This window comes from Arthrobacter sp. 05T410, from assembly GCF_056396505.1.
In genome coordinates this window covers 57,672-101,786 of sequence record NZ_JBFTLP010000013.1, presented here as the reverse complement: position 1 = coordinate 101,786, position 44,115 = coordinate 57,672, and the positions used below count along the sequence as shown (strand labels likewise).

Genomic DNA, 44,115 nt, shown 5'->3' with positions numbered 1-44,115 from the left:
CAGGCCGGGTCGGCCTGAACTTCAAGTTCCCCGCCGGGCTCGGAACCGGACCCACCTACACCGTCAGCATTTACAACGCCAACGGCACCAACCTCTACAACTTCGACCTCGACGGCTCCGCCGCTGACGGTACCTGGCTCGCCAGCCAACAAATCAGCCTCTCTGCTGGCCGCGCCTACATCAAGATCTATGGCTACAGCGGCGGCTGGGCAAGCTGGGGCAAGACCTACACCCTCAACATGGGCTGGATTTGGTCCTCAACTCCTGTACCAGGCATCTCCGGGACTCCCCAGGTGGGCCGGACCCTGACAGCGGTGACTGGGACCTGGTCACCGACGCCGGACGTACTGGGCTTCCAGTGGTTCCGCTCCGGAACCGCCATCACCGGTGCCACGAAGAACACCTACACGCTGCTTGCCGCCGACTACCGCAAGACCATCACCCTGAAGGTAACCGGAGGCAAGGCCGGGTACCCCAGCACTGCCAAGGTCTCCAAGGCAACTGCCGCCGTCGCCGCAGGCTCCCTGACAGCGCCGGTACCGACCATCACGGGCACGGCTAAGGTCGGCTCGACCCTGACCGCGACGCCGGGGACTTGGGGACCGTCACCGGTGACCCTGACGTATCAGTGGAAAGCCAACGGGGTCGCCATCGTCGGCGCGACCGCCACAACATACAAGCCAATTGCAGCCGACGCCGGCAAAACCCTCACCGTCACCGTCACCGGAACCAAGACCGGCTATACCACCGCCGCGAAGACCTCCACCGCCACGGCAGTGGTCGCGAAAGGCTCCCTCGTAGCGCCTGTACCGACCATCACGGGCACGGCTAAGGTCGGCTCGACCCTTACCGCGACGCCGGGAACCTGGGGACCATCACCGGTGACCCTGACGTATCAGTGGAAAGCCAACGGCGTCGCCATCACCGGCGCGACCGCCACAACATACAAACCCGCCGCAGCCCAAGCGGGCAAGACCCTCACCGTCACCGTCACCGGAACCAAGACCGGCTACACCACCACCGCGAAGACCTCCACCGCCACGGCCGCGGTCGTTTGACGGCGGTAGACGGATCCGGCCGCCTAAATTGACGGTCAGCCCCACTGATACCTGCGGGTCCAGATCAAGGCGTAGGAGCCAGCCCGATTTGCAGCTCGTAAGCCTTCCCTCGGAATGGAAATCTGTGGTGCAGCGTTTGCGCCGCCTGGGCGGCTGGCCCCACGTGCATGCCCTGCCTTGGCCGCCCAGATCCAATCCCACCGTCTGGGCGGGGCCTGCCTCATCGCTGCGCTACCCCGGCACTTGTCGGGAATGGCGGGCAGTTGGGGGTCCACCCTTTTCCGGGCGAGGGAGGGTAGCGTTCCATTATGAGTGCGCAGCAGCCTGACGATGTGTACACGCACGGCCACCACGAGTCGGTGGTCCGTGCCCATGCCTCCCGCACGGCGGAAAACTCGGCAGCGTTCGTGCTCCCGCATCTGATGCCCGGGACCTCCGTCCTCGACGTCGGCTGTGGGCCTGGCAGCATCACCTGCGACTTCGCGGAGCTGGTGGCGCCGGGCAGGGTCACAGGCTTGGACCGCTCCCCCGACATCATCGCCCAGGCCGCGGCCCTCGCCGTCGAGCGCGGCGTGGACAATGTCGGCTTTGCCGCCGGCAACATCTACGACCTCGATTTCCCGGACGAATCCTTCGACGTCGTCCACGCCCATCAGGTCCTCCAGCACCTCACGGACCCCGTCGCGGCGCTGCGGGAGATGCGGCGGGCGGCCAAGGCAGGCGGGATAGTGGCGGTGCGCGACGCCGACTTCCACGGCATGAGCTGGTACCCGGCCATCCCCGAACTCGACGACTGGATGGAGCTCTACCAGCGGATCGCCCGCCGCAATGGCGCCGAGCCCGACGCCGGCCGCCGGCTCGTGTCCTGGGCGCAGGCCGCCGGCTTCACGGATGTGGCGCCGTCCAGCAGCAACTGGCTCTACGCCACTGGGCATGAGCGGCGCTGGCAGGCCCGGGTGTGGGGCGAGCGGGTGCTGCATTCGTCCTTTGCCGACCAAGCGCTCGAGTACGGCCTGGCCAGCGAGGCGGACCTGGCCCGGATTTCCGCGGGCTGGCACCGGTGGGGCTCCACCGATGACGGCTGGTTCCTGATTCCCAACGGCGAGGTCATCGCCCGGGCGTGAGCGGCGGCCGTGGTCACAGCACCGGCACAGGCCGCCGAAAGTGCAGCCATAACTCCGCGCCTGAGGCTGGGTACAGGCCGAATCCTCGGCCGGCCCGGAAGCCCGGGCCCCAGCAAAGGAGTTTCAGCATGGCAAAGATCAATAAGACCACCGCGGGCATTATGCTCGCTGCGGTGATCGGCGGCGGCGCCATCGGCGCATCGGCCATCCCCGCGATGGCTGCCGATTCCACCGGCAGCTCGTCCTCGACCCAAGCCACCGACGGCTATGGCACCGGGGGCCAGCGCGGCCCGCACCAGGCCAACGGAAAGACGGAGGAGGTTCTCACCGGCGACACCGCCACGAAGGTCGAGGCGGCGGTAAAGGCCGCCCAGCCGGATGCGGCGATCGAGCGGATGGAGACCGACGCCGACGGCGCCACCTACGAAGCCCACATCACGAAGGCGGACGGCACGCGCGCCACCGTCCTGCTGGATGCGAACTTCACGGTGACCGCAACCCAGGAAGGCCAGGGCGGCCCCGGCGGCGGCCATGGCGGCCCCGGGGACACCGCCACGGATGGCTACACGTCCAACGGCTAACCCTTAGCGGGTCTTGGGCGCGCTCCTTGCACGCCCAAGGCCCGCGATGCTGGCGGCACGGCCGGCCTCCGGGGCGTTCGCCGTCGAGTTGTCTGCAGCCATTCCCTGCTTCCGGGTCTGCGGATAGGGTGCATTAGATATCTGCACTGGAGACCCACGGCAAGGAGAAACCCATGCGCAAATTGACGGCCGGCCTTTTCTGCTCTGTGGACGGCGTGGTTGAAGACCCGTTCAAGTGGCAATTCGACAGCTTCGACGAAGAGCTCGGCGCCGGGATGGCCGAGATGATGGGCCGGATCGACACCGCGCTCCTCGGCCGCGTGGGCTACCAGCAATGGGCAGAATACTGGCCCAACGCCGAAAGCGACGCGGACTTTGCCGGATTCATCAATCCGCTGCCGAAATTTGTCGCGTCCCGCACCCTGACCGGCGAGCTGGAATGGCAAAATTCACGCCTGGTCGAGGGCCCGCTGGAAGACTTCGTCGCGGCTCTGAAGAACAGTGACGGCGGCGAAATCGGGATCTTCAGCAGCATTTCGCTGGTCCACCAGTTGCTGTTCGCCGGGCTGCTCGACACCTTGATGCTGATCGTCCATCCGGTGATCGCGGGCAGCGGGCGGCGGCTGTTCAACGACGGCGATGCCCTCACCCGGCTGGAGCTGCAGTCGTCCCAGCAGACCAGCAAAGGCAACATGATTCTCAGCTACGGCCTCCGCCGCGACTGACTCCCGTCATCAATCGGACCCGCCACGGCCGGGACCGTAAACTTACCTGGTGCAACCCTCCCTTTGGCTGGCCCTGGCCGGCGCCGGCGTCCTGATCAGCTTCACTCCCGGCGCGGGCGCCATCAACACCATGAGCAACTCCCTGAACTCGGGATTCCGCCGGTCCCTTTGGGGCATCCTGGGCCAGCAGGCCGCCCTCGTTGTGCACATCCTGATCGTGGCCCTCGGCGTCGGGGTGCTCGTGGCGAGCTCACCGGTTGCCTTCAACGTGATCCGCTACGCCGGCGCCGCCTACCTGGTCTACCTGGGCATCCGGCAGTTCCTGCACAAGCCGGACCTGGACCAGGAGAAGGCCGCGGCCCTGCGCAACGAGCCGGGCCTGTCCATGTTCCGCCGTGGCCTCTGGGTCAATCTGCTCAACCCCAAAGCCGTGGTCTTCTTCCTGGCCTTCATGCCGCAGTTCATCCGGCCGGAGCAGCCGCTGCTGCCGCAGTACTTGGTCCTGGCCGCTACCGTGATCGTGATCGACGTGGCGGTCATGTGGTTCTTCTTCGCGGCTGCGGCCCGGTCCTTTCAGCGCTTCACCCGCGACGCCCGCGGACAAAAGGTCCTGAACCGGACGTTCGGCGGGCTCTTCGTCGGCGTCGGCGTCCTGCTGGCCGCAATCCACTAGGCACCGCGGCCGCCGGCGTCCCGGCACCGGCGGCCGGCTCACCGTCCGGGACCGCTCCCCTGTCAGACGTGGCCGGGCGCCAGCTTCCGGAGGTCCGCTTTCCGGATCTTGCCGCTCGCTGTCCGGGGCATCTCGTCCACGAAGACGACTGATTTGGGGATCTTGTACCTCGCCAGCCGGCCCTCCAGGTGGGAGCGCAGCTGTTCTTCCGTGAGCCGGGCGCCCTCCCGCAACAGCACCACGGCCCGCGGCACCTCGCCCCATTTCTCGTCCGGCACCCCGATCACCGCGACGCTTCCGACGGCGTCGAGCTCGGCGATCGCCTGCTCCACCTCGGCGGGATAGATGTTCTCCCCGCCGGAGATGATCATGTCCTTGAGCCGGTCGGAGATGAACACGAAACCGTCCGGGTCCTTGTAGCCCATGTCGCCGGACTTGAACCAGCCGTCCCCTGTGTAGGAGTCCGACGAGGCCTCGGGCCGGTTCCAGTACTGGTGGATGACGTTGGGACCCTTGATCTGGATCTCCCCCACCATTCCGGGCGCAGCGGGCCCGGACGCCGGGTCGAGGGGATCGGCCACCCGGACATCGGTGAAGAAATGCGGCAGTCCGGAGGACCCGGCCTTGTCCCGGGACCTCGCCGCCGGCAGCGTAGTGGCGCCCGGTGCCGTCTCGGTCATGCCGTAGCCGTTGGAGAAGCGCAGCCCCCTCCGCTCGTAGGCTTCCAGGACCCGCATCGGCACCGCGGATCCGCCGCAGGTCAGTTTGTTCAGCGAACTGAGGTCCGTGGCGTCCCAGTCCGGGTGCTCGCACAGCATCTGGTAGGTCGTGGGCACCCCGCTGATGGTCGTTGCGCGGTGCTGCTGGATCAGCTCGAGTGTCCGGCGGGGATCGAACTTGGCCTCCAATATCACGGTGCCGCCTTTGAGGAGCGTGGGCAGGACGCCCATGTCCAGGGAGGCGACGTGGAACATCGGGGAGATCATGAGAGCCACGTCGGTGGAGGCAAAGTCGAAATCGACCAGCACGTTGACGCAGTTCCACGTGATGTTGCCGTGGGTCAGGAGCGCGCCTTTGGGGTTTCCGGTGGTTCCGGAGGTGTAGAGGATCATGGCGGCGTCGTCCAGGCCCACGGGCTCGTCCGGCGCCAGCGCCGCACCGGACGCAATGACGGCCTCATACGCCTCCACGGCGGTTCCCCGGCCAGCGCCGCCGTCGGCCCCGCCGTCGGACAGCGTTGGATCGGGCAGCGTTGAATCGGGCAGCGTTGAATCGGGCACCGTTTCGGCTGGCGCTGTCGACTCGTCGACGACGATCCGCGAACCCACGGCCGTCTCCGCCGAGCCGCGTTCCGCGAGCACCGCGAGCGCCTCCGAGTGGACCAGCACGACAGCGCCGCTGTCCCGGAGCTGGAACTGGATCTCGGGCGGCGCGAGCCGGGTGTTCAGCGGGACGAAGACGGCACCTGCCAGGCCGGCGGCGAAGAGGGTCTCCAGGAAGGAGGGATCGTTTTCGCCCAGGTAGGCCACTCTGTCGCCTTTGATTACGCCGCGGTCCCGGAGGGCGTTGGCGAGCCGGGTGGAGCGTCCCGCGAGCTCGCTGTAGCTGAGACTGCGTTCCCCGGCGATGATTGCGGTCTTGGTGCCCGACTTCGGGCGGCGCCGTTGCAGCCACGAGCCGATGCCAAAATTCTCCACGGAAAATCCTTTCTAGTTAGACGGTAGCGCCAGCGGGCCTGGTTAGGACCGGACAGTCTGCAGATCGTTGTTCTTGGGCTCTCGCGTCAGCAGGATGAAGACGATCGACACGACGGACATGATGGCCAGGTACCAGACCACGGCGGCGGTGTCCTGTCCGGAATCCTTGAAGATCTGCGCCACGATGCCCGGCGTGAATCCCGCGCCGAGGAGCGTGGCGAGCTGGTAGCCCAGCGAGGCGCCGGTGTAGCGCGATGTGGTTCCGAACTGCTCGGACACGAACGCCGCGAGCGGGCCGAACAGGGTGGAATGGATCATGAGGCCCACGGCGAAGGCCACGAAGATCAGCCCGATGTTGTTGGAGGACAGGAGCTGGAACATCGGCGTGAGGTACAGGATGAAGAGCACCAGGCCGCCGATCATGACGGGCCGCCGTCCCAGCTTGTCGGAGAGCCGGCCGCCCATGATCACGAAGGCGATGGACACGAAGGAGGCGGCCGCGAAGGCGTAGAGAATGCCCTGCCGGTCCGCACCCTTGGACACGGCGTAGGTCACGGAGAACGTGGCCAGCACCACCTGGAGCGCAAACCCGGCCGCGCCGGCCAGCATGGTGAAGATCAGGGTCTTGGGCCGGCGCAGGACCTGCAGGAGGGGAATCTCGCGGCGCACCGGCGCGCTGCCCGGCACCGTCCGCTGGGTGTTGTCCCGTTCGGCCTGTTCCCGCTCGGCTTTCTCTTGTTCCAGTGCCGCCTTGAAGATGGGGCTTTCGGAGACCTTGAGCCGGACGAACATGCCGATGCCCAGCAGGACGAAGGACAGCAGGAACGGCACGCGCCAGCCCCAGGCCAGGAACTGCTCGTTGGGCAGGGCCGCGAACGCGCCCATCACCAGGGTGCCCAGCACCGCGCCGGTGGGGGCGCCGGCGTTGACGAACGAAGCCGCGAAGCCGCGCTTGCCCGATTCCGAATGCTCCAGCGCCATGAGGGCGGCGCCGCCCCACTCCCCTCCGACGGCAATGCCCTGGCAGACCCGGAGGATCACGAGCATCACGGCACCCCAGGCTCCGGCCACCGCGGCGCCGGGCACCAGTCCGATCAGGGTGGAGGCGATGCCCATGACCAGCATCGAGACAATCAGCATGTTCTTGCGTCCCAGCCGGTCGCCGAAGTGGCCGAAGATGATGCCGCCGAGGGGCCGTGCCACGTAGCCGGCGGCGAACGTCCCGTACGCGGCCACCACCCCCACCCATTCGTCCGCGCCGGAGAAGAACACCTTGGGAAAGACCACCGCGGCGGCCGTGGCATAGAGCAGGAAGTCGTAGTACTCGATGGTGCTGCCGAGATAGCTGGACGCAATGACGGTCCGTGCTTCACGGCGACGCGTACCCGCGTCCATGGCCTGCAACTGCGAAATTTGGGACATCGTTGTTCCTTATGGCAGAGGGGGGATGGTGAAGGGGTGTGGCGGTTTACTTGTAGAAGCGGGCGAGGAACTCGGCCACGACGGCCGGGCGTTCCTGGCCTTCGATCTCGATCGTGTTGGCCACCTTGATCTGGGCGCCGCCCTTGACCTCGGTGACTTCCGCGATGGTGGCCCGCATGCGGATGCGCGAACCCACCTTGACGGGGGAGGTGAAGCGGACCTTATCGAGGCCGTAGTTGACCTTGGTGGTGACGCCGTCGACGTCGAACAGCTCGCCCCAGAACGGGATGATGAGCGAGAGGGTGAGGAAGCCGTGGGCGATCGGGGCGCCGAACGGGCCGTCCTTGGCGCGTTCCGGGTCCACGTGGATCCACTGGTCGTCGCCCGTGGCGTCGGCGAACTTGTTGATCTGTTCCTGGGTGATTTCGCGGTAGTCGGTGGCGCCGAGGTCGGTGCCGGCGAGGGTGAGGAGTTTGTCGAAGTCGACGACGAGGTTGGGCATCTTTGGCTCCTGGAGCGGTTGGGTTTGGTTGTACGACGACGGCGGAACGCCGTCAGCGGGTAAAGAGCGTCAGTGGGTGAAGGCGCTGTGGCCGGTGAGGGCCCGGCCGACGATCAGGGCATTGATCTCGTGGGTCCCCTCATAGGAGTAGACGGCCTCGGCATCGGCATGGAACCGTGCGACGTCGGCCGCGAGCGTGATGCCGTTGCCGCCCACCACTTCGCGGGCCAGCGCCACGGTCTCGCGCATCAGCAGAGAGGTCTGCATCTTGGCCAGGGCCGAGTCCTGGTCCCGGTAGATGCCCTTCTCCTGCTGTTCGGTCAGCCGGACCACCAGGGACAGCGCCGAGGTGACGTTGCCGAGCATCCGGGCGAGCTTTTCCTGGACGAGCTGGAAGGACGCGAGCGGGCGGCCGAACTGCCGGCGCCCGGAGACGTAGCGCAGCGCGGCTTCGAGAGCTCCTGCCGCGATGCCGGCGGCGATCCACGCGACGTCCGAGCGCATGGCCCGCAGCATCGCCGCCACGTCCCGGAACGAGTTCACGTTGTGGAGCCGCCTGGCCTCGGGGACGCGGACGCCGTTGAGGGTGATGTGGGCGTTCTGCATCATCCGCAGCGCGGTCTTGCCGTGGATCTTCTCCAGGGTCACGCCGGGCGCCTCGCGGTCCACGAGGAAAGCCTTGACCTGGCCGTCGGCGACGTCGCGGGCGAAGACGGCAAGGACGTCGGCCGTTGCCGCGCCGCCGATCCAGCGCTTGGCGCCGTCCAGGACCCAGGTGTCGCCGTCCGGGCCGGCCTCACGCCCCTTTTCCCTGCGGGCCGTCGTCGCGAGTCCGCCGGCGATGTCGGAGCCGGATTCCGGCTCGGTCAGCGAGAAGACGCCCTTGAGCGAGAAGTCGATGACCCTGGGCATCCATTCGGCCTGCTGTTCCGCGGAGGCCCCGACCCGGATGGCGGTCCGGAACAGCCCGGCCTGGGCCGTGTACCAGGTGGCCAGCGAGGCGTCCGTGCGGGCGAGTTCGAAGATCCGGAAGCCCTGGTAGATGCCCCGGGCCGGCGTCTGACCCGCACCCGGGGCGCCGGTCAGTTCCGCCGGTTCCATGAGGTCCAGATCGATCAGCGGCCGCACGAGCTGGTCCGGGAACTCGCCGCGCTCCCAGTAGTCGGCCAGGAGCGGCCGGGCCTGGGTGTCCAGGAACTCCCGCAGCCGCCCCAGCACTTTCCGCTCCGCGTCGGTGAGGAGGGATTCGGCGTCGTAGTAGTCGCAGACGCCGTAGAGGCGCTCCTGGGCTGTTGTCTGGGGCGCGGTTTCCACGGACACCTCAGCCACCGAGCCCGAGCAGGCGGACGGCGTTGTGCTTGAGGATCTTGGGCCGGACCTCGTCCTTCAGCGGCAGGTCCGCGAAGGCGCCCAGCCATTTCTGCGGGGTGATGAGCGGGAAGTCGGTGCCGAACAGGACCTTGTCCTGCAGGACCGAGTTGGCCATCCGGACCAGGGACTCCGGGAAGTACTTCGGGGACCAGCCGGAGAGGTCGATGAACACGTTGGCCTTGTGTGTGGCGATCGAGTTGGCCTCGTCCTGCCACGGCACCGAGGGGTGGGCCATGATGATTTGCAGGTCCGGGAAGTCCGCGGCCACGGCGTCGAGCAGGAGCGGGTTGGAGTAGGCCAGTTTGATGCCGTACCCGCCCGGGAGCCCGGCCCCCATGCCGTTCTGTCCCGTGTGGAAGATGGCCGGCAGGCGCAGTTCCTGCAGGGTTTCCCAGAGCGGGTAGAACTGCTCGTTGGAGGGGTCGAAACCCTGCAGGCTCGGGTGGAACTTGAACCCGCGCGCGCCGAGGTCGATTGCCTGGTGCTTGGCGCCCTGGATCGCCTCGGCGCCGGTGCGGGGGTCCACGCTCCCGAAGGGGATCAGGACGTCGTTGTTCCGCGCCGCCCCGGCAATGAGGTCCGGGATGCTGTTGGGCTCGTGCTTGAGCTGGGTCCGGGCGTCGACGGTGAATACGACGGCGGCCACGTTCAGTTCACGGTAGACCTCGGCGATCCGGTCCAGCGAAGGGCTGCGGTCCTCGGCCTTGAAGTACTTGGCGGAGGCCTCGGTCAGGGCCGCCGGAAGGGACTCGTGGCCGTGGCCGTCCACTTCGAGGTGGACGTGCATGTCGATCGCATCGAGTGAGGCGGCATCGATGCCGGGTTCGTAGCGCTGGGCAGCCATGTCAGCGGACCTCCGCCGGTTCGGGCTGCAGTTCCGCCGGCAGGGGCAGGAAGTCCTCGCCGACGCTTTGCAGCTTGTCCTCGAAGAGCGCGCCGAAGTTGTCCACGAGATCCTGGTAGCCCCAGCCGCCCTCGCGGTATTCGGTGGCGGCGGCGTCGGGGTGGGTCCAGAGTTGCAGCCGGTCACCGCCCGCTCCGATTGCCTGGCCGGTGACGCCGGCGGCAGCGTCGGAGGCCAGGAAGGCCACCAGCCCGGCGACGTCGCCGGCCGTGCCAAACCCGAGGTCGTGGCGGAAGAAGGCCGGCATCGCCTCGCCGCGCTCGTCGGCCTCGACGGCCTTCTGGAAGTACGGGACGGTCTTGGTCATGGCGGTGGCGGCCACGGGAATGACGGCGTTGGCGGTGACGCCGGCTTTCTTCATTTCCAGCGCCCAGGTGCGCACCATGCCCACGATTCCGGCCTTCGCGGCGGCGTAGTTGGTCTGGCCGAAGTTGCCGCGCTGGCCCGTCGGGGAGCCGATGGTGATGATGCGGCCGGGAATGCCGTGCTCCTTGAAGTAGCCGAAGGCCTCCCGGGCGCAGGTGAAGGTGCCGCGCAGGTGGACGTTGATCACGGCGTCGAAGTCCTCGTCCGTCATCTTCAGCAGGCTCTTGTCCCGCAGGATGCCGGCGTTGGTGACCAGGATGTCCAGCCGGCCGAACTCCGTGACGGCCGCCTGCACGAGCTTCTTGGCGACGTCGGAGCTGCCCACCGGGGCGACGACGGCGGCTGCGCGGCCGCCGTCGGACTGAATCGTCCGGACAGCGTCGGCGGCGACCTCGGCGTCCACATCGTTGACGACGACGGCGGCGCCCTGGCGGGCCAGTTCCCGGGCGTAGGCCAGGCCGAGGCCCCGTCCGCTTCCGGTGACGATTGCTACTTTTCCTGACAGGCTCATTGCCGCTCCTTTGCTAGCTGCCTTGTGCATCCGGCCCCGCGGCATGGGATGCTGTTCTGTATCCATGAAAATATGGATAGTTGAAAAAGTCAACGATTTATTTTTTGGACTATTGGAGTTGGGCATGGCGACCGAAGTTGACGACGAGCCGGGCACCGAGCCTGCGGAGAAGCTCACGGCGGCAACCATCAGCGTGGACGCGGGTTTCCTGCTGGCCAAGCTGCATGCCGGCGGGTCGGTCCTGAACAACCGCGCCCTGGCCGCGTTCGATCTCAAGGAGCGCTCCTATTCGGTGCTGGCCCTGGCCAACAGCGGGCTGGAACCAACCCAGCGGGAGATGGCCGAGTTCCTCAGCCTGGACCCGAGCCAGATTGTCGCCCTGATCGACGAGCTGGAGAAGCGCGGGCTGGTGATCCGGGCGCCCGGGAAGCTGGACCGGCGCGCCAAGATTGTTTCCTCGACCCCGGAGGGGGAAGCCCTCTTCCGGCGGGCCGAGGCCGCGGCGCGGGACGCGGAATCCGCCGCCCTGGCCGGCCTCAGCGCCCCGGAGATCGCAACCCTCAAGGGGTTGCTCCGCAAGGCGCTGTGGGGGCCGGCGGCCTGATCGCGGCCGCTCAAGCACTGGGGGAATACCCTTGGGGCAGGAGGGAGCCATGACCGTTCGCAGCGCCGGCCTTCTGCTGTACCGACTAAGGGGTGCATCCCCGCCCGGCGGGGCGCCGCCATCCGGCAGCACACCGCAGCTTGAGCTCTGGATAGCCCACATGGGCGGACCGTTCTGGGCCCGCAAGGACGCCCGCGGCTGGTCCATCCCCAAGGGGGAATACCTCGCCGACGAGGACCCCCTGGCGGCCGCGCACCGCGAGTTCGCGGAGGAAATCGGCACACCGGCACCCGCCGCCGACTACCACCGGCTCGGCGACTTCCGCCAGCCCTCCGGCAAGATCATCACGGTCTTCACGGCGGAAACGGACTTCCAGCCCGAACGCATCGTGAGCAACACCTTCGAGCTGGAGTGGCCGAGGGGATCCGGCACGATCGCCAGCTTCCCCGAGATCGACCGCGCGGAATGGACCACCGAGCCCGCAGCCCGGTCCAGGCTGGTCAAGGGCCAGCTGCCGGTCCTCGACGCGCTGGTCCGGCACCTTGGGCTGGGCCCGGCCGCACCCGGGCCCGGGCATGACAACAAGTAAAAGTCAGTTGACATCTTTTGTAATACTTCGCGGCGGCCAGCTAGCCAAGAGACCCGGGATCGTTCATGCTTAGCTATGACCTCAATGTCGAGCCAGTACCGGATCATCGCGGTCTGCACCGGAAACATCTGCCGGTCCCCGATGGCGGAACTTATGCTGGCGGAGGCATTCCGGGCCGGGCGCCTCACGGGGGCCGTGGTCGATTCCGCCGGCACCACCGCGTATGAGGCCGGCCGGCCCATCGATCCCCGGGCAGCGCGCAAACTCACGGCGCAGAACATCGCTTCGGACCGCCACGTGGCGCGCGAATGGCGGCCCGAATGGTTCGCGAGCCGGGATCTGATCCTGGCCCTCGACGTCGACCACTACGGCTGGCTCCGGCAGGCAGCACCGGACCGGGTCTCGCTGGCCAAGATCCGCATGCTCCGCAGCTTCGACCCCGCCGTGGCCGACGAGGACCCGCTGGAGCAGGGCATCGAGGACCCGTGGTACGGCGGCCACACCGACTTCGACACCACCTGGAACCTCATCCGGGCCTCCCTTCCGGGGATTGTGCAGCACGTACGCACCGAGCTTGAGCGGCAGGACGGGCAACATCACGGCAGTGATCAACCCAAGGCACAGCAGCCGGTACGCTCTATTTCATGAGCCCCGCACCCGTCATCATCGCAATCGACGGGCGCTCCGGCTCCGGCAAGACCACCCTGGCCATCGAACTGGCGGCGCGGTTGAGGGAGCACCACAAGGTCTCACTCTTTCACCTCGAGGACATCTATCCCGGCTGGAACGGGCTGGCGGCGGGGATCGAACGCTACGTCACCACCGTGCTTTCGCCCTTGCGGCGCGGGGAGAACGCGGAATGGGTCAGCTGGGACTGGGCACGGCACTACGACGGCGAGGCCCGCACCACACGCCCGGCCGAAATCGTCCTGGTGGAGGGCGTCGGTGCCGCCGCGGCGGCCGCAGTGCCCCTGCTGGACGCCGTGATCTGGGCGGACTCCTCCGACGCGGACCGCCGGGCCAGAGCCCTGGCCCGGGACGGCGAGACCTACGAGCCCTTCTGGGATCAATGGGCGGCCCAGGAAGCGGAGTGGCTGGCGGCCGATGACGTCCCGTCCCGCGCGGATCTGCACGTGCTCAACCTGGCGGACGGCACCGCCCCGGACGACGTCCTGCAAGCCCTTCAGTACCTTCCCGCCGTCGCCCCCGCCCTGCTGCCCGAACTCGCCGCCCGGCGCGGGCTGCAGTTGCTGGCAGAACGGATCGAGGCCCGGCCCGAGGCCGGGCAGCTGTTTGCGGCGCTCTTTGGCGGTTCACCCAACGCCGTGTGGCTCGACTCCTCCCTGGACCCGGCAGGGCTGGCCCCGGAGGCAGCGGAGCGGAGCCGCTTCAGCATTTTGGCCGACGACGGCGGCCGCTTCGGCCAGGCCGTCCGGCACAGTTCCGGACGGACCCGCGTCAGCACGGGCCAGGCCACCGTGACCACCGATGGCCCGTTCTTCCGCTGGCTCGACGGCGTGTGGGGCCGCCGCGCGCTCCGCGCACCCGAGGCCTACCCGTGCGAGTTCACCCTGGGCTGGCTCGGGTACCTCGGCTACGAGCTCAAGCGCGAAACCGGCGGGAACGACGTCACGGCCGCCACCCCGGACGCGTGCCTGATCTTCGCCGGCCGTGCCGTGGTCCTTGACCATGCCGAGGGCACTGCCTGGCTGCTGACCCTGGACGCACCCGACGCCGGGGACTGGCTTGAGACGGCACGCACGGCCGTCACCGCGGCCGCGTCGGCGCAAGCGGCCGCTCACGCCTCCCCGGCCCAGCCTGTCAACGCCCCGCAAACCACCGCCCCGCGCTTCGCCGCCCGGGACTCGGAAGCCGGCTACAAGGCGAAGGTCACCGAGGCCCAGCGTGAGATCGCGGAAGGAAACACCTACGAGGTCTGCCTGACCACGGTGCTCACGGCTGCCTCGCCCGCGGGGCCTCAGGGCTTGGATCCTTGGCCGGCCTACCTGGACCTGCGGCGCCGGAACCCGGCCCCGTTCGCCAGCTTCCTGCGGTTCGGCGGGCTCGCCGTGGCGAGCACGTCGCCGGAGCGGTTCCTGCAGATTGCCGCGGACGGCAGGATGCGGGCCGAGCCGATCAAGGGCACGCGCCGCCGGGACACAGATCCAGGCACGGATGCCGCCCTGCGCCAGGAGCTGGAGTTTTCGGCCAAGGACCGGGCGGAAAACATCATGATCGTGGACCTGTTGCGCAACGACTTGAGCCATTTCGCCGTCCCGGGTTCGGTGGCCGTCAGCCGGCTGTGCGCGATCGAGAGCTACGCCACCGTGCACCAGATGGTGAGCACCATCGATGCCCGGCTGCGGCCCGGGATGCCGCGGGCCGAGGCGGTTGCGGCCTGCTTCCCCGCGGGTTCGATGACCGGCGCGCCGAAGGTCAGCACCATGGCCATCCTGGACCGGCTGGAGGCCGCGCCGCGCGGCGTGTACTCCGGGGCGATCGGCTACTTCTCCCTGAACGGGGCCGCCGACCTCGCCGTGGCAATCCGGACCCTCGTGGTCAGCGCCCTCGGCGAGGGTGCCGCGGAACTGAGTCTCGGCGTCGGCGGCGCTGTCACCGCCGACTCGACCCCGCAGGAGGAGTACGACGAAATCCGGACCAAAGCGTTCGGCGTCCTCTCGACGCTCGGCGCCGGGTTTCCCACGGGCTGAGTCGGCTGTCCCGCCGGCCCCGGCTACTGCAGGGTGGCCGTCAGCCGCGCGACGTTGTCCACGTATTTGACGCCCATCGGACGTTTCATCCAGTCCTCGAGCGTAAGCTCGCGCGAAATGCCCCGGTAGGTGTCCTCCACGGCGCTGATCCGCCGCACGATGTCCTCCCCCAGGAGCATCACCGAGACCTCCAGGTTCAGCGAGAAGGAGCGCATGTCCATGTTGCTGGAACCCAGCACGGCAACGTCGTCGTCGATCGTGAAGTGCTTGGCGTGCAGCACGAAGGGGGCCTTGTAGAGGTAGATCCGCACCCCGGCTTCAAGCAGCGCCTCATAGTAGGACTGCTGGGCGTGGTGGACCAGGAACTGGTCGCCTTTTTCCGAGACGAAGAGTTCGACGTCGACGCCGCGCTGCGCCGCCGTCGTCACCGCATACAGCAGCGAGTCATCAGGGACGAAGTACGGGCTGCAGATCGAGATCTTGCGCTGAGCCGAGTAAATCAGCGTGTTGAAGAGCCGCAGATTGTTTTCGGTGATGAAGCCGGGGCCGCTGGGCACCACCTGGGCGGTGATGTTGCCGGCGTGCAGTTCGGGCCGGTGCGCGAGCTGTTCCTCAATGGATTCGTCGGTCTCGCTGAGCCAGTCCGTGGCGAAGACGACGTTGAGCGTGGTGACGATCGGTCCACGCAGGCAGGCCATCAGCTCGACCCATTCGCGGCCGATCTTGCGGTGCTTGGGGTTGTTGTAGGAGGGCTCGATCAGGTTCTGCGATCCGGTGAAGGCGATCTCGCCGTCGATCACCATGATCTTGCGGTGGTTGCGCAGGTCCGGTCGGCGCCACTGCCCCTGCAGCGGGTTGAGCGGCAGCATGGGCCGCCAGCGAATCTTGCTGGCCTTGAGCCGGGCGATCAGCTTGCTATAGCCCTTGATGCGAAGCGTGCCAAGGTGATCGAACAGGACACGGACCTCGACGCCGCGCTCGGCGGCCTCTTCCAGCGCAGTCAGCAGATCGTCCGTGACGTGGTCCGAGCTCATGATGTAGAACTCGGCGTTGACGAAGGACTTTGCGCCGCGGACCGCCTCGGCCATCGCCTTGATGGAGTCGGGGTAGCCGGGCAGCAGCTCCACTTGGTTGCCGTCCACCATCGGCAGCGAGCCCAGCGTCTTGTTCAGTTCCGCGGCGGAAGCCACCCATTCGGGTCCGGCGTAGCGGCTTTCCAGCATCGCCAGTTCCGAGGTCCCGGCGCGCACTCGGGTATTGACCGCGTCCTGCTGCGCGCGGCGCTTGCGGGAGAGCCGGAAGTTGCCGAACAGCAGGAACAGGAGCAGGCCGATGGTCGGCACGATGAAGATGCCCAGCAGCCAGGCCATCGCGGTGGTGGGCCGCCGGTTTCCGGGGATGATGCCCAGTGCCAGCACTCGGATGGCGAAGTCGATCACGGTCAAAATCAGAATCGCCCAGGACGGTAAAGTCTCCGCCAGCGGAAATGGCCAAAACACAGGCGAACCCCTCAACGTACAAGCCACGCGGAACAGTTCCGAACGGGCAGTGACCAAATCCTATCCCGGGACCACCGAGACTAAGCTTTAGCCATGACCACTCCTGCCCCTGTTCCCACGCCCGCGACCGTTCTGGTCTTCCTCGACCCGGCGTTCGACGGCGGCCGCGTTGCCGACGCGTCGCAGCCGCAGCTGATGGCCACGGACCTGGGCGCCACCCGCGGCGACGGTGTTTTCGAATCCCTCCTGGCCGTCGGCGGCCGGCCCCGCAAGATCCAGGCGCACCTGACCCGGCTGGCGGGCTCTGCCCGGCTTCTGGAGCTGGACATCCCCGCCGAGGATGCATGGCGGCGGGCGGTGGAAACCGCCATCCGCGAGTTCCGGGGGCAGGAACCCGCCGCGGCTGCAACGGTCGGCACGGAGCAGGACGAGGTGGTGGTGAAGCTGATTGTCACCCGCGGGCCGGAGGGCGCGGCTGCCCCCACGTGCTGGGTCCAGGCCTCCGCTCCGGCGGCCGCGGGACGGCGGCAGCGCGAGACCGGGATCGACGTCATCCTGCTCGACCGCGGCTACGACAGTGAAGTCGGCGAGCGCGCCCCGTGGCTGCTGCTCGGCGCCAAGACCCTTTCCTACGCCGTGAACATGGCGGCGCTGCGCTACGCCCACCGGCAGGGCGCCGACGACGTCATCTTCACGTCCGCGGATGGCCGGGTGCTGGAAGGTCCGACGTCGACCGTTCTGCTGGCCCACCTGGAAACCTCGGACGACGGCGCCGGCGGCGTCCGCACCATCCGGCGGCTCATCACGCCCCAGCTGGACAGCGGCATCCTGCCCGGCACGTCACAGGGCGCCCTGTTCACCGCCGCCAAGGCCGCCGGCTGGGAGCTGGGTTACGGCCCGCTGGAGCCGAAGGACCTGCTGGACGCCGACGCGGTCTGGCTGATCTCCAGCATCCGGCTCCTGGCCCCGGTGAACCACATCGACGGGCAGGAAATCGGCACCCCGGAACTGCGGCGCCAGCTCACGGCCGAACTCAACGCCCTCTTCGCGACCATCGAATAGCAACGCGGGGTCAGTTACGGCCCATCCCATGTCCCCGGATGGGCCGTGAGTGACCCCGCGCTGGTGTTGCGCTCACCCCAGGGCGTCCGCGGGCACTGCCGGGCACAGGCGGAACGAGGCAGGGTTGAACGCCGGGAGCATGAACGTTGCGAGCACGGCGTCGAGCATTTCCGGGGCCCAGGTGCTGTTCTCCCCCAGGGTCGCGCAGACACCCAGCACCACGGGCGTTCCGTCGGTGCGGCGGCGGATCTGGACCTGGACCGGCCCGGTCAGTCCGAGCGCGCGGACGGCGGCCAGGCCCAGCTTGCGCACATCCCCGGCCTGGTTCGCCGGCACCCTGCGGCTGACCTCGTCGCTGCCGGCGCGTCCATACGGAGTCCTGGTCTTCTCGAGGACCACCGCCACCGGCGCCATCGCGTTGCGTGCCGGGGTGCCGAACACCAGGCACACATAGTCGGCGCCCGGGATAAATTCCTGGACCAGTTGCCCCGCCGGCATGTTCTTCCAGCTAACGGAGTCGGTTCCGGCCAGCAGGTGGATACCATGGGAGCCTTTGAAGACCCGCGGCTTGACCACCACGGGGCCGCTGAGGCCGGCGAGGGAAGCCGGCGCGGCGGCGAGGTCGCCCGGAACCGCGAACCGGGGCACCGGGATGCCGGCCGCTTGCAGCGCCCAGGTGGCGAACAGGTGGTCGTTGGCGAGGGCCACCGCGGCGGGGTCGGCCACAATGATCCGCACGTCCTGGGCGAATCCGGCGCGGGCCGCGGCCAGGACCGGGAGTTCCACGGTGAGGGTCGGAATGATGACGTTGATGGCTTCGCGGTCCACCACCCGGCGCAGGTCCAGGACCATGTCCGGGTTCGTCGCCGGCAGGAGCCTGACCGCGGCGGCGGGAGCCTCCCCGGCCTGGCGGGTGTCGGCACGGGCGTCGGAGCCGAGGTACGGGAGGCCCCGGGCTTCGAGCTGGGCCGCGACGGCCCGTCCGGCGGCGCTTGTAATCCCGGTAACGAGTATGCGCGGGCCCACGATTGCTCCATTCCGCCGTCAGCGGCCGGACCGCGGCTGCGGCTCCGACCGTTCCAGCCACCGATTCCCAGACAGCCTGTTGATGGACAGACGGGTCGATTCCGGGACTGCTTGATTCACACATTGCTCGAATCACCTGCAGCTCCGGCCGACTCGTCGGGCCTAATCCCCCCAGTAAACGGCGAAACGTCCCGGCAGACACGAGTGGGCTGTACCCGAAACTGGAGCCCGCCACTACTCGCCCGGGCCGCGGTCCGGTTACGGAACATGACGACGGCGGCGGTGCGGGCCGGCGTCGCAGGTGTTACGTTTTTGGGGAGTAATGAGAACCGGTGCCAAGCCCTGACTGGCCGGTCGGCAACCCTCCCTTTCGCGGCGGGGTGCCTCAGGTGAATACTCGGCATTCGAGAATTCGAGCTGCAAGCGTGAAAGAGGAGATCCGTCGTGCCCGACACGTCAATACCCACAACAGCCGCACCCGGCACAGCACCCGGTTCAGCATCCGGGGGCGAGGAGAGGCTGGCCTACCGCCTGTTCACCGGGGCGGATGACCGCGCCTTTTGCGAGCGGGTGTCAGCCGCCCTGGCCGAGGGCTACGTGCTGCATGGAAGCCCCGCCGCCAGCTTCAACGGAAGCACCGTGATCGTGGCGCAGGCGCTGGTCCTGCCGGCCGCGATTGCCAGTGCGGACGCCGCCGTGGCCAATGCGGTTGATGAGCTCGACGCCGACGAATTTGGCGCCGACGGGGCCTTCGCGGGCCACGCATGAGCTACGCCGGAGACCTCAGCCCGCAGGAGGCGTGGGCCAAGCTGGAGGCCGGAGCCATCCTGGTGGATGTCCGGACCGAGGGCGAATGGGCCCACATCGGCATCCCGGACACCGCGGCCGCGGGCGAGAGCCGCAACGATCCGCTCTTCATCCAGTGGAACCTCGCCGGCGGCACGCCGAACCCGCACTTCGTGGAACAGCTAAGGCAGCAGGCGCCGGAGGACACCGCCGTCGAACTGGTGTTCCTTTGCCGTTCCGGTGCCCGGTCGATCGCGGCCGCGACTGCCGCGACGGCCGCCGGCTACATCTCGTACAACGTCCTTGAGGGCTTCGAAGGCGAGACCGACCGCTTTGGCGAACGCACCGTCAATGGCTGGAAGAACCGCGGCCTGCCCACCAACCTCGGAAAGATCTAAGTGACTTTCAATCCCGACGCCGCCGGCTGGGCGGCCGACACCCAGGCTGTCCGTGGCGGCCTTGACCGCACCGGCTTCCAGGAAACCACCGAGCCGATCTTCCTCAACTCAGGATTCGTCTACGAGTCCGCGGCCGCCGCCGAGCGCGCCTTCACCGGTGAGGACGAGCGCTTCGTCTACTCCCGCTACGGCAACCCCTCCGTCGCCACCTTCCAGGAGCGGCTCCGGCTGCTCGAGGGAACGGAGGCGTGTTTCGCGACGGCGTCCGGCATGTCCGCCGTCTTCACCGCCCTGGGCGCGCTGTTGGCGGCCGGCGACCGGGTGGTCGCGGCCCGCTCGCTGTTCGGCTCGTGCTTCGTGATCCTGAACGAAATCCTGCCGCGCTGGGGTGTCGAGACGGTCTTCGTGGACGGCCCGGACCTGGAGCAGTGGAAATCCGCGCTGTCCGAGCCGACCACGGCGGTGTTCTTCGAGTCGCCGTCGAACCCGATGCAGGAAATCGTGGACATCGCCGCCGTGAGCAAACTGGCGCACGCGGCCGGCGCCACGGTGGTGGTTGACAACGTCTTCGCCACCCCGCTGCTCCAGCGCTGCGGCGACCTCGGCGCGGACGTGGTGGTCTACTCCGGCACCAAGCACATCGACGGCCAGGGCCGCGTCCTGGGCGGGGCCATCCTGGGCACCAAGGAATTCATCGACGGGCCCGTCAAGCAGCTCATGCGGCACACCGGTCCGGCGCTTTCGGCGTTCAACGCCTGGGTGCTCACCAAGGGCCTGGAGACCATGGCCCTGCGCGTCAACCATTCCTCGGCCTCCGCGCTGCGGCTGGCCGAATGGCTCGAGGGACAGCCCGCGGTCGGCTGGGTAAAGTACCCGCTGCTGCCGTCCCACCCGCAGTACCCGCTCGCAGTGCAGCAGATGAAGGCCGGCGGGACCGTGCTCACCCTGGAACTGCAGCCCTCCCCCGGGCGCACGGCGAAGCAGGCCGCGTTCGCACTCCTGGACGCGCTGCGGATCATCGACATCTCCAACAACCTGGGGGATGCCAAGACGCTCATCACGCACCCGGCCACCACCACGCACCGTGCGATGGGCCCGGAAGGCCGCGCGGCGATCGGGCTCAGCGACGGCGTGGTCCGGCTCTCGGTGGGCCTGGAGGACGTCGAGGACCTGATCCGCGACCTCGGCCAGGCGCTCAAGCAGGTCTAGGGCATCCCGCACCCGCAAGTGTTGCGGGCTCCCGGTCAGGCCGGGCGCAACCGGCCCAGGGCCGAACGATTGTCTGCCGGCCCCTCGGCGACGGGCCCCTCGGTGGTCAGTTCGATGGCCCGCTCGACGACGGCGGGCAGGCCGCCGGCCCGGAACGGGCCGCGCTGCAGCTGCGAACCGGTGCCCTCTGCCAGAATCCGCTCGACGCCCTCGCGCGCCAGTTCCAGCTCGCCCTGTTCCTCAAGCACCGGGGCCACGAAGTCCACGAGCGCCCTGACCACGTCCGCGGCCGGGGCCGGGGTGAAGGTTCCGAAGTCCAGGAGCTCCCCGCGCAGTCCGCAATTGCTGGCCTGCCACGCGGCCATCCGCAGCAGCAGCGTAGGCACCGGGGCGGGATCGACGCCGTCGTCCCATTCCCGCGCGGCCGACTCCACGAGGGCGCGCACCAGTACGGCAATCAGGGCGGCATCCTCGGCCCGCAGGCAGACATCCGCGACCCGGATCTCCACGGTGGGATGCTGCCGGGCCAGCCGCGCGTCGAAATAGACCATCCCCTCATCCATCAGGACGCCGCTTTCGACCAGCCGGGTGACCACGCGGCGGTAGACGGGCAGGCTGCCGAAGATCATCGTGGGACCCGAGCCCGGCCAGCGGTTCCAGGCCTGGGTGCGGTAGCTTTCGAATCCGGTCTCGGCCCCGTTCCAGTAGGGGGAATTCGCGCTGAGTGCTATCAGCACGGCCAGCTTGTCGCGGATCCGGTCCATTACCGCCACGCCCTCCTCCGGAGACTCCACAAAGGTGTGGACGTGGAGGCCGCAGGTCAGCTGGTTCCGGACGGTGAGCCCGAAGCGCTGCTGCATGGTCATATAGCGCGGATTCGGCGTCAGGTGGGTGGCTGAGCCTTGGGGCGACGTGGCCAGGGCCGCGACCCGGCCGCCGTGCGCCCGGGCGGCCTGGTCCGCAAGGGACCGGCCACGCCTGAGCTGCCGGAGCAGTTCCGTGTATTCCAGGCACGGATGCGTCTGGGTCTCGATCTGTTCGAGCTTGAGCTCGTAGCTGAAGTCGGCGCCTTCGTGGACCGGTTTCTGTGCCGGGAGAACCCTGGCGGCTTCCTGTTGCGGCGGCACCAGACTCGGCAGCATGAGGTCAGCGAGGGCAAGCAGCATCCCCGATTCGGGGTCCACTATCAGCAGTTCTTCCTCCACGCCGAAGGTGCGCATGAATCTATTGTGCGTCAGGATCCGCCGAAACGCCCCACACCAACGCGGGGCTCAGTCCTGGAAATACTCGATCTTCGCCCCGATGGTGTTCAGCCGCTCAGCCAGGTCCTCATAGCCGCGTTCAATGACATAGATGTTCCGCAGCTCCGAGACGCCACGGGCCGCCAGCATGGCCAGCAGCAGGCAGGCGGCGGGGCGGAGGGCAGGCGGGCAGCCCACCTCGGCCGCTCGCCACTTGCTGGGCCCGTTGACGTAAATGCGGTGCGGATCGAGCAGCTGGACCTGGGCGCCGAGCTTGTTGAGCTCGGTCAGGTAGATGGCCCGGTTCTCGTAGACCCAGTCATGGATCATTGTCTGGCCGTGGGCGTTGGCGGCGATCACCGCGAAGAAGGGCAGGTTGTCGATGTTCAGCCCGGGGAAGGGCATGGGGTGGATCTTGTCCTCCGGCGCCCGCAGCTCCGAAGGCTTGGTGGTGACGTCCACCAGGCGGGTGCGGCCGTTGCGGGCAAAGTACTCCCCGGAAACCTCGAGCCGCTGGCCCATCTGCTCGAGCGTGGCGAGTTCGATTTCCATGAACTCGATCGGGACGCGGCGGATGGTGACTTCCGAGTTCGTCACGATGCCGGCGGTGATGAGGCTCATCGCCTCGATGGGGTCCTCGGACGGGAAGTATTCGATGTCGGCGTCGATCGACGGGCGGCCGGTGATCTTCAGCGTGGTGGTGCCAACCCCGGCGATGTCCACGCCGAGCATCTGCAGGTAGAAGCACAGGTCCTGCACCATGTAGTTCGGGCTGGCATTGCGGATGATGGTGGTGCCACGGCGGTGGGCTGCGGCCATGATGGCATTCTCGGTGACGGTGTCGCCGCGTTCGCTGAGCACGAAGGAGCGGTCGTGACCGTCCGACGGCGGCGCCTGCACCGCGTAGAACCCGGACTTCGCCTCCACGCTAAGGCCGAACTGGCGCAGTGCCTGCATATGCGGCTGCACGGTGCGGGTGCCGAGGTCGCAGCCGCCGGCGTAGGGCAGCCGGTAGGTGTCGGCCTCGTCCAGCAGCGGGCCCAGGAGCATGATGACGCTGCGGGTCCTTCGGGCCGCCTCCACATCCATGGAGGCCAGGTCCAGGACGGCGGGGCGGCGGATCTGGAGGTCGTTCGCGTTGAGCCAGGTGCACTCGACGCCGATGCTGGTCAGCACCTCCACGATCCGGTTGACTTCCTCGATCCGGGCAAGCCTGCGCAGCGTGGTGGTGCCGCGGTTGATGAGGCTGGCGCACAACAGCGCGACGCCGGCATTCTTGCTACTGTTGACGTCCACCGCGCCGGCGAGGGTGCGGCCGCCCTCGACGCGCAGGTGGGTCATCTGGGGCCGGCCCACCTTGACGATGCTGTGCCCGACGATCGCCTCCAGGCGCTGGATCATCTTCAGGCTCAGGTTCTGCTTGCCCTGTTCCATCCGGGCGATGGCGCTCTGGCTGGTGCCCAGCTCGGCGGCGAGTTGCCCCTGGGTCCAGCCCTTGGCGCCGCGCGCCTCGCGGAGCAGGATGCCTACGTGTTCAGCAGTCGGTTGAGTCATGCTCCCGAAAATATCACGCATGATTTATAAACCACGGCAATTCCGGCCGGAATGGCGCCAATCTCACACGGATACCCACGCCATGCGATAACCGGCAGGCCGCCGGAACTCCCGGGCCGCCCCGCCGGAACTCCCGGGCTGCCCGGCCGGCGGCGCCGGTCTACTGGCGGGTGAGGAAGACGAGGTTCCAGGTGCCCGCGCCGAGGGCCGCGGCGACGGCGGCGGCGGCGATGCCGAGCCCGCCCAGCAGCACCCAGGCATCGAGTCCGCTGAACGTGGAGGGCCGGGCCCAGGTCCGGGCGGCACCGCCGAACCCGCGGGCCTCCATGGTCACCGCGAGCCGCGAGGCGCTCCGGATCGCCTGCACCAGCAGGCCGAAACTCTGGCCCAGCGTGGCGCGGAACCGCTGATAGGGGTTGCCGCTCGAGCCCACGCCGCGGGCCCGCCGGGCCATGCCGATGGTCTGCCATTGCTCGGCCATGATTCCGACGAGCCGCATCGCGGCCAGGGTGCCCAGGACGAACCGGTGCGGCAGTTTCGCGTTCTGGGCCAGGGCGTCGGCCAGGTCCGTGGGGTCGGTACAGCTCATCAGCAGCACCGCGGGCAATGCGATCGCGAGCCCGCGGAGCATGAAGCCGATCCCCAGCTGCAGGGAACCGGCGCTGACGGACCAGATCCCCGCATCGAGCAGGACGGGTCCGGAATCGGCCGCCAGGATGGCCGTGCTCCAGCCGCCCAGCGCCGCGGCGAGGATCAGCGGCCAGCCGCGCTGCCACAGCAAGGCCACAGTCAGGCCCGCCAGCGGCAGGAGCAGCAGTTCGAACGCCAGCGCCACCGACGCCGACACCCAGTCAATGGAGAGCGCCAGGACCAGGGTGATCAGGGTGACCGCCGTGAACTTGGCGAGCGGGTTGGCTCGGGTCAGCAGCGCATGGTTGCCGAGCAGGCTCAGCGCGTCCCTCATGGCGAGGCCCCCTCCGGCAGCTCGAGATCCGGGCCGGGAGCGTCCGCGGCGGCGGTTTCCTGTGGCCGGAGGCGGAGTTCGGCGCCGCTCAGGACGGCGCTGAATTCGGCGTCATGCGTCACGGACACGACGGCGGTACCGGCGTCGAGGAGCTCGGAGAGGAACGAGGCGAGTTCGGCCCAGGTATTGGCATCCTGGCCGAAGGTGGGCTCGTCCAGGACCAGCACCTGGGGGTGCGCCGCCAGCACAGTGGCTACCGAAAGTCGCCGCTTCTCGCCGCCGGAGAGCGTGTAGGGGTTGGCGTCCACAAGCTCCGTCAGCCGCAGCCGCTCCAGCAGTTCGTCCACGCGGTCTTCGCCGTAGCCGAGGTGGCGCGGGCCGAACATGAGCTCGTCGAGGACCTTGCCGGTAACGAACTGGTGCTCGGGTTCCTGGAAGACGGTTCCGATCCTGGCGATCAGCTGCTGGGCCTTCCACCGGTAGGGATCGGGTCCGGCGCCGTCGCGTACGCGGCCACTGGAGCGACCACTGGAGTGACCGGTGGCGGGACTGCTCAGCTCCGCCGTGGCCGAGACTGTTCCCGCGACGGGCCGCAGGAGACCGGCCAGCGTCAGCGCCAGGGTGGACTTCCCTGTGCCGTTCTGTCCGGTGATGGTCAGCGCCTCGCCGGCGCGGACCCGGACCGAGACCCCGGACTGGACCGGACGCGGCGCGATGGTGCGGAAGCCGTCGCGCAGCCCGGCCCGCCGCGGCCGTTCGCGGGACACCGCGAGCGCGTCGGCCGCGAGCAGAATCTGTCCCGCGCCCCGCACCGGTGTCCGCATCCGCGTCGCCGGGACGTAGCCCGGCACCCAGACGCCCGCACCGATGAGCATGTCCCGCGCCTCGGCCAGGACCCGGTCCGGCGGTCCGTCAATCAAGACCGCGGAGTCCGTGGCGGACCCTGGCTGCAGCACCACGATCCTGTCCACCAGATCTTTCCAGACCCCCACCCGATGCTCCACGACCACCAGCGTGGCGCCTGTCTTGTCCAGGCAGCGGCCCACAGCGTCGCGGACCTCCAGGACGCCCGCGGGGTCGAGGTTGGCGGTCGGCTCGTCGAGCAGCAGCAGCCCTGGCCGCATCGCGAGGATCCCGGCGAGCGCGAGCCGTTGCTTTTGGCCGCCGGAGAGGGCCGCCGTCGGGTGGTCCAGCGGCAGCTGTCCCAGCCCGACGTCGTAGAGGGCCTCGTGCACCCGCGGCCAGATCTCCGCCGCCGGGACGGCGAGGTTCTCCGCTCCGAAGGCGACGTCGTCGCCGAGGCGGGAGAGCACCACCTGCGTTTCCGGGTCCTGCTGCACCAGCCCGGCGCGGCCGCGCTGCGCCCGTGGCGGGGCACCGTCGATCAGGAGGCTGCCGGTCTCGTCTGTGTTCTCGGCGTCGCCGGAGTCGCCGGGGTCCCCGGAGTCGCCGGCCGCGCCGTCGCCCAGCACGCCGGCCAGGGCGTGGAGCAGCGTCGACTTGCCGGCGCCGGAGGGCCCCAGCAGGAGCACGCGCTCCCCCGGCTGGATGTCCAGGTCAAGGCCGCTGACCGCGGGCCTGGTCCGTCCGGCATGCCGCCAGCCCCAGCCGCGGGCCGTGACGGCGGCCGGCCGGACGCCCGGTGAAGATCTCATGATTCTCTGCAGGATTCAGCGACGGGGCTCAGGAAAAGACGGGCTCCGTGGCGGCCTTGCGGGAGGCAAAGGAGCCCAGCACTCCGGTCTTCGCCAGGCCGCGGGTGGCGAGCCAGGCCAGTCCGCCGGCAATCACGGCGCCGGAGATCGTGGTGAAGGCGATGTAGGCGAGCTTGTCGCCGGCTTCGTAGGCGATGTTCCAGCCCCACGGCAGGAAGGAATCGTTCAGGCCGCAGAAGAGGCCCGCGCCGGCGCCGGCCAGCACGGAGACGGGCAGGTTGAACTTCTTGTAGAGGAAGGCCGCGAAGACCAGTTCGGCGCCGAGGCCCTGCAGGATGCCGGAGATCAGCACCGTGGTGCCGTACTGCGAACCCATGATGAGCTCGCCGGTGGCCGCGACGGTTTCGCAGAAGAGCGCGGCGCCCGGCTTGCGGATGATGAGCATGCCCAGCACCGCCGGGATCATCCAGCCGCCGGCGTAGAGTCCGCTCAACGGCGGGTAGACCGCGTTGACCGGAGTCGAGATCAGGTTCGCGCCCTGGGACCAGGCCCAGAAAATGACGCCGCCGGCAACGGCGATCAACGCGGCCACCACAATGTCCACCACGCGCCAGCTGTAGTTGCGCCGGGCGGATGAACGGCTGGCGGAACCATGCTGTGCTGAAATATCTGTCATGTCGTCCTCCTGAGGAACAGGAGGGGAGGGTGCGCCGGCCGGTCTCGGCTTCCGCCGCCCTCCGCGCACCCTGAGAACTCGACTCCCTTGCGCCGGTACTAACCGGATCAGGTTCGAGGGTCTGCGGCTGTCCGCACTCTCAGCGCCCACCAAAGGTTTCCCCGGATTGTTCCGGCGATGCCCGACGGCGGCGCTCCCCTGTCGTAATTATTTTCGCCCTTGTGGGCTGGCTCAGTTTACACCCGGACGGCCGGGTTTTCAGTGGTGTGCCGTCACAATCGTGGACCGGACGGCGGCAGTCCCGGCGGCCCGGAAATCCCTCTTGGTAGAGTCGTCGTGCCGGACCCCCGGACCCGCCAGCGGGCGGCCTCGTCACCCACCGGAAAGCTGGAATATTTTGTCGCACACACCGGTCACCCAAGATCCCTCCGGGGAATACGATCCCGACTCGAGTGAGCCGCAGCCGCGGGGTTCCCTGGCGGCGCTTATCGGCCGCGTGCTGGCCGAGATAGAGGCGCTCCAGTTCGCGTCGTTCAGCAAGGATGACGCCCTGGACCTCGGGCTCCTCCTTGTCGAGCTGGGCAGGCAACGCTCGCTGCCCATCGCCGTCGACATCACCAAAGGCGAGCAGGTGCTCTTCCACGCCGCGCTGGACGGCGCCACACCGGACAATGAGCGCTGGATCAACGCCAAAAAGCGCACCGCCATGCGGTACGAGGTCCCGTCCCTGCTGGTGGGCCTCCGGGCCCGCGCCGCCGGCGGAAGGATCGAGGACAACGCCTGGTGGGATCAGTCGGAGTTCGCCGCCCACGGCGGGGCGTTTCCCGTTTACGTGCGCGGCACGGGCGCCGTCGCCGTCGTCACCGTCTCCGGCCTGCCCCAGAAGGCGGATCACGAACTCGTGGTCGAGGCCCTGCGGATGGTCCTCACCCCGGAACGCTAGGCTAGGGGAAAACCGTTCCCGTCCCAAGGAGACCGAAGAATGAACATCCTCATCAAGCTGCTCGGCACCGGCGTCAGCCTCCTGGCCGGCTTTGCCGGCACCAAGCTGGTGGACACCATGTGGGAAAAGTCCACGGGCAACAAGCCGCCCAAGGGCCAGGAGGACGACGTTCCCACCACCCTGCGCTCGGCCCTGACGTTCGCCCTGATCTCCGCCTCGGTCAGCGCCATCATCCAGGTGCTCGCCAACCGCGGCACCCAGCGCGCGATCACCCGCTTCGCCAAGACCCAGGACGTCGTCTGACCTGACGCGACCAGCCGCGGCGCCCGCCGCGGCAGTCGAAGGCCCCGGCCGGGTCCGCCGGGCCGGACGGGGGCGACGTGCGGCCGGGTCCGCCGGGCCGGACGGGGCTCAGCGGTCGTCGTCGTCGTCCGCTCCGTGCGTGGCCGCCTGCTGGGCGGCCTTCTGGACTACCGCCTCGAGCTCGTCGGAGCTCAGCAGCTCCGGGTGCAGGTGCTTGGTCCGGTAGCCGGCCCGGCCCACCATGTGGGCGGACACGGGGACGGTGAGCAGCTGGAAGAGCCAGGCCACCAGCAGGACGGGCCACACCGACCAGGTGCGCATCTGCAGGCCAAGGGCCGCCAGCAGCAGGAACAGGCCGAGGACCTGCGGTTTGGTGGCCGCGTGCATCCTGCTCATGAGGTCCGGGAATCGCAGCAGCCCGATGGCGGCCGCGAGGGACATCAGGGCTCCGGTCACCATGAACACGGCGGAGACGGCGTCGATCACTGTGTCAGGATTCACGGACGCCCTCCCGCCTGTCGGCCACGAACCGGGCCACGGTGACCGAGCCGACGAATCCGATCAGGGAAATCGCAACGAGCAGCATCAGGTTGTTCAGGTGCCGGTTGGCGGCCATGTCGATGCACAGGGCCGCGCCGAAGATGGCCAGCAGCACGTCGGCGGCCAGAACCCGGTCCAGCAGCGAGGGCCCCCGCGCGATCCGGACGATCGCCCCCGCGGCGGCCAGGGACAGTACGACGGCGGTCACCGTCAGGACGGTCTGCATCATGCGGCGGTCTCCTGTGTCAGGGCGGAAAGTTCGGCTTTGGTCCCCATGATCCGGATCAGCCCGGCCTCGGTGTCCCGGACCTCTTTGCGCAGCTTGGCCGCGTCCTCGGCATTGCGGACGTTGATGCCGTGGATGTAGAGCGTGGACGTCGACCTGTCCACCTCCACCACGAGGGACCCGGGAATCAGCGAGATCACGTGCCCGGTGGCCGTGACCAGGAGGTCCGAATGGCTTCGGAGCGGCACGGCTACGACTGCGCTGACCACGTTGGGGCCGCGGACCACGGCCAGGTACAGGACCTGGAAGCTTGCCGCGACGACTTTTCCGAGGAAGATGAGGGCGAACGGCACGGCGCGGAGCACGTTGAAGCGGCCGCCGAGTTCCACCGGGGGCAGATAGAAAATGCGCGCCACGAGCACCGCGATGAGGGCGCCGAAGAGGAGATTGCCCGGGCTGAAGTTCTGCCAGAGCGCGCCCCAGACAAAGACGAGCCAGACCAGCAGCGGCAGTTCCTGGCGCAGCGAGATCCTTTTCCGGTTCATTTTCCGCCGCCCTCCCGGACCTGCACCGGGTGGAGCGACGGGGGCACCGGCGGCACGGGCGCGTCCGGGCCGAGCACGGCCTGGATGTAGGAGGTCCGGTCCAGCATCTCCTGGGCGGACTGGTCGGCCACCCTGAACAGCGGCCCGGCAAAGACCGTCAGGGCCACGCCAAAGACCACCAGGCCCAGGGTGGAGCCCACCATGGTGCGGGGCAGCAGGGTCACATTCGTCTTGCCGGCCCGGTCACCCGTGGCGGAGTCGGCCGGCGCTGCCAGGAGCACCGGATCGGGGTGTTCGGCGTCCCCGGGCTTGCGCCAGAACGCCCGGTTCCAGACCCTCGCGATCGCCAGCAGGGTCAGCAGGCTCGTCAGCACGCCGCCGATCACCAGGGCGTAGGCCAGCGGCGTCCCCAGTTCCACGCCTGCCTGAAGCAGCCCCAGCTTGCCCAGGAAACCCGAGAACGGCGGGATTCCGGCGAGGTTCATGGCGGGAATGAAGAACAGGACCCCCAATACCGGGGAGAGCTTGGCCAGTCCTGCCACGCGGTCCATGGACGAGCTGCCGCCGCGGCGTTCAATCAGGCCGGTCACCAGGAACAGGCTGGTCTGGACAGTGATGTGGTGGGCCACGTAGAACACCGCGGCGCCCAGACCGGCCACGGTGGACATGGCCAGGCCGAACACCATGTAGCCGATATGGCTGACCAGGGTGAAGGACAGGAGCCTCTTGATGTCACTTTGGGCCAGGGCGCCGAGGATGCCCACCACCATGGTCAGCAGCGCCGCGACCATGAGCGGGGCGTTGAGCGCATCCCCCGGGAATAGCAGCGTTTCCGTGCGGACCATCGCATAGACGCCCACCTTGGTCAGCAGCCCGGCAAACACCGCGGTGACCGGGGCCGGGGCGGTGGGGTAGGAGTCAGGGAGCCAGAAGGACAGCGGGAAGACGGCGGCCTTGATGCCGAAGGCCACCAGCAGCATGACGTGCAGCAGCGTCCGGGTGCCCTGGTCGAGGTCGCCGAGCTTGATGGCGAGGTCCGCCATGTTGATGGTTCCGGTGGCGCCGTAGATCATGGCGATCGCGATCAGGAACAGCACCGAGGACACGACGGAGACCACCACGTAGGTCACGCCGGCCCGGATGCGCGGGCCCGTCCCGCCGAGGGTGATGAGCACGTAGCTGGCCGTCAGCAGGATCTCGAAGCCGACGTAGAGGTTGAAGAGGTCTCCGGTGAGGAAGGCGTTGGACACCCCGGCCACGAGGATCAGGTAGGTCGGGTGGAAGATCGAGACCGGCGCGTCGCGGTCGCCGTCGGCCATGCCCTGTCCCGTTGCGTAGATCAGCACCGCAAGGCTCACGGCCGAGGACACCACGAGCATGAGGGAGGAGAACTGGTCCACCACCAGCACGACGCCCCAGGGCGGCAGCCAGCCGCCGATGTTCACCGCGGCCGTGCCGCCATCCCAGACGGAGGCCAGCAGCCAGCATTCCAGCAGCAGTGTCAGCGTCAGCACGGCGATGCTGACCGCGCGCTGGACCCGGGGGTGATGGATGAGCAGAAAGGTCAGGGCGGCGCCCAGGATGGGGAGTACGACGGCGAGCGGGGCAAGGCTGGTGATGTTCACTCTCCGCCTCCTTCCGGGCTGGGGTCAACGTTGAGGGAACCGGGCTGTTCTTCAGAGGCGGCCTTGTCGGCCCGCACGGGGCGGTCACCGGACATGACCGTGGCCAGCGGGAACTCCGACGTCTCGACCGGGATCACGGAGTCGTCCTCGGCATCGAAGCTTGGCGTTTCCGCGACGCGGCGGTCCTCGGCGTCGTCCTGGATTTCATCCTGGCGGGCCAGGACCCAGGTGCGGTAGATGATGCCCAGCATGAACGCCGTGACGGCGAAGGAGATCACGATCGAGGTCAGGATCAGGGCCTGCGGCAGGGGGTCGTTGTAGTCCCCCGCCGGGGTGTCCTTGTCGAAGAGCGGCGCCAGGCCGGCGTAGCCGCCGGTGGCGAGGATCAGCAGGTTCGTGGCGTTGGCCAGCAGCATGAGGCCCAGCAGGACCCGGGTGAGGCTGCGTTCGAGGAGCAGGTAGATGCCACAGGCGTAGAGGGCGCCCATGACCGTCAGCAGGGTCAGGTTGACGCTCATGTTCTCCCCTTGGCAGTGGTTTCCGCGTCGGCGGACTCGGCGGGGACGCCGCCCGGGAATCCTCCGCTGTCCTGGTCTTCGGCGGGTCCCTCTTCGGTCGTCTCGGGTTGTTCTTCGAAGTGCTCGTCGATCTCCGCGCCGAGGCTGCGCAGCACATCCAGGGCCAGTCCGACGACCACGACGTAGACACCGATGTCGAAAATGGTCGAGGTGACGAACTTGATGTCGCCGAAGACGGGCAGCCACAGCTCCACGATGGCGCTCTGGAACACTTCGCCGCCCAGCAGCAGCGGCGTCATTCCGGCGGCAGCCGCCGTGGCCAGGCCGATCCCCAGCAAGGTGCCGGCGCCGACGGGTGTCGCTTCGCGCAGTTCGAAGCGGCCGCCGGCCAGGTAGCGGATGGTCAGGGCGAGGCCGGCGGTGAGGCCGCCGGCGAAGCCGCCGCCGGGCAGGTTGTGGCCGGCAAGGAGCAGATAGATGGAGAACACGATCATCGAGTGGAAGATGAGGCGCGTGACCACCTCGAAAATGATCGAGCGGCGTTCGGGTGCCAGGGTCCGGCCGGCCACCAGCCAGGCGTCGCGAGTGGCGGCAGCAAACCGCCGGTTCATCGCCAGGGCGGCGTCTTCCCTGGTGCTGCCCCTGGCCCCGGTCCGCCGGCCCACGGTCCCTTCCGCGACGCTCGCGGATGTCCGGATGCGGTCACCGCGGCCGCGGACGAAGATGAGGCTTGCGACGCCGGTGGCGGCCAGGGCCAGGACCGAGATCTCGCCAAAGGTGTCCCAGGCCCGGATGTCCACCAGGGTCACGTTGACGACGTTGAGTCCGCCGCCGCCCTCATAGGCCAGTTGCGGGAACTGCAGGGAGACCGGCGGCGCCACCCGGGCGCCGAGGGCGTGGATGGCCACGAAAATCATGGTGACGCCGAATGCCAGGCCGATCACCACGCGGATGACCCTGTACTTGCCGCCGGTGCGGTCCCGCAGCCCCGGCGGAAGGCTCCGCATGGCCAGCACGAACGCCACCAGGATCATGGTTTCGACCAGCATCTGGGTCAGGGCGAGGTCCGGGGCTCCCTGCAGGGCGAACATCATGGCAATCCCGTAGCCGGTGACGGACACCATCAGGACGGCCAGGAACCGTTTGTTGGCGCGCACCGCGGCCAGCGCCCCGATCACGATTCCGGCGCCGGCCACCAACTGCAGCGGCGAGCCGGGATCGATGACATAGAGGCCGGGCGGCAGCGGTTTGTTGGCCAGCAGCAGCGCCGTCAGCGGCAGGACGAACGCCACGGTCAGGATGACGGACAGGTAGAAGAAGAGCGAACCTCGCTGGGTCCGGCCGGTGATCCATACCGCGGTGTCGTCCAGGGCGCCGATCGTCAGCTGGTAGGCACGGTCGCTGTCGATCCAGCCCGGCACCAGCGCCTGCAGCCGGGCCACGGCGTTGCGGCCGTAGAACATCGCCAGGCCCAGGACGAACGTCACTGCGGTCAGGCCCAGGGCCGGGGTGATGCCGTGCCACAGCGCCAGGTGCCCGGGCGGGGCCTCGGAGCCGTGCACAAAAAGCTCCGCGTAGGGCTGGATCCAGGCGTCAACGGTGGCAGGCCACAGCCCGTAAAGGATTGTGAGGAGGCTCAGGATCGCCGGTGCGGCGAGGAACGCCGGTTTGACCGGCTTGAAGGCCGTGGGCTCCACGCCGGGCTTGAGGGCGAAGGCTCCCCACATGAACCTGGCGCTGTAGGCGAAGGTCAGGATGGAGCCCAGGACCACACCAGCCAAGAGCCAGGGTCCGGTCCCGGTCTCCGACTTGTACTGGAGGAAGGCCTCGAACACCGATTCCTTGGCGACGAATCCGGCCAGCGGGGGCACGCCCGCCATCGAGGCCGCGCCGATCGCCGCGACGACCGCCAGTGCCCTGGCCGATCCGTAGACGCCGGAGAGCTCGCGGATGTCCCGGGTCCCGGACTGGTGGTCGATGATGCCCACCACCAGGAAGAGCGTGGCCTTGAACAGCCCGTGCGCCAGGAGCAGGGCTATTCCGGCGAGTGCCGCGTCGGGAGTGCCGAGGCCCACCACCATGGTCATGAAGCCCAGCTGGCTCACGGTGCCGTAGGCGAGGATGAGCTTGATATCTGTCTGCCGGAGGGCCCGGTAGCCGCCCACCAGCATGGTGGCCAGGCCCAGGCCGAGCACGATCGGCAGCCACGCCGCGGTGTCCGCGAATCCGGGGGCCAGCCGGGCCACCAGGTAGATCCCGGCCTTCACCATGGCCGCGGCGTGCAGGTAGGCGCTCACGGGAGTGGGGGCAGCCATTGCGCCGGGGAGCCAGAAGTGGAACGGCACCAGGGCGGATTTGGTGATCGCACCGATCAGGATGAGGACGACGGCGGCGTTCACGACCCCGCCTGCGGGGCCGGCGACCAGGGTGGGAGCCAGGTCCATGATGGCCTGGATCCGGTAGGTTCCGGCCGTCGAACCGAGCATGATGAGCCCCACGAGCATGGCCAGGCCGCCGGCGGTGGTCACCACGAGTGCCTGCAACGCCGAGCGCCGCGCGGACAGCCGGGTGCGGGCGTAGCCGATCAGCAGGTAGGACAGCACTGTGGTCAGTTCCCAGAAGATGAACAGCAGCAGAAGGTCATCAGCGGTAACGAGGCCGAACATCGCCCCGGCGAAGGCCAGGAGCTGGGCGCCGAAACCGCCGAGGTAGTCGTCCTTGTCCTTGAAGTAGCGGGCGCAATAGACCAGCACCAGCGCACCCACCCCCAGCACCAGCAGGGACATGACCCAGGCCAGGGCGTCCATCCGGAACGCGAGTTCGAGCTGCAGCCCGGGAATCCAGGGGATGACTTCGGTAATCGCCCCGTCAGAACCTGAATAGACTGTGCCTGAATAGACTGCGTCGTGCTGCAGCAGCAGCCAGATAAAGGAGGCCGCGGGGACCGCGGCCAGGGCGAAGAACGAATTCCTGCCAAACTTTCGGAACAGCAGCGGGGCCACAGCAGCCACCGCAAAGTGCACGGCAAGGACTGTGATCACTGGTATCTCCGCAACGTCAGAAAGTCGATTGTCAGCAAGTTGGAGCAGGCGGGTCATTTGTTAGGTTCGGTGCCGTCAGTTTACCAAGCGTGTACAAATTCTTTTGGCCGAGACACCGGTCACTGAACAATTCGACGCAAATGTGAAGCCGGGGCTAAACCCTGCCTGGCAAAACCCCCTGCCGCTCCCCCTCGGAGGACGCCCGGGGCGGCTACGATTCTGGCTATGAACACTGCCGCCGCCCCAGAGGCCATGCGCCCCTCGGAACTGGAATCGGGAAGTCCCGTCCCGCACCGTGGCCGGATCCTCGCGTGGGCCTCGTGGGACTGGGGTTCGTCAGCCTTCAATGCCGTCATGACAACGTTCGTTTTCACCGTCTACCTGACCTCCAAGGCATTCGGCGGGGAGGACCAGGCCTCGGCAGTCCTGGGCGCCGCGCTGGCCGTCGCCGGCGTGGCCGTTGCCCTCCTGGCCCCGGTCACCGGGCAGCGCTCGGACACGGGCGGCCGGCGGAAGCTGTGGCTGGGGGTCAACACGGCCGCCGTCGTCGTCCTGACCGGGTTGTGCTTCTTTGTCTTCCCGCGGCCGGACTTCCTGATCCTGGGCGTCACGCTCATAGCGCTGGGCAACGTCTTCTTCGAGTTTGCCGGGGTCAACTACAACGCCATGCTCACCCAGATCTCCACCCCGCGGAACATCGGCAAAGTGAGCGGCTTCGGCTGGGGAATGGGGTATCTCGGCGGCATCGTCGCGCTGCTGGTTGTGCTCCAGCTTTTCGTCCAGCCCAGCGTGAACTGGTTTGGCGCCTCCACCGCGGACAGCCTGAACATCCGGCTGGTGGCGGTGTTTTCGGCCCTGTGGTTCCTCGTCTTTGCACTGCCCGTGCTGTTCGCGGTCCCGGAGCTGCCGCGCTCGGACCGGGGCGCAGGACTGGGGTTCCTCGCCTCCTACGGCCTGCTCGTACGGCGCATCAAGGCGATCTACCGGACCAGCCCGCACACTATCTACTTCCTCCTCGCGAGCGCCATCTTCCGGGACGGGCTGGCAGCTGTCTTCACCTTCGGCGGGGTGATCGCGGCCGGCACCTTTGGCTTCGAGCTCAAGGACGTCATCTTCTTCGCGATCTTCGGAAATGTCGTGGCGGCCGCCGGCGCCATCCTCGGCGGCTTCCTGGATGACAGGATCGGGCCGAAGACCGTGATTATCGCGTCTCTGGCCGGCCTGCTGGTCGCGGGTACCGCGATCCTGGTCCTCGGCAACGGCAGTTACAAGTTCTTTGGCATGGCCTGGGCAGGGACCACCACGTTCTGGGTCTTCGGCCTGCTGCTGTGCCTCTTCGTGGGGCCGGCCCAGTCGTCCTCCCGCGCCTACCTCGCCAGGCTCGCCCCGCACGGCGAATCCGGCGAGCTCTTCGGCCTCTACGCCACCACGGGCCGGGCCGTAAGCTTCCTCGCCCCCGCGCTCTTCACGCTGTGCATCGCCGTCGCCGCACCCTTCGTAGCGGAGGGCGAGGCCCAGCGCTGGGGCATCCTCGGCATCATGGTGGTGCTGCTCGTGGGCCTGCTCGTGCTCCTGCCGGTCAAGGCCCCCGACCAGACCGAAATCGCGGTGGTCCCCGAGTCCTGAGGCGGCCGAATCAACGGTTCGCGCACTAGGCTGAGGGTATGAACGTGGATGAGACGGACCTCCCCGGCCTCGGCCGGCGCAAGGACTTCATGACTGCCTCCGGACGCCGGATCGGCGTTGTCGAATACCGCGAGGGCCAGACGGAACTCATCGTCTCGACCTGGGACGATCCTGACACCTGCCAGGCCTCTGTCCCGCTGACTGCGGATGAGGCCGCCGCCCTGGGCAACCTCCTGGGCGGCCAGCGCATCGCCATGCAGCTCTCGGAAGCCCACCGGGAAATCCCGGGTATTGTCACGCGCCAGTTTTCGATCAGCGCTGAGTCACCTTTCCAGAACCAGCCGATGGGGAAGGCGTGCATCCGGACCCGCAGCGGGGTCTCGATCGTGGCTATCATGCGCGAAGGCGAGGTCGTGCCCTCCCCGGGACCCGACGTCGTCCTCCACCCCGGTGACCTCCTCGTTGCGGTGGGTACGCAAGAAGGCCTGGACACGGCGGCCGGCATCCTGCGCAACGGATAAGCCGGATGGATCCGCTCGCGCTGACCCTGATCGAGCTGGGGGCCGTCGTCTTCTGCCTCGGCCTGCTGGCCAGATTGGCCGGGCGGATCGGCATGTCCCCCATCCCGCTCTATCTGGTGGGCGGGCTGTTCTTCGGGGCCGGGGGCCTGGTCAAGCTCGAAGGCATGCACGAGTTCGCGCACCTTTCCGGCGAGATCGGCGTAATTCTCCTGCTGCTTATGCTTGGGCTGGAATATACGGCGTCCGAGCTCGTCACCGGCCTGCGGCGGTCCTGGCAGGCCGGCGTCCTGGACCTGCTGCTCAATTTCCTGCCCGGTGCCGGGCTCGCGGTGATGCTGGGATGGGGCGTCGTGGGGGCCATGGTGATGGGCGGCGTCACCTACATTTCATCCTCCGGGATCGCCGCCAAGGTCATCACGGATCTTGGCCGGATCGGCAACCGGGAAACTCCGGTGGTCCTGTCCATCCTGGTGTTCGAGGACCTCGCCATGGCCGTGTACCTGCCGGTCCTGACCGCCACGCTGGCCGGCGTCAGCATCCTGCTGGGGCTGCAGACGGTGGGGATCTCCCTGGCCGTCGTCAGCCTGGTCCTGGTGGTGGCCCTGCGGCACGGACACCACGTGTCCAAGGCCGTGCACAGCGAAAACTCCGAGGTTTTCCTGCTCAACCTGCTGGGCGCTGCACTTCTGGTCGCGGGGCTCGCGGCCGCGATGCAGGTTTCCGCAGCAGTGGGCGCCTTCATGCTCGGCATCGCGATTTCCGGCGCCACGGCCCACAGCGCCACCCGCGTCCTGGAACCGCTCCGTGACCTCTTCGCGGCCATCTTCTTTGTGGTTTTTGGCCTGAACACCGACCCCCGGTCCATCCCCCCGGTCCTGGGCTGGGCCCTGCTGCTGGCCCTGGTGACGGCAGCCACCAAGGTGGTCACCGGGTACTGGGCGGCCAAGCGGGCCGGGATTGGCATTCCCGGCCGCTACCGCGCGGGCGCGGCCCTGATCGCACGCGGCGAGTTCTCGATTGTCATCGCCGGCCTGGCCGTTGCCTCCGGCGTGGTGCCCGCCGATCTGGCAGCCCTCGCCACCGCCTACGTTCTGATCATGGCGATCGTGGGGCCGCTGGCCGCCCGCTTTGTGGAGCCGCTGGTCCGGCTCCTGCGCCGTCCGGCACGGCGGCCCGCGTTCCGGACCTCGGGCCCGGCGTAACGCTGCCGCCCTGCGACTCAGCGCACTGGGTGCCTGGCCAGGAGGCTGGCTTGGCCGGCGCGGCCGTCCGGCCTGGCAGCCGTCCCGCCTAGATGTTGGTGAGGTGGAAATTCAGGTGGCTGCGGCTGGCCGTGGGCCCGCGCTGGCCCTGGTAGCGGTTGCCGTATTCCCCCGAACCGTACGGGTGCTCCGCGGCCGAGGACAGCCGGAAGAAGCACAGCTGGCCGATCTTCATGCCGGGCCAGAGCTTGATGGGCAGCGTGGCCATGTTGGACAGTTCCAGCGTGACGTGGCCGGAGAATCCGGGATCGATGAAACCCGCCGTCGAGTGCGTCAGCAGGCCGAGCCGGCCGAGCGAGGACTTGCCCTCGAGGCGGGCCGCGATGTCATCCGGCAGCGTCACGGTCTCGTACGTGGAGCCAAGGACGAACTCCCCCGGGTGCAGGATGAACGGCTCGCCGGACTCAACTTCCACCAGGCGGGTCAGCTCGGGCTGTTCCTCGGCCGGGTCAATGTGGGCGTATTTGTGGTTGTCGAACAGCCGGAAGAACTTGTCGATCCTGACGTCCACCGAGGACGGCTGGACCATGTCGGGGTCGAAGGGTTCGAGGACAATCCGCTGGGAGTCAATTTCGGTTCGAATGTCGCGGTCAGAGATCAGCACAGGTTCAAAAGTACCGCACGGGGCCCTGCCCGGCTTCATGATCGGGTGCAGCCGCCAAGTGTTACTCCAACGGGGCGTCTATTCCGTAGCGGGCATATCTTCGAGGAGGGACTTGAGCCGCTCGAGTTGGCCGACCTCGGCCTTCATCCGCCGGCGGAAGGGTTTAGTCAGGCGGGCAATGAACCCCCTGGGCTCGTAGTTCAGGGCGAATCGGACGCGGGTGCTGGGACCCTCGGTGCTCAGGTAGTAGCCGCCGTGCGGCCGGGCCGGCCCGACGATGACCTGGTACTGGATCTCAGCCCCCGTCCGGGCTTCGACGATTTCGAAGTCTGCGGCCACGGGTCGTCCGCCCGGTCCGGCGACCGTCTGCCGGTACACGGCACCTTTGGCGCCGGCGGCACCGGAGTGTAGTTCCACGCTCCGGACCCCCTCCCGCCAGAGTGGCAGGTGGCCCGGGTCCAGGAGGAAGTTGTACACGCTCATGGCGTCACGGTGGATGACGACGTCGTACTCTGCGAATGCCACGAAAATCCTTGCTTGGCGGACGGCAATGGGCGTAGCCCGCTTCCCCCAACACTGCAGCTAACCAATTCAGGATATTCGCCCGGACCGCCAGTACCGCGGCGGCTCCAGGTCCTTTACCGAAGAGTTACGGGGCCACCCCAGGGCGGTCGTCGCTCATCGCCCTGCGGGGCCCGCCAAAGAAGACCCGCCAAAGGGCCCCGCCAAAGGCAGGGCCCGGACAACCCGGCAGTCATCATCAGGTTTCCACACTCGCGAACTTGCCACGGCGAACGTGGGCGGGCCGGAAGGAACCGTCGTCGCGGTTGTCGACGGGAGGGATGCGATCGGGATGTTCGGCGCCGTATCCGGCAACGTACGCCGTGTTGGCGTCGGGGCCCCGACGGGGGATCCTGTTTTGGACGACGCCGAGAATGTTGGCGTCGACAAAATTGAGCTGGTCGATTGCCTTGGCCAGGCTGTGTTGGCTCACCCTCTTCGTTCCGACCACCAGCAACACGCTGTCGGTGCTCTTGGTCAGCACACTGGCGTCGGTGACGGGGAGGATGGGCGGGGAATCGACGATGATCACGTCGAACTTTTTCTGCAACTCCTCCAGAAGGCGGCTCATGGCTGCTGAACCGAGCAGTTCACTGGGATTGGGCGGCAGAGGACCCGAGGCCAGCAGCGCCAAACCGTCGTCGGACCAGTACTGGATGCTGTCGTCGAGGCTGGACGTTCCGACAAGGACAGTGGTGAGTCCGATGCCCCCCTCGATTCCAGTCGCTGAAGCAACTGAGGGAAGACGAAGATCCGCATCCACGAGGATGACCTTCTGGCCGCCCTTGGCGATCGTGACGGCAAGGTTCAGCGCGACCGTGCTCTTCCCCTCCCCCGCTGACGCGGAAGTAACAACGATCGAGCGCATCGGCCGGTTCACACCTGCGAACTGGAGGTTCGTTCGAAGCTTGCGGAACGCCTCCGCGCCCGAACCGCCCAGGACCGAGGGAGGGGCCCCTGGCAGACGGCCGGCAGTCTGTTCAGTGATTCCTGCCAAGAGCGGCAGATCAGTCATCTTGCGCAAATCCGATTCCGTCCGGATGTTGCGGTCCAGGACATGGCGCAATACGGCCGCCGCGATTCCGGCCGCGAGCCCGTACAAAAGGCCCAGGCCGAGGTCCAGCTTCGCGTTGGGGCTCGACGGCTCGGTCGGCGTGGTGGCGTGGTCCACCGGGCTGAGCCGGACCGGGGTCGGCGTTCCGTTCGTGGGCCGCTCCAGGTCAGCGACAGCCGTGATGAGGCTGGCAGCGACGGCGTTGGCGATGTCGGCGCTCCGCTGGGCGGAGCCGTCCCTGGCTTCGATTTCGATGATCACCGTATTGCGCGCGGTGGATGTCTTGATCTTGGCGGCCAAGGCTTCCGGGGTCATGCCGAGGTTGAGCTTGTCGATGACGGGTTGGAGCACGGTCGGTTTTGAGGTGACGTCCACATACGATTGGACGCGCGCCAATGCGAAGACACTGCCCTGTTGCAGTTCCGCGGACGTTTCCGAGTTCTGCGTCGAAACGAAAAGGCTCGTCGATGCCGTGTAGGACGTGGGAGTCAGCAAGGATGCCACGCCCGCGAGTATCGTTCCCAGCAACGCCAGGACAGTGATCAGGCGCCAGCTTCGGCGCAAAATAAGCAATTGTTCACGGACGTCCATTGCGGGTCCTTTCACAGGCGGTGGTTGCAGCATTCCAGGCGAAGCGGCGCGTTTTCATGCGGCCAGCCAGGTGTAGCATCCATCCGACACGACGCGGGCGGTGCCGGCCGGGATGGTGAAGGCCGACGTACCGTTCGATTGCGCAATCGACCCGCCTGCTGCATCGTAGGCCACCAGTGTGCAGTTCGAGGAGGGATTCCATGCCTCGTACTTACCTGCGGAGATTGAACCACCGCCTTCCTTGGGCGCTGCCGCACCGATGGTGAAGTCGCCGTCGGTGAAGCCGCGGCGCGCGGCATCGAGCTCGGGCTGGAGCCCGGGACAGAGATCATTAATGGCAGCGACCACCTCCGCGTCCACCTTCTCGATCAAGTGGGACACCACGGCCTTCTGGTCCGTGGCTTTCACATTTTCCAGTTGGGCGCAGCTTTCCTGTCCGACTTGAAGGACAGCGTTCGGGTCGGTGCCCTGGGGGACCCGTGAAGCGAGATACCGCTGCTCGGGAGGCGCAAAAGTGGGCTTGGGTGCAGCCTGCGGGGTTTGCGCCTCGCCGGAGGCGGCGGGGGTGTTAGCAGGTGCCGCTGTCTTGGCTCCCGTGGCGGGAGCCGAGGGGGAAGCCCCCGGAGGAGCGGCCGGAGCCTCAGAAGCTGAGGCGGACGGGGAGGATGAGTTGGCGGACGTGGACGTGGCGTTGGGATTTCCGGGGGAGGTGCAACCGGCGGCTGCGAAGACCGCAGCCGCCAGAAGCACCATTCCCAGGGATTTCGAGAGACCGTTATACATGGGATGTTTTCTTTCGAGAGCTATTTTTACCTAGGGATTCGGCTCGAAGTTCAGGACCAGGGCCGGACGTTTGGCAGCAGTGGCTTCCCGCGAGAAGAACCACATGTTGTCGGTTCCAGCGCTCTGCATCGAGAAGTTGATGTCACCTGCGAGCGCTGCCGAGATTGCGGCCGCGTCGAGCGAAATTGAGTACGACGCGTTCGGTGCCGTCGGACCGGCCAGCGTTCCCAGCAAGGTGCTGCTGGTTTGTGGGCGGTTGTTGTAGGTCGTCGTCGCCTCGGACCAGTCACCGGCCATCGCCACCGTCTGCTGTGGATCGGCGGACCCGGCAAAGGAGTCCGCGGTAGTTGAGAACTTCAAGGTCGCCGACACGAGGTGCTGGCCCGCAGGAACCTGCGAGGACGCATTGAACCTCATGTAGGTGATGTAAGCCGACGTACCCCTGGTGGCCAGGGTCGTGAAGGACCCTGTTGCGGTATTCGGCGCTCCCGCATTCACGTAGGTGTCGGCGGTCGGTGTCAGCGTGAGCGTGACCGGCTGCGGGAGCGGGACCACCGTTGCGGATGCTTCGTTGGACGGGCCGCTGATGTTGCCGGCCTCGTCGGCGGCGAGAACCTGATAGTAGGACGTTCCGGCCGGACGGCCCGCGTCAGTCCAGCTGAGCGTGCTCCCGTTCACCGTGGCGACGAGGCTGGCTGCTGACGGGGTGAACCCGCTGGTATCGGAACGGTGGACCTGGTATGCCGTAACCCCGACGTTGTCGGTGGTTGCGTTCCAGGAAACGGCCACATCACTGGCATGTACCGCGGCCGCAACTCCTGTCACGGCCGCGGGAGCTTGTGTGTCGGGGACCGGCTGTCCGATTCCCTTGCCGATGTTGAAGTGGTCGGTGACCTGAGCCGCCGAAAGCACCGTCGGGTACACGGCGAACTCGTCGATGGAGCCGGCGAAGTAGTTGCTCGAAGGCCGCAACGGCCAGCTGTTCAGCTGGTCTCCGCCAATCTTCCACGAACCCCAGTAGCCCTGCGCTGCAGTCTGGTTCGGCAGCGCGCCGATCTGGGTTCCATCCACGTAAAGCCGCATGCCGTCGCTGCCCTGCGTCGCCACGGCGTGGTGCCAGGCGTTGTCGTTGTAGGGCAGAACCGAGCTAACCGTCCTTGTGCCGTTGACGTAGACACCGTAGATCAGCGTGCCCGCGTTCGTCATGTAGAGGTTCCGGTCGTAACTGCTGCTGAGTCCGGGATTGGTACCGTGCCGGTTGGGCTGGCCACTGCCGAAGCCGAAGATCTTCCCGCCCCGGGTCGTGTTCGTCTTGAACCACACCTCCGCGCTGTAGACGGTGGGCGCATTGCCCCGATTCTGGCCGTAGGCGAATGCGCTCGTGCCATTGAACGTCGTCGAGCGGCTGGTGTCATTGGCAATGGCTCCGGTGTCGCCGGCAAATGCCGGTCCGCCATAGCTCAGTTCCAGGTTGTTGCCCGCAGAGCTGTCGGCGCCGACCGTCGGACCGTTGCCGTCAAGCCGCCAGTACGTACTGGCACCTGCCCCAAGGACAGCGGCCGGGTAGGCTGCGGTGTTCCTCGCTGTTGTGACGGCCACCGAGGCCGAGAGCGGACCGGTGTTGGTGCCGTCAGTCGCCCGGACGCGGTAGCTGTACTGCGTTCCGGGTACGGCTGTCTTGTCCGTGAAGGACACCTGGCCTGTCGACCACCACAGCGAGCTGGCATTAACAGTTCCCAGCGGGGTCGAAGAGCCGTTCCGGTAGACGCTGTAGCTCAGCTCCGAGTCGTCGTTGTCGAGGCTGGCCCGCCACCGGATCTGGTTTTCGCCGGCCTTGAGGCTTTCCGCGCTGACGTTGCTGGGCGAGGAAGGTGCCACAGTTCCCGGGCCGGGGCCGAACCTGGTCAGGCCCTGCTGGGCGGTGCCGTTGGTGGTGGTGAATTCGCCGGCGACCCAGAGCATGTCGCCCGAACCCCGATTCGTGTGGACGATGGCCCTGGGGCCAATGCCTTCACCAATCCCGTCGTTGGTATCAGGGCTCCACCCCAATTGGGGTGCCGGGGCGTTGACGCTCTGTGCCGTCAGGTGCTGCCGGACGCCGTCTGCCATTTCATTCATGGTCGAGCAGTCGTGCTCGTGGCTGGCGGCGTAGAGGACACCGCCGTAGACATCCACCGCCTGGGTGGCTCCGAGGCAGGTGTCCCTCCACACCTGGTCGTAGGTGTCAAGGCTGAATCGTGCCCGTCCGTCGAAGACGCCGCCTCCGGTGCCCTCGTTGCCGATGTAGAAGTTCTGCCCGTCGTCAACGATGGATTTTGTAAATGACGTGCGCGAGATGAACGTTGCGCCGTATGCCCTTACGTTCGCGCCGGTGTTCGTGTCGACGACGGCGATCGACTGGGATGCCACGCCGTTCACAGTTGCGAAATCGCCACCGAGGACGGCCACGTTGCGGCCGGCGGGG

41 protein-coding genes, 1 pseudogene and 2 riboswitches (1 of these 44 cut by a window edge) are annotated in these 44,115 nt (G+C 67.8%); of the genes and pseudogenes, 18 read left to right on the top strand and 24 right to left on the bottom strand.

Features of this window, described 5'->3' with window-relative positions; all coding sequences use genetic code 11:
• The 5 genes and pseudogenes from AC1DFR_RS15800 to AC1DFR_RS15780 form a co-directional block, all read left to right on the top strand.
• Positions 1–1,058, top strand: a pseudogene (locus AC1DFR_RS15800) (hypothetical protein); the annotation flags it as partial.
• A gap of 308 nt (positions 1,059–1,366) precedes the next feature.
• On the top strand, positions 1,367–2,182 hold the full coding sequence (locus tag AC1DFR_RS15795; RefSeq protein WP_243180592.1) for a methyltransferase domain-containing protein: 816 nt from the start codon (positions 1,367–1,369) through the stop codon (positions 2,180–2,182).
• 128 nt (positions 2,183–2,310) lie between these two features.
• Positions 2,311–2,763 (top strand): hypothetical protein, encoded by a 453-nt coding sequence (locus AC1DFR_RS15790; RefSeq protein ID WP_223915252.1) that lies wholly within the window; start codon positions 2,311–2,313, stop codon positions 2,761–2,763.
• A gap of 173 nt (positions 2,764–2,936) precedes the next feature.
• A complete protein-coding gene (locus tag AC1DFR_RS15785) occupies positions 2,937–3,488 on the top strand; it encodes a dihydrofolate reductase family protein (protein WP_476873846.1) in 552 nt (183 codons plus the stop codon).
• A 49-nt stretch (positions 3,489–3,537) separates the two neighbouring features.
• Positions 3,538–4,161, top strand: coding sequence for a LysE family transporter (locus tag AC1DFR_RS15780; RefSeq protein ID WP_476850752.1), 624 nt, complete (start codon positions 3,538–3,540; stop codon positions 4,159–4,161).
• A gap of 62 nt (positions 4,162–4,223) precedes the next feature.
• On the opposite strand, the gene AC1DFR_RS15775 is transcribed toward AC1DFR_RS15780, so the two are convergent.
• From AC1DFR_RS15775 to AC1DFR_RS15750, 6 genes are all read right to left on the bottom strand, one after another.
• Complete coding sequence (locus AC1DFR_RS15775) at positions 4,224–5,858, bottom strand: acyl-CoA synthetase (RefSeq protein ID WP_476873845.1); 1,635 nt, start codon at positions 5,856–5,858, stop codon at positions 4,224–4,226.
• Between the two features lie 42 nt (positions 5,859–5,900).
• Positions 5,901–7,280, bottom strand: coding sequence for an MFS transporter (locus AC1DFR_RS15770; RefSeq protein ID WP_476873844.1), 1,380 nt, complete (start codon positions 7,278–7,280; stop codon positions 5,901–5,903).
• A gap of 46 nt (positions 7,281–7,326) precedes the next feature.
• Positions 7,327–7,782: a MaoC family dehydratase gene (locus AC1DFR_RS15765; RefSeq protein ID WP_090952699.1), complete on the bottom strand. Its 456-nt coding sequence runs from the start codon at positions 7,780–7,782 to the stop codon at positions 7,327–7,329.
• A gap of 69 nt (positions 7,783–7,851) precedes the next feature.
• Complete coding sequence (locus tag AC1DFR_RS15760; protein ID WP_476873843.1) at positions 7,852–9,096, bottom strand: acyl-CoA dehydrogenase family protein; 1,245 nt, start codon at positions 9,094–9,096, stop codon at positions 7,852–7,854.
• A gap of 7 nt (positions 9,097–9,103) precedes the next feature.
• Positions 9,104–9,997: an amidohydrolase family protein gene (locus AC1DFR_RS15755; protein WP_476873842.1), complete on the bottom strand. Its 894-nt coding sequence runs from the start codon at positions 9,995–9,997 to the stop codon at positions 9,104–9,106.
• Position 9,998: 1 nt separating this feature from the next.
• Positions 9,999–10,934, bottom strand: a complete 936-nt coding sequence (locus AC1DFR_RS15750) for an SDR family NAD(P)-dependent oxidoreductase (RefSeq protein WP_476873841.1) — start codon at positions 10,932–10,934, stop codon at positions 9,999–10,001.
• Between the two features lie 124 nt (positions 10,935–11,058).
• Here AC1DFR_RS15750 and AC1DFR_RS15745 point away from each other — a divergent pair, with 124 nt between their 5' ends.
• The 4 genes from AC1DFR_RS15745 to pabB all read left to right on the top strand — a co-directional run bounded on the left by AC1DFR_RS15745 (position 11,059) and on the right by pabB (position 14,838).
• Positions 11,059–11,538, top strand: a complete 480-nt coding sequence (locus AC1DFR_RS15745; protein WP_476873840.1) for a MarR family winged helix-turn-helix transcriptional regulator — start codon at positions 11,059–11,061, stop codon at positions 11,536–11,538.
• 49 nt (positions 11,539–11,587) lie between these two features.
• A complete protein-coding gene (locus tag AC1DFR_RS15740) occupies positions 11,588–12,127 on the top strand; it encodes an NUDIX hydrolase (protein WP_476873839.1) in 540 nt (179 codons plus the stop codon).
• Between the two features lie 75 nt (positions 12,128–12,202).
• Positions 12,203–12,775, top strand: coding sequence for a low molecular weight protein-tyrosine-phosphatase (locus AC1DFR_RS15735; protein WP_476873838.1), 573 nt, complete (start codon positions 12,203–12,205; stop codon positions 12,773–12,775).
• The gene (gene pabB, locus AC1DFR_RS15730; RefSeq protein WP_476873837.1) at positions 12,772–14,838 is read left to right on the top strand and encodes an aminodeoxychorismate synthase component I; all 2,067 of its coding nucleotides are present in this window, start codon (positions 12,772–12,774) and stop codon (positions 14,836–14,838) included. The genes AC1DFR_RS15735 and pabB overlap by 4 nt, the downstream gene beginning before the upstream one ends.
• Before the next feature lie 23 nt (positions 14,839–14,861).
• On the opposite strand, the gene cls is transcribed toward pabB, so the two are convergent.
• Positions 14,862–16,337: a cardiolipin synthase gene (gene cls / locus AC1DFR_RS15725; RefSeq protein WP_476873836.1), complete on the bottom strand. Its 1,476-nt coding sequence runs from the start codon at positions 16,335–16,337 to the stop codon at positions 14,862–14,864.
• Positions 16,338–16,430: 93 nt separating this feature from the next.
• On the opposite strand from cls, the gene AC1DFR_RS15720 reads away from it, so the two are divergent.
• A complete protein-coding gene (locus tag AC1DFR_RS15720) occupies positions 16,431–17,399 on the top strand; it encodes an aminodeoxychorismate lyase (RefSeq protein WP_476873835.1) in 969 nt (322 codons plus the stop codon).
• A 72-nt stretch (positions 17,400–17,471) separates the two neighbouring features.
• Here AC1DFR_RS15720 and AC1DFR_RS15715 read toward each other — a convergent pair whose 3' ends face one another.
• The gene (locus tag AC1DFR_RS15715) at positions 17,472–18,425 is read right to left on the bottom strand and encodes an ATP-grasp domain-containing protein (protein WP_476873834.1); all 954 of its coding nucleotides are present in this window, start codon (positions 18,423–18,425) and stop codon (positions 17,472–17,474) included.
• Positions 18,426–18,743: 318 nt separating this feature from the next.
• Positions 18,744–18,857: riboswitch (SAM riboswitch) on the top strand.
• Positions 18,858–18,884: 27 nt separating this feature from the next.
• On the opposite strand from AC1DFR_RS15715, the gene AC1DFR_RS15710 reads away from it, so the two are divergent.
• From AC1DFR_RS15710 to AC1DFR_RS15700, 3 genes are read left to right on the top strand one after another with little or no spacing between them, the layout of a single operon-like run.
• Positions 18,885–19,193 carry a DUF1737 domain-containing protein gene (locus tag AC1DFR_RS15710; RefSeq protein ID WP_476871783.1) on the top strand — a complete coding sequence of 103 codons (309 nt, stop codon included), beginning with the start codon at positions 18,885–18,887 and terminating at the stop codon, positions 19,191–19,193.
• Positions 19,190–19,609: a rhodanese-like domain-containing protein gene (locus tag AC1DFR_RS15705; RefSeq protein ID WP_476873833.1), complete on the top strand. Its 420-nt coding sequence runs from the start codon at positions 19,190–19,192 to the stop codon at positions 19,607–19,609. Before AC1DFR_RS15710 ends, AC1DFR_RS15705 begins: the two co-directional genes overlap by 4 nt.
• The gene (locus AC1DFR_RS15700) at positions 19,610–20,818 is read left to right on the top strand and encodes an O-succinylhomoserine sulfhydrylase (protein WP_230008211.1); all 1,209 of its coding nucleotides are present in this window, start codon (positions 19,610–19,612) and stop codon (positions 20,816–20,818) included.
• Between the two features lie 35 nt (positions 20,819–20,853).
• Here AC1DFR_RS15700 and AC1DFR_RS15695 read toward each other — a convergent pair whose 3' ends face one another.
• The 5 genes from AC1DFR_RS15695 to AC1DFR_RS15675 all read right to left on the bottom strand — a co-directional run bounded on the left by AC1DFR_RS15695 (position 20,854) and on the right by AC1DFR_RS15675 (position 26,908).
• Entirely contained in the window at positions 20,854–22,038 is a 1,185-nt protein-coding gene (locus AC1DFR_RS15695; protein WP_476857325.1) for a glutamate--cysteine ligase 2, read from the bottom strand.
• Between the two features lie 51 nt (positions 22,039–22,089).
• Positions 22,090–23,613, bottom strand: a complete 1,524-nt coding sequence (locus AC1DFR_RS15690; RefSeq protein WP_028275394.1) for a UDP-N-acetylglucosamine 1-carboxyvinyltransferase — start codon at positions 23,611–23,613, stop codon at positions 22,090–22,092.
• 160 nt (positions 23,614–23,773) lie between these two features.
• Positions 23,774–24,577 carry an energy-coupling factor transporter transmembrane component T family protein gene (locus AC1DFR_RS15685; protein ID WP_476873832.1) on the bottom strand — a complete coding sequence of 268 codons (804 nt, stop codon included), beginning with the start codon at positions 24,575–24,577 and terminating at the stop codon, positions 23,774–23,776.
• Positions 24,574–26,232: an ABC transporter ATP-binding protein gene (locus tag AC1DFR_RS15680; protein ID WP_476873831.1), complete on the bottom strand. Its 1,659-nt coding sequence runs from the start codon at positions 26,230–26,232 to the stop codon at positions 24,574–24,576. The genes AC1DFR_RS15685 and AC1DFR_RS15680 overlap by 4 nt, the downstream gene beginning before the upstream one ends.
• Positions 26,233–26,260: 28 nt before the next feature.
• The gene (locus AC1DFR_RS15675) at positions 26,261–26,908 is read right to left on the bottom strand and encodes an ECF transporter S component (RefSeq protein WP_476873830.1); all 648 of its coding nucleotides are present in this window, start codon (positions 26,906–26,908) and stop codon (positions 26,261–26,263) included.
• Between the two features lie 66 nt (positions 26,909–26,974).
• A riboswitch (TPP riboswitch) is annotated at positions 26,975–27,118 on the bottom strand.
• A 187-nt stretch (positions 27,119–27,305) separates the two neighbouring features.
• On the opposite strand from AC1DFR_RS15675, the gene AC1DFR_RS15670 reads away from it, so the two are divergent.
• The gene (locus AC1DFR_RS15670; RefSeq protein ID WP_476873829.1) at positions 27,306–27,851 is read left to right on the top strand and encodes a heme-degrading domain-containing protein; all 546 of its coding nucleotides are present in this window, start codon (positions 27,306–27,308) and stop codon (positions 27,849–27,851) included.
• A 39-nt stretch (positions 27,852–27,890) separates the two neighbouring features.
• Positions 27,891–28,154, top strand: a complete 264-nt coding sequence (locus AC1DFR_RS15665) for a DUF4235 domain-containing protein (RefSeq protein ID WP_223915203.1) — start codon at positions 27,891–27,893, stop codon at positions 28,152–28,154.
• Positions 28,155–28,262: 108 nt separating this feature from the next.
• Here the strand turns inward: AC1DFR_RS15665 and mnhG are convergent, their stop codons facing one another.
• The 6 genes from mnhG to AC1DFR_RS15635 are packed head-to-tail and all read right to left on the bottom strand — an operon-like array spanning position 28,263 to position 34,649.
• A complete protein-coding gene (gene mnhG / locus AC1DFR_RS15660; RefSeq protein WP_476873848.1) occupies positions 28,263–28,613 on the bottom strand; it encodes a monovalent cation/H(+) antiporter subunit G in 351 nt (116 codons plus the stop codon).
• A gap of 31 nt (positions 28,614–28,644) precedes the next feature.
• A complete protein-coding gene (locus AC1DFR_RS15655) occupies positions 28,645–28,923 on the bottom strand; it encodes an MrpF/PhaF family protein (protein ID WP_018774043.1) in 279 nt (92 codons plus the stop codon).
• Positions 28,920–29,465 carry a Na+/H+ antiporter subunit E gene (locus AC1DFR_RS15650; protein WP_028275387.1) on the bottom strand — a complete coding sequence of 182 codons (546 nt, stop codon included), beginning with the start codon at positions 29,463–29,465 and terminating at the stop codon, positions 28,920–28,922. The genes AC1DFR_RS15655 and AC1DFR_RS15650 overlap by 4 nt, the downstream gene beginning before the upstream one ends.
• Complete coding sequence (locus AC1DFR_RS15645) at positions 29,462–31,090, bottom strand: Na+/H+ antiporter subunit D (protein ID WP_476850770.1); 1,629 nt, start codon at positions 31,088–31,090, stop codon at positions 29,462–29,464. Before AC1DFR_RS15645 ends, AC1DFR_RS15650 begins: the two co-directional genes overlap by 4 nt.
• Entirely contained in the window at positions 31,087–31,608 is a 522-nt protein-coding gene (locus AC1DFR_RS15640) for a Na(+)/H(+) antiporter subunit C (protein WP_230009245.1), read from the bottom strand. Before AC1DFR_RS15640 ends, AC1DFR_RS15645 begins: the two co-directional genes overlap by 4 nt.
• Complete coding sequence (locus AC1DFR_RS15635) at positions 31,605–34,649, bottom strand: Na+/H+ antiporter subunit A (RefSeq protein ID WP_476857320.1); 3,045 nt, start codon at positions 34,647–34,649, stop codon at positions 31,605–31,607. Before AC1DFR_RS15635 ends, AC1DFR_RS15640 begins: the two co-directional genes overlap by 4 nt.
• A gap of 225 nt (positions 34,650–34,874) precedes the next feature.
• Here AC1DFR_RS15635 and AC1DFR_RS15630 point away from each other — a divergent pair, with 225 nt between their 5' ends.
• The 3 genes from AC1DFR_RS15630 to AC1DFR_RS15620 are packed head-to-tail and all read left to right on the top strand — an operon-like array spanning position 34,875 to position 37,998.
• A complete protein-coding gene (locus AC1DFR_RS15630; RefSeq protein ID WP_223915192.1) occupies positions 34,875–36,275 on the top strand; it encodes an MFS transporter in 1,401 nt (466 codons plus the stop codon).
• A 38-nt stretch (positions 36,276–36,313) separates the two neighbouring features.
• Positions 36,314–36,796 carry a cation:proton antiporter regulatory subunit gene (locus AC1DFR_RS15625; protein WP_028275382.1) on the top strand — a complete coding sequence of 161 codons (483 nt, stop codon included), beginning with the start codon at positions 36,314–36,316 and terminating at the stop codon, positions 36,794–36,796.
• A 5-nt stretch (positions 36,797–36,801) separates the two neighbouring features.
• On the top strand, positions 36,802–37,998 hold the full coding sequence (locus AC1DFR_RS15620; RefSeq protein WP_028275381.1) for a cation:proton antiporter: 1,197 nt from the start codon (positions 36,802–36,804) through the stop codon (positions 37,996–37,998).
• Between the two features lie 88 nt (positions 37,999–38,086).
• Here AC1DFR_RS15620 and dcd read toward each other — a convergent pair whose 3' ends face one another.
• The 5 genes from dcd to AC1DFR_RS15595 all read right to left on the bottom strand — a co-directional run.
• Positions 38,087–38,662 carry a dCTP deaminase gene (dcd, locus tag AC1DFR_RS15615; protein ID WP_026538211.1) on the bottom strand — a complete coding sequence of 192 codons (576 nt, stop codon included), beginning with the start codon at positions 38,660–38,662 and terminating at the stop codon, positions 38,087–38,089.
• Positions 38,663–38,740: 78 nt separating this feature from the next.
• Positions 38,741–39,187, bottom strand: a complete 447-nt coding sequence (locus AC1DFR_RS15610) for an SRPBCC family protein (RefSeq protein ID WP_476850772.1) — start codon at positions 39,185–39,187, stop codon at positions 38,741–38,743.
• Between the two features lie 235 nt (positions 39,188–39,422).
• On the bottom strand, positions 39,423–40,868 hold the full coding sequence (locus AC1DFR_RS15605) for a tyrosine-protein kinase domain-containing protein (protein ID WP_476873828.1): 1,446 nt from the start codon (positions 40,866–40,868) through the stop codon (positions 39,423–39,425).
• Between the two features lie 54 nt (positions 40,869–40,922).
• A complete protein-coding gene (locus AC1DFR_RS15600; protein ID WP_476873827.1) occupies positions 40,923–41,651 on the bottom strand; it encodes a hypothetical protein in 729 nt (242 codons plus the stop codon).
• A gap of 30 nt (positions 41,652–41,681) precedes the next feature.
• Positions 41,682–44,115 carry the 3' portion of a CBM96 family carbohydrate-binding protein gene (locus tag AC1DFR_RS15595; RefSeq protein ID WP_476873826.1) on the bottom strand. 491 nt of this gene lie beyond the right edge of the window, so only the last 2,434 of its 2,925 coding nucleotides appear in the window; its start codon lies beyond the right edge, outside the window; its stop codon occupies positions 41,682–41,684.

Bases quoted from the DNA above. Each gene is read 5' to 3' on its own strand.
- AC1DFR_RS15795 (WP_243180592.1), top strand. From the start codon at position 1,367: ATGAGTGCGCAGCAGCCTGACGATGTGTACACGCACGGCCACCACGAG.
- AC1DFR_RS15790 (WP_223915252.1), top strand. From the start codon at position 2,311: ATGGCAAAGATCAATAAGACCACCGCGGGCATTATGCTCGCTGCGGTG.
- AC1DFR_RS15785 (WP_476873846.1), top strand. From the start codon at position 2,937: ATGCGCAAATTGACGGCCGGCCTTTTCTGCTCTGTGGACGGCGTGGTT.
- AC1DFR_RS15770 (WP_476873844.1), bottom strand. From the start codon at position 7,280: ATGTCCCAAATTTCGCAGTTGCAGGCCATGGACGCGGGTACGCGTCGC.
- AC1DFR_RS15765 (WP_090952699.1), bottom strand. From the start codon at position 7,782: ATGCCCAACCTCGTCGTCGACTTCGACAAACTCCTCACCCTCGCCGGC.
- AC1DFR_RS15755 (WP_476873842.1), bottom strand. From the start codon at position 9,997: ATGGCTGCCCAGCGCTACGAACCCGGCATCGATGCCGCCTCACTCGAT.
- AC1DFR_RS15750 (WP_476873841.1), bottom strand. From the start codon at position 10,934: ATGAGCCTGTCAGGAAAAGTAGCAATCGTCACCGGAAGCGGACGGGGC.
- AC1DFR_RS15745 (WP_476873840.1), top strand. From the start codon at position 11,059: ATGGCGACCGAAGTTGACGACGAGCCGGGCACCGAGCCTGCGGAGAAG.
- AC1DFR_RS15740 (WP_476873839.1), top strand. From the start codon at position 11,588: ATGACCGTTCGCAGCGCCGGCCTTCTGCTGTACCGACTAAGGGGTGCA.
- AC1DFR_RS15735 (WP_476873838.1), top strand. From the start codon at position 12,203: ATGACCTCAATGTCGAGCCAGTACCGGATCATCGCGGTCTGCACCGGA.
- pabB (WP_476873837.1), top strand. From the start codon at position 12,772: ATGAGCCCCGCACCCGTCATCATCGCAATCGACGGGCGCTCCGGCTCC.
- AC1DFR_RS15720 (WP_476873835.1), top strand. From the start codon at position 16,431: ATGACCACTCCTGCCCCTGTTCCCACGCCCGCGACCGTTCTGGTCTTC.
- AC1DFR_RS15705 (WP_476873833.1), top strand. From the start codon at position 19,190: ATGAGCTACGCCGGAGACCTCAGCCCGCAGGAGGCGTGGGCCAAGCTG.
- AC1DFR_RS15695 (WP_476857325.1), bottom strand. From the start codon at position 22,038: ATGCGCACCTTCGGCGTGGAGGAAGAACTGCTGATAGTGGACCCCGAA.
- AC1DFR_RS15690 (WP_028275394.1), bottom strand. From the start codon at position 23,613: ATGACTCAACCGACTGCTGAACACGTAGGCATCCTGCTCCGCGAGGCG.
- AC1DFR_RS15685 (WP_476873832.1), bottom strand. From the start codon at position 24,577: ATGAGGGACGCGCTGAGCCTGCTCGGCAACCATGCGCTGCTGACCCGA.
- AC1DFR_RS15680 (WP_476873831.1), bottom strand. From the start codon at position 26,232: ATGAGATCTTCACCGGGCGTCCGGCCGGCCGCCGTCACGGCCCGCGGC.
- AC1DFR_RS15675 (WP_476873830.1), bottom strand. From the start codon at position 26,908: ATGACAGATATTTCAGCACAGCATGGTTCCGCCAGCCGTTCATCCGCC.
- AC1DFR_RS15665 (WP_223915203.1), top strand. From the start codon at position 27,891: ATGAACATCCTCATCAAGCTGCTCGGCACCGGCGTCAGCCTCCTGGCC.
- mnhG (WP_476873848.1), bottom strand. From the start codon at position 28,613: ATGGTGACCGGAGCCCTGATGTCCCTCGCGGCCGCCATCGGGCTGCTG.
- AC1DFR_RS15655 (WP_018774043.1), bottom strand. From the start codon at position 28,923: ATGATGCAGACCGTCCTGACGGTGACCGCCGTCGTACTGTCCCTGGCC.
- AC1DFR_RS15650 (WP_028275387.1), bottom strand. From the start codon at position 29,465: ATGAACCGGAAAAGGATCTCGCTGCGCCAGGAACTGCCGCTGCTGGTC.
- AC1DFR_RS15640 (WP_230009245.1), bottom strand. From the start codon at position 31,608: ATGAGCGTCAACCTGACCCTGCTGACGGTCATGGGCGCCCTCTACGCC.
- AC1DFR_RS15630 (WP_223915192.1), top strand. From the start codon at position 34,875: ATGAACACTGCCGCCGCCCCAGAGGCCATGCGCCCCTCGGAACTGGAA.
- AC1DFR_RS15625 (WP_028275382.1), top strand. From the start codon at position 36,314: ATGAACGTGGATGAGACGGACCTCCCCGGCCTCGGCCGGCGCAAGGAC.
- AC1DFR_RS15620 (WP_028275381.1), top strand. From the start codon at position 36,802: ATGGATCCGCTCGCGCTGACCCTGATCGAGCTGGGGGCCGTCGTCTTC.
- AC1DFR_RS15605 (WP_476873828.1), bottom strand. From the start codon at position 40,868: ATGGACGTCCGTGAACAATTGCTTATTTTGCGCCGAAGCTGGCGCCTG.
- AC1DFR_RS15600 (WP_476873827.1), bottom strand. From the start codon at position 41,651: ATGTATAACGGTCTCTCGAAATCCCTGGGAATGGTGCTTCTGGCGGCT.